Annotated in this window: 55 protein-coding genes and 1 tRNA gene; 25 read left to right on the forward strand and 31 right to left on the reverse strand. The window is 60.7% G+C overall.

What is annotated here, in order from left to right; translation table 11 throughout:
- The 7 genes from JF539_RS12170 to JF539_RS12200 form a co-directional block, all read right to left on the reverse strand.
- A partial coding sequence (locus JF539_RS12170) for a hypothetical protein (RefSeq protein ID WP_207140952.1) occupies positions 1-1791 on the reverse strand: 1791 nt, incomplete at its 3' end.
- Between the two features lie 535 nt (positions 1792-2326).
- On the reverse strand, positions 2327-2920 hold the full coding sequence (locus tag JF539_RS12175; RefSeq protein WP_207140953.1) for an NAD(P)H-dependent oxidoreductase: 594 nt from the start codon (positions 2918-2920) through the stop codon (positions 2327-2329).
- 65 nt (positions 2921-2985) lie between these two features.
- Entirely contained in the window at positions 2986-4392 is a 1407-nt protein-coding gene (locus tag JF539_RS12180; protein WP_207140954.1) for an FAD-binding oxidoreductase, read from the reverse strand.
- A gap of 2 nt (positions 4393-4394) precedes the next feature.
- Positions 4395-5714, reverse strand: coding sequence for a cytosine deaminase (locus JF539_RS12185; protein WP_207140955.1), 1320 nt, complete (start codon positions 5712-5714; stop codon positions 4395-4397).
- Positions 5715-6593, reverse strand: a complete 879-nt coding sequence (locus JF539_RS12190) for an ABC transporter permease (protein ID WP_236042477.1) — start codon at positions 6591-6593, stop codon at positions 5715-5717.
- Between the two features lie 46 nt (positions 6594-6639).
- Complete coding sequence (locus tag JF539_RS12195) at positions 6640-7455, reverse strand: ABC transporter ATP-binding protein (RefSeq protein ID WP_236042478.1); 816 nt, start codon at positions 7453-7455, stop codon at positions 6640-6642.
- Positions 7456-7510: 55 nt separating this feature from the next.
- Positions 7511-8521, reverse strand: a complete 1011-nt coding sequence (locus JF539_RS12200; RefSeq protein WP_207140956.1) for an ABC transporter substrate-binding protein — start codon at positions 8519-8521, stop codon at positions 7511-7513.
- A 333-nt stretch (positions 8522-8854) separates the two neighbouring features.
- On the opposite strand from JF539_RS12200, the gene JF539_RS12205 reads away from it, so the two are divergent.
- Entirely contained in the window at positions 8855-9250 is a 396-nt protein-coding gene (locus tag JF539_RS12205; protein WP_236042479.1) for a RidA family protein, read from the forward strand.
- Positions 9251-9284: 34 nt separating this feature from the next.
- Positions 9285-10097, forward strand: a complete 813-nt coding sequence (locus JF539_RS12210) for a creatininase family protein (RefSeq protein WP_236042480.1) — start codon at positions 9285-9287, stop codon at positions 10095-10097.
- A gap of 274 nt (positions 10098-10371) precedes the next feature.
- On the opposite strand, the gene JF539_RS12215 is transcribed toward JF539_RS12210, so the two are convergent.
- Complete coding sequence (locus JF539_RS12215; RefSeq protein WP_207140958.1) at positions 10372-10833, reverse strand: winged helix-turn-helix transcriptional regulator; 462 nt, start codon at positions 10831-10833, stop codon at positions 10372-10374.
- Positions 10834-10920: 87 nt separating this feature from the next.
- Between JF539_RS12215 and JF539_RS12220 the strand changes: the two genes are divergently transcribed.
- Both JF539_RS12220 and JF539_RS12225 read left to right on the forward strand, forming a co-directional pair.
- Positions 10921-11355: a hypothetical protein gene (locus JF539_RS12220; RefSeq protein WP_207140959.1), complete on the forward strand. Its 435-nt coding sequence runs from the start codon at positions 10921-10923 to the stop codon at positions 11353-11355.
- Positions 11348-11668 (forward strand): hypothetical protein, encoded by a 321-nt coding sequence (locus JF539_RS12225; RefSeq protein WP_207140960.1) that lies wholly within the window; start codon positions 11348-11350, stop codon positions 11666-11668. Before JF539_RS12220 ends, JF539_RS12225 begins: the two co-directional genes overlap by 8 nt.
- A 114-nt stretch (positions 11669-11782) precedes the next feature.
- Here the strand turns inward: JF539_RS12225 and JF539_RS12230 are convergent.
- Positions 11783-11868 (reverse strand) — tRNA-Leu (locus JF539_RS12230).
- Between the two features lie 243 nt (positions 11869-12111).
- Here JF539_RS12230 and map point away from each other — a divergent pair.
- The 3 genes from map (at position 12112) to JF539_RS12245 (ending at position 16168) form a co-directional block, all read left to right on the forward strand.
- Positions 12112-12942 (forward strand): type I methionyl aminopeptidase, encoded by an 831-nt coding sequence (gene map, locus JF539_RS12235; protein ID WP_207140961.1) that lies wholly within the window; start codon positions 12112-12114, stop codon positions 12940-12942.
- A gap of 7 nt (positions 12943-12949) precedes the next feature.
- A complete protein-coding gene (gene radC / locus JF539_RS12240) occupies positions 12950-13660 on the forward strand; it encodes a RadC family protein (protein ID WP_207140962.1) in 711 nt (236 codons plus the stop codon).
- Between the two features lie 222 nt (positions 13661-13882).
- The gene (locus tag JF539_RS12245; RefSeq protein WP_207140963.1) at positions 13883-16168 is read left to right on the forward strand and encodes a bifunctional diguanylate cyclase/phosphodiesterase; all 2286 of its coding nucleotides are present in this window, start codon (positions 13883-13885) and stop codon (positions 16166-16168) included.
- A gap of 31 nt (positions 16169-16199) precedes the next feature.
- Here JF539_RS12245 and JF539_RS12250 read toward each other — a convergent pair whose 3' ends face one another.
- Positions 16200-17156: an ArgK/MeaB family GTPase gene (locus JF539_RS12250; RefSeq protein WP_207140964.1), complete on the reverse strand. Its 957-nt coding sequence runs from the start codon at positions 17154-17156 to the stop codon at positions 16200-16202.
- 45 nt (positions 17157-17201) lie between these two features.
- Entirely contained in the window at positions 17202-19871 is a 2670-nt protein-coding gene (gene ppdK / locus JF539_RS12255; protein WP_207140965.1) for a pyruvate, phosphate dikinase, read from the reverse strand.
- A gap of 270 nt (positions 19872-20141) precedes the next feature.
- On the opposite strand from ppdK, the gene JF539_RS12260 reads away from it, so the two are divergent.
- On the forward strand, positions 20142-21929 hold the full coding sequence (locus JF539_RS12260) for a tetratricopeptide repeat protein (protein ID WP_209017258.1): 1788 nt from the start codon (positions 20142-20144) through the stop codon (positions 21927-21929).
- Positions 21930-21940: 11 nt separating this feature from the next.
- Positions 21941-22822: a 4-(cytidine 5'-diphospho)-2-C-methyl-D-erythritol kinase gene (locus tag JF539_RS12265; protein ID WP_207140966.1), complete on the forward strand. Its 882-nt coding sequence runs from the start codon at positions 21941-21943 to the stop codon at positions 22820-22822.
- Positions 22823-22828: 6 nt separating this feature from the next.
- On the opposite strand, the gene JF539_RS12270 is transcribed toward JF539_RS12265, so the two are convergent.
- Complete coding sequence (locus tag JF539_RS12270) at positions 22829-23845, reverse strand: polyprenyl synthetase family protein (protein ID WP_419247681.1); 1017 nt, start codon at positions 23843-23845, stop codon at positions 22829-22831.
- A gap of 220 nt (positions 23846-24065) precedes the next feature.
- Here JF539_RS12270 and JF539_RS12275 point away from each other — a divergent pair, with 220 nt between their 5' ends.
- Entirely contained in the window at positions 24066-24296 is a 231-nt protein-coding gene (locus JF539_RS12275; RefSeq protein ID WP_207141518.1) for a DUF2007 domain-containing protein, read from the forward strand.
- A 3-nt stretch (positions 24297-24299) separates the two neighbouring features.
- A complete protein-coding gene (locus tag JF539_RS12280; RefSeq protein ID WP_207140967.1) occupies positions 24300-25103 on the forward strand; it encodes a tRNA1(Val) (adenine(37)-N6)-methyltransferase in 804 nt (267 codons plus the stop codon).
- Between the two features lie 8 nt (positions 25104-25111).
- Here JF539_RS12280 and JF539_RS12285 read toward each other — a convergent pair whose 3' ends face one another.
- On the reverse strand, positions 25112-25384 hold the full coding sequence (locus JF539_RS12285) for an usg protein (RefSeq protein WP_207140968.1): 273 nt from the start codon (positions 25382-25384) through the stop codon (positions 25112-25114).
- A 154-nt stretch (positions 25385-25538) separates the two neighbouring features.
- Positions 25539-25886: a c-type cytochrome gene (locus tag JF539_RS12290; protein ID WP_209017259.1), complete on the reverse strand. Its 348-nt coding sequence runs from the start codon at positions 25884-25886 to the stop codon at positions 25539-25541.
- Between the two features lie 144 nt (positions 25887-26030).
- Here JF539_RS12290 and JF539_RS12295 point away from each other — a divergent pair, with 144 nt between their 5' ends.
- Both JF539_RS12295 and JF539_RS12300 read left to right on the forward strand, forming a co-directional pair.
- Positions 26031-26969, forward strand: coding sequence for an AAA family ATPase (locus JF539_RS12295; protein ID WP_207140969.1), 939 nt, complete (start codon positions 26031-26033; stop codon positions 26967-26969).
- Positions 26970-26976: 7 nt separating this feature from the next.
- Positions 26977-28182 (forward strand): vWA domain-containing protein, encoded by a 1206-nt coding sequence (locus JF539_RS12300; RefSeq protein WP_207140970.1) that lies wholly within the window; start codon positions 26977-26979, stop codon positions 28180-28182.
- Positions 28183-28349: 167 nt separating this feature from the next.
- Here JF539_RS12300 and JF539_RS12305 read toward each other — a convergent pair whose 3' ends face one another.
- Entirely contained in the window at positions 28350-28871 is a 522-nt protein-coding gene (locus JF539_RS12305) for a L,D-transpeptidase (protein ID WP_207140971.1), read from the reverse strand.
- Between the two features lie 301 nt (positions 28872-29172).
- Here JF539_RS12305 and JF539_RS12310 point away from each other — a divergent pair, with 301 nt between their 5' ends.
- The gene (locus JF539_RS12310) at positions 29173-29787 is read left to right on the forward strand and encodes a YceI family protein (RefSeq protein WP_207140972.1); all 615 of its coding nucleotides are present in this window, start codon (positions 29173-29175) and stop codon (positions 29785-29787) included.
- 79 nt (positions 29788-29866) lie between these two features.
- On the opposite strand, the gene JF539_RS12315 is transcribed toward JF539_RS12310, so the two are convergent.
- Positions 29867-30970 (reverse strand): branched-chain amino acid ABC transporter substrate-binding protein, encoded by a 1104-nt coding sequence (locus tag JF539_RS12315; protein ID WP_207140973.1) that lies wholly within the window; start codon positions 30968-30970, stop codon positions 29867-29869.
- A gap of 257 nt (positions 30971-31227) precedes the next feature.
- Here JF539_RS12315 and JF539_RS12320 point away from each other — a divergent pair, with 257 nt between their 5' ends.
- The 3 genes from JF539_RS12320 (at position 31228) to JF539_RS12330 (ending at position 34527) form a co-directional block, all read left to right on the forward strand.
- On the forward strand, positions 31228-31755 hold the full coding sequence (locus JF539_RS12320) for a flavin reductase (RefSeq protein ID WP_209017260.1): 528 nt from the start codon (positions 31228-31230) through the stop codon (positions 31753-31755).
- 52 nt (positions 31756-31807) lie between these two features.
- Entirely contained in the window at positions 31808-32815 is a 1008-nt protein-coding gene (locus tag JF539_RS12325; protein WP_207140974.1) for a P1 family peptidase, read from the forward strand.
- A gap of 218 nt (positions 32816-33033) precedes the next feature.
- Positions 33034-34527: a transglycosylase SLT domain-containing protein gene (locus JF539_RS12330; RefSeq protein WP_207140975.1), complete on the forward strand. Its 1494-nt coding sequence runs from the start codon at positions 33034-33036 to the stop codon at positions 34525-34527.
- A gap of 105 nt (positions 34528-34632) precedes the next feature.
- Here JF539_RS12330 and JF539_RS12335 read toward each other — a convergent pair whose 3' ends face one another.
- Positions 34633-35214, reverse strand: a complete 582-nt coding sequence (locus JF539_RS12335) for an NAD(P)H-dependent oxidoreductase (RefSeq protein ID WP_207140976.1) — start codon at positions 35212-35214, stop codon at positions 34633-34635.
- Between the two features lie 119 nt (positions 35215-35333).
- Here JF539_RS12335 and JF539_RS12340 point away from each other — a divergent pair, with 119 nt between their 5' ends.
- Positions 35334-35951 carry a TetR/AcrR family transcriptional regulator gene (locus JF539_RS12340; protein WP_207140977.1) on the forward strand — a complete coding sequence of 206 codons (618 nt, stop codon included), beginning with the start codon at positions 35334-35336 and terminating at the stop codon, positions 35949-35951.
- 10 nt (positions 35952-35961) lie between these two features.
- Here JF539_RS12340 and JF539_RS12345 read toward each other — a convergent pair whose 3' ends face one another.
- Positions 35962-36462 carry a YcgN family cysteine cluster protein gene (locus tag JF539_RS12345; RefSeq protein ID WP_207140978.1) on the reverse strand — a complete coding sequence of 167 codons (501 nt, stop codon included), beginning with the start codon at positions 36460-36462 and terminating at the stop codon, positions 35962-35964.
- Here JF539_RS12345 and JF539_RS12350 point away from each other — a divergent pair.
- From JF539_RS12350 to JF539_RS12365, 4 genes are all read left to right on the forward strand, one after another.
- A complete protein-coding gene (locus tag JF539_RS12350; RefSeq protein WP_207141561.1) occupies positions 36374-36676 on the forward strand; it encodes a hypothetical protein in 303 nt (100 codons plus the stop codon). The two genes, JF539_RS12345 and JF539_RS12350, sit on opposite strands and share 89 nt — an antisense overlap.
- A 134-nt stretch (positions 36677-36810) precedes the next feature.
- Positions 36811-38871, forward strand: a complete 2061-nt coding sequence (locus JF539_RS12355; RefSeq protein ID WP_209017309.1) for a transglycosylase domain-containing protein — start codon at positions 36811-36813, stop codon at positions 38869-38871.
- The gene (locus tag JF539_RS12360) at positions 38868-39557 is read left to right on the forward strand and encodes a DUF1214 domain-containing protein (RefSeq protein WP_207140980.1); all 690 of its coding nucleotides are present in this window, start codon (positions 38868-38870) and stop codon (positions 39555-39557) included. Before JF539_RS12355 ends, JF539_RS12360 begins: the two co-directional genes overlap by 4 nt.
- Entirely contained in the window at positions 39554-40111 is a 558-nt protein-coding gene (locus JF539_RS12365) for a hypothetical protein (RefSeq protein ID WP_207140981.1), read from the forward strand. Before JF539_RS12360 ends, JF539_RS12365 begins: the two co-directional genes overlap by 4 nt.
- 174 nt (positions 40112-40285) lie before the next feature.
- On the opposite strand, the gene JF539_RS12370 is transcribed toward JF539_RS12365, so the two are convergent.
- The gene (locus JF539_RS12370; RefSeq protein ID WP_207140982.1) at positions 40286-41860 is read right to left on the reverse strand and encodes a tetratricopeptide repeat-containing sulfotransferase family protein; all 1575 of its coding nucleotides are present in this window, start codon (positions 41858-41860) and stop codon (positions 40286-40288) included.
- Positions 41861-41995: 135 nt separating this feature from the next.
- On the reverse strand, positions 41996-42787 hold the full coding sequence (locus JF539_RS12375; RefSeq protein ID WP_209017261.1) for a hypothetical protein: 792 nt from the start codon (positions 42785-42787) through the stop codon (positions 41996-41998).
- A gap of 725 nt (positions 42788-43512) precedes the next feature.
- Between JF539_RS12375 and JF539_RS12380 the strand changes: the two genes are divergently transcribed.
- Positions 43513-44505: a DUF2336 domain-containing protein gene (locus tag JF539_RS12380; RefSeq protein WP_207140984.1), complete on the forward strand. Its 993-nt coding sequence runs from the start codon at positions 43513-43515 to the stop codon at positions 44503-44505.
- On the opposite strand, the gene JF539_RS12385 is transcribed toward JF539_RS12380, so the two are convergent.
- The 3 genes from JF539_RS12385 to JF539_RS12395 form a co-directional block, all read right to left on the reverse strand.
- On the reverse strand, positions 44502-44879 hold the full coding sequence (locus JF539_RS12385; protein ID WP_207140985.1) for a DUF1491 family protein: 378 nt from the start codon (positions 44877-44879) through the stop codon (positions 44502-44504). The two genes, JF539_RS12380 and JF539_RS12385, sit on opposite strands and share 4 nt — an antisense overlap.
- A gap of 86 nt (positions 44880-44965) precedes the next feature.
- On the reverse strand, positions 44966-45715 hold the full coding sequence (locus JF539_RS12390; RefSeq protein WP_207140986.1) for a peptidoglycan-binding domain-containing protein: 750 nt from the start codon (positions 45713-45715) through the stop codon (positions 44966-44968).
- Between the two features lie 8 nt (positions 45716-45723).
- Positions 45724-47391, reverse strand: a complete 1668-nt coding sequence (locus JF539_RS12395; RefSeq protein ID WP_207140987.1) for a hypothetical protein — start codon at positions 47389-47391, stop codon at positions 45724-45726.
- A 420-nt stretch (positions 47392-47811) separates the two neighbouring features.
- On the opposite strand from JF539_RS12395, the gene JF539_RS12400 reads away from it, so the two are divergent.
- Both JF539_RS12400 and JF539_RS12405 read left to right on the forward strand, forming a co-directional pair.
- Positions 47812-48258 (forward strand): DUF5330 domain-containing protein, encoded by a 447-nt coding sequence (locus tag JF539_RS12400; protein ID WP_207140988.1) that lies wholly within the window; start codon positions 47812-47814, stop codon positions 48256-48258.
- A 310-nt stretch (positions 48259-48568) separates the two neighbouring features.
- Positions 48569-49000: a SufE family protein gene (locus JF539_RS12405; protein ID WP_207140989.1), complete on the forward strand. Its 432-nt coding sequence runs from the start codon at positions 48569-48571 to the stop codon at positions 48998-49000.
- Positions 49001-49108: 108 nt separating this feature from the next.
- On the opposite strand, the gene JF539_RS12410 is transcribed toward JF539_RS12405, so the two are convergent.
- From JF539_RS12410 to JF539_RS12445, 8 genes are all read right to left on the reverse strand, one after another.
- The gene (locus JF539_RS12410) at positions 49109-49525 is read right to left on the reverse strand and encodes a MucR family transcriptional regulator (protein ID WP_207140990.1); all 417 of its coding nucleotides are present in this window, start codon (positions 49523-49525) and stop codon (positions 49109-49111) included.
- 319 nt (positions 49526-49844) lie between these two features.
- Positions 49845-50192 carry a monovalent cation/H(+) antiporter subunit G gene (gene mnhG, locus JF539_RS12415; RefSeq protein ID WP_207140991.1) on the reverse strand — a complete coding sequence of 116 codons (348 nt, stop codon included), beginning with the start codon at positions 50190-50192 and terminating at the stop codon, positions 49845-49847.
- The gene (locus JF539_RS12420) at positions 50189-50545 is read right to left on the reverse strand and encodes a cation:proton antiporter (RefSeq protein ID WP_207140992.1); all 357 of its coding nucleotides are present in this window, start codon (positions 50543-50545) and stop codon (positions 50189-50191) included. Before JF539_RS12420 ends, mnhG begins: the two co-directional genes overlap by 4 nt.
- Complete coding sequence (locus tag JF539_RS12425) at positions 50542-51018, reverse strand: Na+/H+ antiporter subunit E (RefSeq protein WP_207140993.1); 477 nt, start codon at positions 51016-51018, stop codon at positions 50542-50544. The genes JF539_RS12420 and JF539_RS12425 overlap by 4 nt, the downstream gene beginning before the upstream one ends.
- The gene (locus tag JF539_RS12430) at positions 51015-52616 is read right to left on the reverse strand and encodes a Na+/H+ antiporter subunit D (protein ID WP_207140994.1); all 1602 of its coding nucleotides are present in this window, start codon (positions 52614-52616) and stop codon (positions 51015-51017) included. The genes JF539_RS12425 and JF539_RS12430 overlap by 4 nt, the downstream gene beginning before the upstream one ends.
- 5 nt (positions 52617-52621) lie before the next feature.
- Entirely contained in the window at positions 52622-52999 is a 378-nt protein-coding gene (locus tag JF539_RS12435; RefSeq protein ID WP_207140995.1) for a Na+/H+ antiporter subunit C, read from the reverse strand.
- A complete protein-coding gene (locus JF539_RS12440) occupies positions 52999-53418 on the reverse strand; it encodes a Na(+)/H(+) antiporter subunit B (RefSeq protein WP_207140996.1) in 420 nt (139 codons plus the stop codon). The genes JF539_RS12435 and JF539_RS12440 overlap by 1 nt, the downstream gene beginning before the upstream one ends.
- Positions 53418-55802, reverse strand: a complete 2385-nt coding sequence (locus tag JF539_RS12445; RefSeq protein ID WP_207140997.1) for a putative monovalent cation/H+ antiporter subunit A — start codon at positions 55800-55802, stop codon at positions 53418-53420. Before JF539_RS12445 ends, JF539_RS12440 begins: the two co-directional genes overlap by 1 nt.
- Between the last annotated feature and the right edge of the window lie 468 nt (positions 55803-56270).

The following is a 56270-nucleotide window of genomic DNA, read 5'->3' on the forward strand; positions in this document are numbered from 1 at the left end:
ATCCCCCGTCTCGCCAAACGCCTCACCGGCAACCGGCTGCGTCGCCGGACCGTCCGGCGACGTCCCGAGAGCATCAACGGACGCAATGTCGTCCTCGTCGGACGTCAGGGACAAGCCCTCGTCGGCGACCGTCGGTCCGGAATCTCTCACCGTAACCGTGAAGCTGCTGGAAACTGTGTCGCCGTCGCTGTCGGAGGCGATAAACTCGAAGGTCAGCAGCAGGTCATCCGGGCCGTCGACGGGATGGTCCAGGACACCCTGCAGGTCAAACAGGTAACCGCCGTCTTCCTCATCGGAGAGTGAGACAACAAAAACCGTGCTTTCTCCCGCGCTGGCGGTCAAGACCGTGCCGTCCGCCGACAACTCGTACGTCAGCAACACCCCGCCAGACGACAATTCGGAAAGACTGAGCGTTTCGGACCCATCGCCAAGCGTCACGAAGTCGGGGATGTAGCGCTCTTCGGCCTCTCCGGAAAGCGCATCCTCGGCACCTTCCGTCGAGCCGAAAACAACAGAACGGTCGCCGATCCCGCCCGGCGTATCCTGGACGTACTGTCCACCCTGACGTTCTCCGGCCAGCGAAGCCGCATCGTCGCCGTCACCGTTGTCGGCGCCCCAGGCTATATTCAGACTGCCCGCGGCAACCGGTCCGTTCTCGAGGGGTTCCTCCTCTGAAAACAGCCGGAAGAAAGCCCCTTCTTCAACTTTGCCGCTGTCCGGATTTGCAGCCAATTCCGGGGTGTCGTCCCCGATAGTCACAGAGAAGGTCTGATTGACGAAATCGTCGTCGGAGTCCGCTGCCCGCACGCTGAATGACAGGGCCAGGACGTCTTCGGCGTCTCCGGCATTGTCCAGATTGCCATAGAGGGTGACAACATATTTTGCGCTGGAGGCGCCGCCGTCAAACCCGTTCGGCACGATATCCAGTAGGACGGTAAAGACCACTTCCTGAGTAGATGCCTTATAGGCAACCAGTGTCTGACCGCCGTCTCCGTTGGTCAGTTTCTGATAGCTCAGGGGCTCACCGTCGGAAGACAATGCCAAAGGCATTCCCTCAGCATCCAGCGGTACGCCTGCTGCCATGTTGAAAGTCAGGGTCGGGTTATCGCCGGCATTCTCCCCGAAATTGATCCCGAGTCCGCCGGTCGAAACCAACAGTGTCGCATTCGGTTCGTTTCCGTCCGGCAGGTTGCCCTCATCCAACGCCGCGGTCTGAGCCTCCGCGACGATGATCGGCACGGTATCTTCTTCCGGCGACACGAAGTCGACGTCGTCGTCTTCCTCTTCGTCCTCTGTCTCGACCGATCCGATCAGGACAGACCTAAGTGTCGTCCCGCCCAAGGCTTCGATGTCCGGATCGTGAAAATTCTGACCGGATCCCTGCGCGCCGCCCAGCTCGGTCGCCAGATTGCTGACCTCGCCGGCAGCGGTCTGAATTTCCTCGACCTCCTGTGGAGTGGCCGCTGCGGTGAATTCGTCGAGAGAGAGAAACCGGTCGTCACCGACAATAACCGCAGGCTCTCCGGCTTCCCCCACAAAGAAGTTCTTCACGACGATGGAGCTGTCGTCCGCGAACAGCATCTGCAGGTCGCCGCCGATGCGAAAGAAGGAGATATCTTCGCTGAAAATCTCGCGGAAATCGACAAATTGACCCGGAAGCCTGAGCAAGACGAGGCTTGACTGAGCTGCGGGTCTTGAGAGTTCAAGAGCCTTGCCGGCATCGGCTGGCGCCGGATCGCTTACCACGCCTGGTTGAGTGGAAACCTGGGCGATTTGGACAAACTCGTTCATGGCAGGAGACCGGCAGTGTCTTGTGACTTATCTTAAATTCGTCACTCGACATTTACATATTTTTTACCCTGGTTGGAACCGAAAGTTTCATTAACTATTCATAAGGTAAACGCCGCCGGCCCGGACAAGGTCCGGACGTCGACAGCTTTCGCTCCCGGAACGCAGAGTGATTAGGAGATTTTCGCTTACAGAACTCGACGACAAACAAAATATGATTAGAGAAAAATCAAAATCAGCGAATATAATACGATTGAATTTCGGAGAATCTACCACACCAATTAAAAAATATATTTTAAGACTGACTTTTAATCGACAACTCAACAAATAAGTTCGATAAATATACTTCAAAAAACTCGCCCACATGCGCCACGACGCATCCCCGTTCCGCCGGTATCCTCAGCCAGACGAGAGATATCTCCACAGCTGCAGGTTACCGGAACAGACCGACCGATGGCAGGATCAGCGTCTCACGCCGCAAGGGATCTTCCCTCGCCGAACACGGCAAGGGAAGCAGATTGATCGCGATTTCAGGGTTTTACCGGAAAAAGGACCCAAGCCTGCGCTTTACGGTTGCCAGGTAGTTTTCACGGCTTTCCGGAGTGGAACTGTCCATCTTGAAATGCGCCATGTACATGGTCTTGCAGCGCGGGTGCGCCAGCAACCGGATGCCTCTCAGAATGATTTTCCGCCCCGGTTCGCCCACCAGCTTCGAGACGAGCCAGCTTGCGCCGCATGTGGTCACCACCCCGATTCGGGTAATATGCTGCATCTTGGGCTGCATGCCCCGGCCGGCGGTCGGCATTTCAAACGTCTCATGCGGCAGCCAGACCCGCTCGAGCCAGCCCTTCAGCATCGCCGGCGGACCGAACCACCAGGTCGGATAGACGAAGACGATCCCCTCGCACCACATGATATCCGCCAGATGGTCGGCAACGGGGATGGTGTTGTCCTCGACCGCATGATACCCGCGCCGCTCCTCCGCGCTCATGACCGGATCGAAACCGCTGGCGTAAAGATCGCTCAGCCGGACTTCATGACCGTTCTCTTCCAGCGTAGCGGTCACCGTCTTGCAGATGGCCGCGTTGAAGCTTTCCTTGCACGGGTGACAGAAGACGACGAGAACGCGCATATGCGGGGCCTTTGAAACAACAGGTCAACAGGAAAGGTGTCGAACGCTTTTTGCGGGTGGGAATGTCAGGAAGACTGCAAACCGGGAAAAAGATAGACGTGGTCGCTCGAAAAATCGAAATCCGGATTATCCCAGGCGATCATCTTGCCGGGGTTGAGCAGGCCCTTTGGATCGGCCTGCTTCTTGAAGGCCAGTTGGACCGCATCCGTCTGCTTCATGCCGCCCTCCTCCAGCGTGTAGCGGTGCGGGTTGAAGATCGGACAGCCATTGTCCTCGTGCAGGCGCATGATTTCGTTCAGCCGCTCTTCGCTCGTGTAGCGCACGACCGGAAGGCCGAAACAGGTGATATCGCCGTCGAAACGCACGAATTCCAGATGTCCGGGCACCTCGTTGCCGAACATTTCGTGCATCTTGCCGACAAGCTCCACCTGATTCGGGAACGGATAGAGCACCTGGAGATAAGTGATCGTGGGATCGACCCTGAGCCCGCGCAGCGTCGTGTGGTTCCAGGAAATCTCGTATGCCGGAGGCAGGCGCCTCAAGTCCTCTTCGGACGCCTTGTCCGATCGATAAAGGATTTCCCCCTTGGACCGGCGCTTCACGAAGGCCTCGAACGCCGGCAGGGCGAACGGCGCCACCATCAGGACGGCGACGGACTGGTCCTGACGGATAAACTTCCTGTGCCTCAGGAAATAGTCGTGCGGCAGGGGTGCCGCGATCGGCGCGATGTTCTTGGTCAGGATCCCGTCCTGCCGGGCGAGGTCGTTGGAAAAGGCGACCGCATCCATGAAATCGTCGAAGCCCACAAGCACATCGGCCCAGGCATAGCTCGCCGTCAGCGGCATTTCGACTTCGGTGATGACCCCGTTGGTTCCATAGGCATGCATGACCTTCTGCAGGTCTTCGCCGGTCATTTCCAGGATTTGAGGCTCCGCCTCCATGGTGATGACGCGCAACCGGATGACGTTGCCGAGGTCCCTCAGTCCGCCCCAGTTGATGGATCCCACGCCCCCCGAACCGCCGGCGATGAAACCGCCGATGGTCGCCGTCTTGCAGGTTGAGGGATGCATGCGCAATTCCTGGTTCGAATGCGCGCGCGTGGCTGCGTCGATATCCGAAACGATCGCGCCGGCTTCCACAACGACCGAGCCGGGGCGGATTTCCTTGATGGCGGTCATCGCGGCAAGATTGAGGACCACACCACCGGACAGCGGCATCGCCTGACCGTAGTTGCCGGTTCCCGCCCCTCGGGTGGTCACCGGAATGTCGGCCGCGTAACAGGCCTTCAGGACCCGGGTGACCTCCTCTTCCGACTTCGGGGTCACCACAAGATCGCCGGTAACGCTATCGAGCTGTTCCTTCAGCACCGGGGAATACCAGAAAAAGTCCCGGCTCTTCTGCTTGACGATCTGAGGATTGTCCTCGATCTCAAGCCCTTCGAGATCGGTTTTCAAAGCCGCTATGGCGCTCATGGTCAGGCCTGCCTTTCCATCATCAGGTGATCGAGTTCCCGGTAATCCGGCAAATTGCCGTCGATGCTGACGCCCTTGCGAAGCACCTCGCGCGGCCCCGCGGGGCGCGACAGCAATTCGTTCCAGTCTCTCGCGTTGAACAAAATCAGATCCGCCGTGCCCCCGGCTTTAAGCTGTCCGTGAGACAACCCCATAATGCCGGCCGGCGTCTTAGTGACGCAGTCGATCCAATCCGCGATCGGATGATCGAGGTGCAGAATGCGCGTTGCCTGGGTGTAGACCTCGACGAGATCGAGGTCGCCATAGGCATAGAAGGGATCGCGGGTATTGTCCGAGGAGACGACCACCGGAATGCCCCGCGCCCGCATTTCGTGAAGCAGGGTGACGCCTCGGCGCCGGGGCGTCCGGCCCGCCCTTCTGTCCTGGAGATAAATGTTGCACATGGGCAGGGAAACGACGGCAATGCCGGATTCCGCCAGAAGGTCCAGCGTGTGATCGGCTTCCGCTTCGGCCTGGACGGAAAGAGAACAGCAATGGCCGCAGACAATTCGGCCATCGAAACCGAGACGCAACGCGGTTTCCGCGATATGGCGCAGCGTGTCGGCTTTCGGATCGAGCGTCTCGTCCACATGGAAATCGAGATCGAGCCCGCGCGCCATGGCCGCCCGAAACACCGCCTCCAGATGTCTGTCCAGGTCCGGGATCATATAGGTGACCGCCCCCATGATCCCGCCGGAGGTCACCATCCTGTCCGCGATTGCCTCCAGATAAGCGGCGTCACTCTGAAGACGGTCGATGCCGAACAGGCATACCCCCTGAAGCTCGATCCGCCCGGACCATTCCTGCCGGAGTTCCTCGAAAATCGGCCAGGAGATCTCCTCCTGGGGAGGCAGACTGTCGATGTGCGTGCGGATGGCGGAAGTACCGTGGGCATAGGCGCATTTCAGCGCGAATTCCATCCGGGTCCGGACATCGTCGGCGGTCCAGTTCGCGATCCGGTCTTCCCCGACCGCGTTGAGCGCGCCCACAAAACTTCCGTCCGGATTGGCCTTGCGCGGCCAGATATGACCCTTGTCCAGATGTGTGTGCAGATCGACAAGGGTCGGCAGAACCAGGCCGCCGTCGAGGTCATGGACCGGCAGGCCGCCCGCGTCGGATCCGGTGGGCAGAAAGCGCGCCAACCTGCCATCCGCGATTTCGACATCCGCTCTCAAAAGCGCGGCCGGATCGCTGCACGGAACGTCTTCAACCAGACAGGCCGGAACCGTCGCGTTTTTCAAAAGAGCGGTGCCATGGACCCCGCCGGGAACGATCCGTCCCATTCAAACCTCCCGCTTCAGGGCACTTTCGTGCCACTTGCGCAACAGCAGGTGAGAGATCAGGGTCATGGTCAGAAAGATCAGGATGCCGGTGAAGGAAATCAGGATCAGGGCCGCATACATGCGCGGCATGTTCAGCCGGTAACTGGCTTCCAGGATCTGGTTGGCCAGACCCGAGCCGGAGCCCGCCGAACCGGCGACGAACTCCGCCACGATCGCTCCGATCAGCGACAGGCCACCGGCGATCTTGAGGCCCGCGAGGAAATAAGGCATCGCGGACGGCAGGCGCAGGTAGCGGAGCGTCTGCCAGCGGCTGGCGCCGTAAAGCCGGAACAGGTTCTGCAGATTGTGATCGGCCGAGTTCAACCCGAGCGTCGTGTTGGACAGGATCGGAAAAAAGGCGACGATCCAGGCGCAGATCAACAGGCCGGCCGTCAGGGAATCCACATAAATCAGGATCAGCGGTGCAATCGCGATGATCGGCGTCACCTGCAGAATGACCGCATAGGGAAAGAACGAAATCTCGATCCACTTCGATTGCGTAAAAAGGATCGCGAGCCCGAGGCCGCCGGCTGTTGCGATGAACAAGGCGCCGAAGGTGATCTTAAGCGTGTTGAGAAGCGCGATGCTGAGGATCGACCAGTCGGCCAAAAGCGTCTGAAAGACCAGCCCGGGGCGCGGCAGAATGTAGTGCGGAACCTCTTTCCAGACACAGACCCGGTCCCAGAGAACGACCGTGGCCGCAAGCACGAATATCGGAATCACCCACCGGCCGACCGCCTCGATCTTCGCCGCGCGCGCCCGCTTCAATTCCTCGGCATCAAGGGGAATGGCCTCCGGCTGCGCGGAAACGCCCCGATCTCCGGTCATCGCAACGCTCATGACATCCCCTCTTTGCGGCTGACTGAAAGTTGTTCTGCGCGGCGCATCAGTGCTCTTCCCCCGAGCCCATCGCCGCATGGAGCGCGCCGGACACGTCCCGGCAGAAGCCGGCGTACACGGACGACGTGCGGAAGCTTTCGTCGCGCGGATAGGGCGCGTCGATCGGCATGTCGTTGACGACCCGCCCCGGACGGGCGGCCATCACGACGATGCGGTTGGACAGATATACGGATTCAAAAACGGAGTGGGTGACGAAGATGACCGTCCAGCCAAAGGTCTCCCAAAGGTTCAAGATGTCGTTGTTCAGCTTGAACCTTGTGATCTCGTCGAGCGCCGCGAAGGGTTCGTCCATCAACAGAACCTTGGGCTTGGTCACCAGGGCCCTGGCGATGGAAACCCGCATTTTCATGCCGCCGGACAGTTCACGCGGATAACTTTTCGCGAACTGGTCCAGCCCGACCATTTGGAGCGCTTCCATGACCCGGTCCTCGGCGTCTTTTCTGGAAAGCCCCTTCAGACGCAAGGGAAGCCAGACATTGGCGAAGACCGTCGCCCAGGGCATCAGGGTCGGCTCCTGGAAGACGAAACTCAGTTCGTGCTCCTTCTGGTTCGCCCTTTCCTGCGGCCATTCCACCTTTCCCGATGTCGGACCGGTAAGGTTGGTGACGATCCTCAGCGCCGTCGACTTTCCGCAGCCCGATGGCCCGAGCAGCGAGACGAACTCCCCCTGACGGATGTCGAGCGACATATTGTTGAGCGCCACCGTGCCGTTGGAGAAGGTCTTGGAGACCCCTTTCAGCGAGATGATCGGCGCGCTTTGAGCCGGCGTTTCCTGCATTTTCTTTTCCACCATGGCCGTCATTGGTTTACTCCGGCCATGGTTGCATTTTTTCGGGTTGTCACGAAGAGCTCCGCAATCAGTTGCCGAGCAGCTTTTTCTTCAGGTCGAGACCGACGCCCTTGTTCACGAATTCAAGCGTGTAGGACTTCGTGTAGTCGACGTCCGGCTTGACGACACCGGCCTTGACCATCTTGTCGAAGAAGGACTTGTTGCGCTCGTCGGTCATTGCGCCGATGCCCTTTTCGAGGGAGTCGCCGCTGTCGACGATGCCGTATTCCTTCATCTTCTCGATGGAGAAAGCCAGCTGTTCGTCGGACATGCCCGGGTTGTCCTTCTTGATCAGCTCCAGAGCCTTGGAATTGTCGCCATAAAGGAAATTGACCCAGCCGATCGCCGAGCCGTCCACGAAACACTGCACCACCTCGGGCTTGGTCTCGACCAGTTCGGTGCGGGTCTCGACGGTGGTGGAATAGCTGTCGTAGCCGAAATCGGCAATCAGGAAGATGTTCGGCTTGAAGCCGCCTTCCGTTTCGATCGCGAAGGGCTCGGAGGTCACGTAACCCTGCTGGCCGATGCGCTTGTCCGCAAGGAACGGCGCGGAGTTGTAGGTGTAGGGCTTGACCTGCTCGTCCGTGAACCCGAACTCCGCCTTCATCCACTGATAGAAAGAGTTGAGACCGCCCTTGCCGAGCAGGAGATCGATTTCCTTGAGGCTTTCCCAGGTGTCGAGCCCCTCGCCCGGATGGGTCATCAGGATCTGCGGCTCTTTCTGGAAATGAGCCGCGACAACAGTCGTCGGGATGTCCTGCTCCACGGCCGAGAAGGCCTGCAGCATGTTACCGCCCATCAGGAAATCGATCTTGCCGACCGGCAGCAGGATCCGGTTGTTGGCCTGCGGCCCGCCCGGCTTGATCTCCACTTCCAGACCGCAGTCGGCGTAGGTGCCGTCGGCGACCGCCTGATAGTATCCGCCATGTTCCGCCTGCGCGACCCAGTTGGTGCCGAAGGACACCTTCTCAAGCGCCTGCGCGCTCGTGGAGGCCATCAAAGCAAGCGTTGCAATTCCAAGTGTTTTTGAAAGATTCATCAGTCCGCCTTCCCCGTTTTTTCGAACACCGCGCAGGTCAATCCGCCCACAACGGGCCGAATGCTCTGCCGCTGTGCCAAAAAGGCCCTGAGAGCGGAACAGCAAGAAAGAGAGTCGCAGGATTAAAATCCGACTCGCTCATTTGGTCTCGGCGATGTAAACTGCCGCCGGATCCGACTGAACACTCGCACATGCGAAAAAGCCTGTCAGCATAAAAATTAGTCGTGACTATTTTTTAATCACATAGCTGATTTATTGCGCAAGACTGGTGTTTGCACGGCACAAAACATGCGGTTAGGTTTTGCCTTCCCACCACGGACAGGATCTCCCATCTTGAAACGTTCTCATACCCCGGCCGGCATCCGCCCGCCTTTCGCCCGCTACAGCCACGCCATAGAGGTCCCGCCGGGGCACCGCCTGCTCTTTGCCTCCGGTCAGCTTGGCATCGCGCCGGATGAGACCGTCCCCCCCGATGTCGAAGGCCAGACCCGGCAGTGTTTCGCAAACATTCGCGCCATTCTGGAAGATGCCGGGATGACCCTTGACGACGTGGTGCGCATCAACGCCTATGTGACCGGCCGCGAGCATCTTCCCGGCTACATGAAGACCCGCGATCAGTTCATTTCGACGCCGCCTCCGGCCTCGACCCTTATGATCGTCTCCGGCTTCGCGAGGGAGGAATTCGTTGTCGAGATCGAGGTCATCGCGGCTGCCGAAACCGCCGACTAGCGGCATAAAAACAATTAATTGAAAGAAAATTCTAATGCAGGACTTGAAAATCCCGGCGCGCTACTGGCAGAACATGACCACGACGGATTTCACAAGCCCGTCTGTCGGCAACTGGATCGCCGTTCTGCCGGTCGCGGCAATAGAACAGCACGGGCCGCATCTGCCCGTCTTCACCGACACCGCCATCGCCCAGGGTCAGGTCCGGCGCGTCATCGATTTGCTGCCGGACGATCTTCCAGCCACATTCCTGCCCGTTCAGGCGGTCGGCAAGTCGAACGAACACATTTCCTCGCCCGGCACCCTCACCCTGACCTGGGAAACGGCGATCAAGGCCTGGCTCGAAATCGGCGAGAGCGTCGCCCGCGCAGGTGTTCGCAAACTCGTGCTGATCAATTCCCACGGCGGCAATTTTCCCCTGGTCGACATCATCACCCGCGAACTGCGCGTCAATCTCGGCATGCTGGCCGTCGGCACCGCCTGGGCCCGCTTCGGCCAGCCCGATGGCATCTTCTCGGACCACGAACTCGCTTTCGGCATTCACGGCGGTGACGTCGAGACCTCTATCATGCTGCATCTCCACCCGGAGCTGGTGCGCATGGACAAGGCCGAGAACTTCCGCTCCTCCCAGGAAGGCCTTGTCGAGGATTTCAAATACCTGCGCGCCCACGGGCCCCAGCAATTCGGCTGGAAGGCCCAGGACCTCAACCCGGCCGGAGCCGTCGGTGACGCCTCGATCGCAACCCCGGAAAAGGGCAGGCTCTCGCTGGACCACGCGGCCCGGGGCTTTGTCGAATTGCTCAAGGACGTGCACGCGTTCGATATGAACCGGCTCTGGCGGGAGGAGTAACCGGCGAGCCGGCCCAAGTTGCTGACACCCCATCTGACAGTCATTCCGGACAAGTGCAGCGGAGCTGCGCGCAGATCCGGAACCCAGAAATAGTCTGCGCCAAAGGCGCGCCTTGTCTGTTGTTTACCGAGTTCAAGATGTTTCGGTACTCGCTATCGCTCGCGCTTATGTCTGGTTTCCGGCTCACGCAATGACGCTTCACGTCACGCTGTCCGGAATGACTTCGAGAGGTTTGTCAGCAGTCTGAGCCGGCTATATCCGGTACGGAAACCGGTCAATCGGCGAAGGATCTCTCATTGTTCAGAAACTGCCGTTCCCAGGCGTCCAGCTCGGCCAGGACATGCGCCTTGAACCCGGCCGGATCCCGCTCGAGAAACGCCTTCTTCTCCTTTGGAATATCCAGAAACACGCTCAGGTGCCGGTTCGACCATAAAACCAGTTCCAGCATCACGTGGATCAGGTCCTTGCCCATCGGAGTGAGGAAATAGAACTTGCGGCGCTTGCTGGCCGGATGGGGGACGGACGCGACAAGCCCTTCGCCTTCCAGTTTTTTCAGGCGCTCGCTTAAAATGCTGCTGGAAATCTGCTCTTCCGCGGCCAGCATGTCCTTGTACTCGTGCACCCCCAAAAACATCAGGTTGCGGACGATCAGCAACGTCCAGTGATCGCCCACGATATCCAGGGCACAGGCGACAGGACAGCCCGAGCGGCTTCTATGTTCGGTTTTCGCGACCATCAAAAAACACTTGCATATTAGAATTACACCTCTTATCACTTCTATTATAGAATTATTTGATCAAGTTTCAACGGAAAGGCCGGTTCCATGGAACTTAGAAGGATCGCTCTGTTCGTCGCCGCCTATTTCGTCATCACCATGGCCTGGGCCTACCCATGGCACATGATGTTTTTTCACGACCGATATGTTGAGTGGGGTGCTTTCCAGCGGACCGAGCCCGTCATGTCACTGGGCATTGCCGCCATCCTGATCCAGGGGTCCGTGATCGGGTATCTTTATCCCTTCTACGACAAGGGCGAAGGCAATCCGGTCCTCCAGGGCGTTAAATTCAATCTGATCGTTGGACTGATGACCTACACGGCGATGGGATTCGCGACGGCGGCGAAGTTCGACATCGATCCGATCCTGCCCTTTCTTGCCTACCATACAGTCTTTCAGGTCATCCAGTTCACCCTGACTGGCACAGCTTTGGGCCTTATTTTCAGAAACCGGCCCGCAACCGAAGGAGTACGTCATGCCTAGCTTTCTCTTCACCTATCACGGCGGCAAAAAACCCGACACGCCCGAAGCCGGCAAAGAGGGAATGGAAAAGTGGAAGGCCTGGGCCGCTGGTCTGGGAAAAGCACTCGTAAACCCAGGCACCCCCGTAGGCATGACCAGGGTCTTGACGAAAGACGGCGTCTCAGATGAGCCTTCACCGCACCCGATCATGGGCTTTTCCATTATCGAGGCGGAAAGCATGGACGCAGCCATCGATCTCCTGAAAGACTGCCCGCACCTCCATATGTTCGAAGGAACGCTGGAAGTCTCGGAAATGATGGAGATGCCGGCGTAGGAGCAGTTTAGCTGCACCACCGCTGAGGGCTTTAGCCATGCTCGCCAGAAGCGGGCGTTGAGAGGGTGAAAGAGGCTGCCCTGCACGGAATACGAGGTTGCAACGGCAATTGATTGGTGCGGGCGACGGGACTCGAACCCGTACAGCCTAGGGCCGAGGGATTTTAAGTCCCTTGTGTCTACCAGTTCCACCACGCCCGCTTGTTCCAATTCTCCCCTAACCGGCCCACCGGAAAAGCGCAAGCCGGGACCGGCTGATTTCACAGGCGGAAACAGCCGATGTTCCGGGTCCGGCGGTTTTTACGGCAACGGAAGCTGGAAATTGGCGCCCGGCGGGAGTATGTGAACAAGGAAGATCAAAAAACCATGTGCTCCGTGCCGATGCGATGCTTGATTGAAAGCGTTCCGGTCAGGCGCACCCATCGAGCTTGAGACACGTATCCCATGGTCAGCTATATCGACGCCGCCGAAGCCCCCTTGAAGAATACCGGCCAGGTCCGCCTCTACGGCCCTGAGGATTTTGAAGGCATGCGGCGTGCCGGTCGTTTGACCGCCGCCTGCCTCGATGAGCTGACGGATCTGGTCAAGCCGGGTGTCACGACCCAGGAAATCAATGATTTCGTCTACAAGTTCGGCATGGACAACAACGCCCTGCCGGCGACATTGAACTACCGCGGCTACACCAAATCCACCTGCACGTCCGTCAACCACGTCGTCTGCCACGGCATTCCGAACAACAAGGCCCTGCGCGAGGGCGACATCGTCAACATCGACGTCACCTATATCGTCGACGGCTGGCACGGCGATTCCAGCCGCATGTATCCGGTTGGCCCGTTGAAGCGGGCGGCAGAGCGCCTGATCGATGTCACTTACGAATCGCTGATGCGCGGCATCGAGGCCGCCAGGCCGGGCAACACCACCGGCGATATCGGCGCGGCGATCCAGACCTTTGTCGAGGCCCAGCGCTGCTCGGTCGTGCGCGACTTCTGCGGCCATGGCGTGGGTCTTTTGTTCCACGACACGCCAAATATCCTTCATTACGGCCGTCCCGGCGAAGGGGTCGAGCTGAAACCCGGCATGATCTTCACCATCGAGCCGATGGTCAATCTCGGTCGGCCGCACGTCAAGGTGCTCAGCGACGGCTGGACCGCCGTCACCCGCGACCGCTCGCTCTCCGCCCAGTTCGAGCATTCCGTCGGCATCACGGCGGAGGGCTGCGAGATCTTCACGCTCTCTCCGAAGGGCCTTCACAAGCCCGGTCTGCCGAACGACTAGGAGTTCCATGTCCGACCCAAAGCCCGAGGCCGGGACGAAGGCGTCCCAGCCGGACCACAAGGGCCACCGGCAAAGACTGCGGGAGAGATTCCGTAAAAACGGCGAGCAAAGCCTCGCCGACTATGAACTGCTTGAATTCCTGTTATTTTCCGCCCTGCCCCGGCAGGACACGAAGCCGATCGCCAAGGCCCTCTTGAAGCGCTTCGGCTCCTTTTCGGCGGCCCTTGCCGCGCCGCGCGCGCGCCTGAAGGAGATTACCGGCCTGTCGGATGTCAGCATCGACACCCTGAAGGCGGTTCATGCGGCGATCGCCCGCTATCACCGGGCGGAGTTGGACGAGCGCCGGCTTCTGGACTCCTGGTCCAAGGTGATTGCCTACCTGCAGGCCTCGATGGAACACGCCGATATCGAGCAGTTCCGGATCCTCTTCCTGGACAAGAAGAACGGCCTGCTCGCCGACGAGATCCAGCAGACGGGGACCGTCGATCATACCCCGGTCTATCCGCGCGAGGTGATCCGCCGCGCGCTCGAACTGGGCGCCACCGCGCTCATTCTCGTGCACAACCACCCTTCAGGCGACCCGGCCCCGTCGCGCGCCGACATCGAGATGACCCGGAAGATCGTCGACATCGCCAAACCGCTCGGCATCGAGGTGCACGACCATGTCATCGTCGGCCTCAGGAACACGGTCAGCTTCCGCAGCCTGCGCCTGATCTGACCCCGCCCCTCGAAACTGCCCGGCCGGATCTTATCCGGCTCAACGGTCATTCATTGATAATTTACTACGAATTGAGGGGCATTCCTTAACCTCACCCGGCGATAGTCGTCTCAGGGACTGCTGAGACAAGGGTATTTTTCGATCCACAACAAAAGCGGGGGATCGGAAGGCTAAGCTGCGGGAAGCTCATTCTCAACAGCCCCTGATGTGACTGGGCTGTAGATGCAACATATAAAAAACAACTCAGCTGGAAAGATAGCCAATGCGATCATCATTCCGATGGTCGTCGTGGTTCTTGCCGCCGTCGCCGGAATTTTCGGCCTGATGCACTGGTCAGCGCGCCTGTCCGACCAAAGCGCCAAGCAGTCCCAGCAAACGCTGATAGCCGGCGCCCTGCAGCTCACCCTGAACTACATGGCGAAGCAGCAAACCGGTGTCGTTATCTGGGACAAGGCCTATCGCGTCGTCAATCAGCCGCAGCCGGACCGGAGCTGGATCTTTAACAACATGATGCACTGGATGTACCAGGCGCACGGCTTTACCAAGTCGGCGCTGGTCGACCGGAACTTCGAGATTGCCTACGCTTATTCCAGCAATCACAAGAAAGACTGGATGCCGCCGGAGCTGTTCGATGAGCTTCAGCCGGCCGTCGCGAAGGTCCGTGCCCGCTACATCTCCTCCTTTCGCCGCACCCCGTCCGGTCTTCACAGCTACGTTCCCAGGGACAGCAGCGCCCGGCATTCGATCGCGCAGACGGGCACCGTCTCCATCGACGGCGAACCTTATCTGTTCACCGCCGCCGCCGTCATGCCGCAGGTCCAGACGATATCCCACGAACGCAACCCGCCCGCGGTTCTGATCGGTCTCATTCCCCTGCGCGGTGAAAAACTGAAAGATATTCTGGAAATGACCGGCCTGGACACGTTCGCGCTTACGAACGATCAGGCCAACCGCGACGCCCTCGGCATGTTCGAAATGCGCTCGCCCCGTGGCCGAAAGGTCGGTGTCATTGCCTGGCAGGCCACACAGCCGGGCAGCCAGATGCTTGAGCGCATCATCCGCTACATGGCGGTCGCCGCCTTCATGATCGCCGCGGTCGTGATCGCCGTGATCGTATTCACCCGTCAAATGACCCGGCGCCTGGCCAGCAGCGAAGCAAAAGCGGTCCACGCGTCCCGTCACGATCAGCTCTCGGGCTTACCGAACAGGGCCAGATTCCACACGCTCTTGACCGACATTCTGGAAGAAGCCGCCGTCAAGGGCAGGAAAACCGCCGTCGTCTACATCGATCTGGATCACTTCAAGGACATCAACGACACGCTGGGGCACTCCGCCGGCGACAAGGTGATCACGGCAATCGCCCAGCGCCTGCGGCGCGTCATTCCAGAAACAGGAACGAACGCCGGTATCGTGGCACGCATCAGCGGCGACGAGTTCGCGATGGCCCTGAAGGACTGCGTCGACGACGAATGGCTGGAGCATATTCTGGACCAGGTGCAGGACGAGATCGGCCGCCCGATCATGATCGGCAGCCGGGAACTTCATGCCAGCCTGTCCATGGGCGCCGCGATCTCTCCCAGGGACGGCGACGACCCGGACGAGTTGCTTCGCAAGGCCGACATCGCGCTTTATGACGCCAAGGCCAACGGGCGCAACAGACGCTCCTTCTTCGAACCCTCCATGGAACAGCACGTTCAATCCAAGGACAAACTGTCCCGGGAGCTCCGCTGGGCGTTGAAGAACGACCAGCTCGACCTGGCCTTTCAGCCCCAGTCCGACACCGACGTCAAGCGGATCGTCTCCGTCGAGGCCCTGGCGCGCTGGACCAAGAAGGACGGAACGGTCGTTTCTCCGGCCCAGTTCATCCCGGTCGCGGAAGAAACCGGCCTGATCAACGATCTGGGCATCTGGGTGTTGAACAAGGCCTGCGCCAAGGCGCATGAATGGCCGGGGATCGTCGTCGCGGTCAACGTATCGCCGAACCAGTTCAAGCATCCCCGGTTCGTGGAAAAGGTCATGGCGATCCTGGCTGCGAACAATCTGCCGCCCCAGCGCCTGGAACTCGAGGTCACCGAGAGCGTCTTTGCCGGCCGCAACGATGCCGTGCTGAAGGCTCTGCGCCGGTTGAAGAACCTCGGTGTGAAGGTCGCACTCGACGATTTCGGCTCGGGGTACTCCAGCCTCAGCTACCTGCGCCGCTTTCCGTTCGACACGCTCAAGATCGACCGGGACTTCGTGTCCGACATGAACGGCAATCCCGAAGCCGAGGCCATTCTCGTATCCATCATTCAACTCGGGAAGGCCCTCGGGATGACCATCGTGGCCGAAGGCATCGAGACAGCCGAGCAGATCGAATTCCTGCAACAGCACGACTGCCATCGTCTGCAGGGATATTTCATATCGAAGCCTTTGTCGGAGACCGCGCTGTCTGCGTTCCTGAGAGAATTCCAAGACGGCAGAGCCACCGGTTTCGGCGCCGACCTCAGCTACCATTCGCGCGCGGTTTAGTTGCGGAGTTCAATGCGGCTGCGCGCAGGCGTCAACCGGAGAGGCGCTGCCTGAGATCCGATGCGAAGGCGGCAAAGCTGGTGAACGGAGCTTCCAGCGCCCGGTCCGGCCATCCACCAGCGCTGTCCGCCCTGGCAAGCCCTAGTCCCGTCTGGCCAAATTCCGTGCGCACCATGTCCTCAAACCACGCCCTGTGCTGAAGCCGCCGAAGCGTCTTCAACCGGCCGGTTTCCATCAGAAGGAGGTAATGACGCCGGCAATGCGCCACCAGATCCTCGACGCCCGTCCTGTCCCGGGCGGAGACCTCGCAGACGGGAACGGACCAAGACGCCTGGCCCGGCGCGCTCAGGGAGAGCGCACCCGTGACATCCGATGCCGCGCGGCGCGCCAGCGCGCCCATATCGGCCTTGGTAACCGCGACGATGTCCGGCAGCTCCATGATGCCCGCCTTCATGAACTGAAGACTGTCGCCGGAGCCGGGCTGAATGCACAGGACGACCGTGTCGACGGCCTGTTTGAGGTCTCCTTCCGACTGGCCGATGCCGACGGTTTCCACGATCACCAGATCGCAGACCGCCCGAAGCACCGCAATGGCCGCGACCGCGTGATCGGACAGGCCGCCGAGGCGGTCGCGCGCCGCCATGGAGCGCACGAAGAGATGCTCGTCGGAAGGATCGGTCTTCAGCCGTGTCCGGTCGCCCAATAGCGCGCCGCCGGTCACGGCGGAGGACGGATCGACCGCCAGAACGCCGACCCGCTTCCCCTCGCGGCGGAAGGCCTTGACCAGTTCATCCGTCAGACTCGACTTGCCGACACCCGGAGGACCGGTCAACCCGAGCACCTGTCCGAACGGGTCCTTCAGCACCCGGTCGAGAAACGCCGCTGTCTCCGCCTCTCCGGCATGGGTCTCCAGACGCGTCAATACCCGGCCCAGCCGGCGCTTGCCGCCCGCGCGCAGGTCTTCGAGAGACGGGTACCCGGCGCTCACGCCGCCCCTGCCCTCGCGCCATTCGGTAAAAGCGGCCGCATTCGATCAGCCCGACTTCGACTTCAAGGCGGCCTGAGCCGCAGCCAGACGCGCGATCGGGACGCGGAACGGCGAGCAGGATACGTAATCCAGTCCGACCGTCTCACAGAAGGAGATCGACGACGGGTCGCCGCCATGCTCGCCGCAAATGCCGAGCTTGATGGCCGCGCGGGTCGACTTGCCACGTTCGACCGCGATCTTGATCAACTCTCCGACCCCTTCCTGATCGAGGGACACAAAGGGATCCTGCTCCAGGATGCCCTTGCTCTGGTAGGTTCCCAGGAAGGAGGCCGCATCGTCGCGCGATATGCCGAAGGTCGTTTGCGTGAGGTCGTTGGTTCCGAAGGAGAAGAACTCCGCCGACTCGGCGATTTCCGCCGCCTTCAGCGCGGCGCGCGGCAATTCGACCATGGTTCCGATCTGGTAGCTGATGTCCGTTCCGGTCTCTTCGGTCACCGCCTTGGCCATAGCGTCGATCCGCTCGCGAACCAGGTCCAGTTCGGCCTTGATACCGACCAGCGGGACCATGATCTCCGGCACGACCGGCGCGCCGGTCGCCCGGGCAGCCTCCACGGCTGCCTCGAAGATCGCCCGGGCCTGCATTTCCGCGATCTCCGGATAGGAGACCAGGAGACGGCACCCCCTGTGTCCCAGCATCGGGTTGAACTCTTCCAGAGCCAGCGCCCGGTCGCGCAGCAATTCCGGTTCGGCGCCCATCGCCTTGGCGACTTCGGCCAGTTCCTCATCCGTCTTGGGCAGGAATTCATGCAACGGCGGGTCGAGCAGCCGGATCGTGACCGGCAGGCCGTGCATGATTTCAAACAGGTCGGTGAAATCCTTGCGCTGCATGGGCAGGAGCTTTGCCAGCGCGGCCCGGCGTCCGTCCTCCGTCTCGGCAAGGATCATCTCGCGCACCGAAACGATCCGCTCGCCTTCGAAGAACATGTGCTCGGTCCGGCAAAGGCCGATGCCTTCCGCGCCGAATTCACGCGCGACTTTGGAATCCTGCGGCGTTTCTGCATTGGTGCGCACGCGCATGCGCCGGACATTGTCCGCCCAGCCCATCAGCGTTCCGAAATCCCCCGACAGGGTCGGCTGCAGCATTTCCACCTCGCCGGCGAGCACCTGGCCCGTACCGCCGTCGATGGTGATGATGTCCCCTTCCTTGAGCAGGCGCCCGCCGACATTGATGACACCATTGCGGTAATCGATACGCAGCATGCCCGCGCCGGCAACGCAGGGCTTGCCCATGCCGCGTGCGACCACGGCCGCATGGCTGGTCATGCCCCCGCGGCTGGTCAGGATGCCTTCGGCGGCGTGCATGCCGTGAATATCCTCCGGGCTTGTCTCGACGCGCACCAGAATGACCTTCCGGCCCGCGCCCTTGGCTTCCTCGGCCGCATCGGAGCTGAACACAATGGCGCCGGACGCGGCTCCGGGAGAGGCCGGCAGGCCGGTGGTCAGGATGTCCCGCTCCGCCTTTGGGTCGATGGTCGGGTGCAGGAGCTGATCCAGCGCTCCGGGCTCCACCCGGCCGATGGCTTCCTTCTCGCTCAGCAGGCCTTCTGCCACCATGTCGACGGCGATCTTGAGAGCGGCCTTCGCGGTGCGCTTGCCGTTGCGCGTCTGCAGCATCCAGAGTTTGCCCTGCTCGATGGTGAACTCCAGGTCCTGCATGTCCTTGTAATGCTCTTCGAGCTTCGTGCAGTAGGTCTTGAACTCCGCGAAAGCCTCCGGCATCAGCGCCTCAAGCGAGGGGCTCGTCGAACCGGCTTCCTTCCGGGCCTTTTCGGTGATGTCCTGGGGAGTGCGGATACCGGCGACGACATCCTCGCCCTGGGCATTGACCAGGAATTCTCCGTAAAGCGCGTTTTCGCCCGTGGACGGGTTCCGCGTGAAGGCAACGCCGGTTGCGGACTTTTCCCCCATGTTGCCGAAGACCATCGCCTGAACGTTGACGGCAGTTCCCCAGGACGAAGGCAGATCGTGAAGCCGCCGGTAGGTCACGGCGCGCGGAACCATCCAGGAACTGAAGACAGCGCCGATAGCCCCCCAGATCTGTTCCTGCGGGTCTTGCGGGAACGGCTTGCCGAGATCCTCCTGAACGAGCGCCTTGAACTTCTCGATGATCCCGAGCCAGGCGTCCGCATCGATCTCCGTATCGAGCGTCAGGTCGTTGCGTTCCTTGTATTCCTCGAGGATTTCCTCGAACTCATGATGGTCGAGGCCCAGGACCACGTCGGAGTACATCTGGATGAAACGCCGGTAGCTGTCATAGGCGAAGCGGCGGTCGCCGGCTTCCCTGGCAAGCGCTTCCACGGTTTCGTCGTTCAGGCCCAGGTTGAGGACGGTATCCATCATGCCCGGCATGGAAACGCGCGCGCCGGACCTCACGGATACGAGAAGCGGACGCTCGGGATCGCCGAATTTCCGGTCGGTCTGGGTCCCGATGTTCTCAAGGGCCTCGGCCACTTGCGCGGCCAGCGTGTCCGGATAGGTATTGCCGTTTTCATAGTACCAGGTGCACACCTCGGTGGTGATGGTGAAGCCCGGTGGAACCGGCAGGCCCAGGCTGCTCATTTCGGCAAGGTTGGCGCCTTTTCCGCCAAGCAGGTTGCGCATCTCCGCAGCCCCTTCCGCAGAGCCGTTGCCGAAACTGTAGACCCATTTGGCCATATTTACTCTCCTAGCCTCAGATTGGAGACGCCTGTGCCTCCGCCTTTGTTGCAGGGCATTCCTGCTACGGCGGCTATGCGTCTTCAAGTCCTTTTTGACACAATAGCGTTGGCTTATATCCTATATCCGGGAGTTTCCAACGCCCGGCAAAATCAAATGGATTTAATCACGCAGAAAGTTTTCCCCTTCGCCTTGCCGATGAGCCTTAAAGACGCCATTGTCAAAGGCAATATGCAATTATCCGATCTGCCAAAAAAAGAAGTGCGACGAATGATGACTAAAGTAACCGGTGCCGTTGTTCCTGCGGACCGGAGGCCTTTCAAAGCGAAACTTCTCGCGCTTGTGAGCGCACTCGCTCTTCTGCCGGCGGCCGCTGCGGCCGATACACAGCCCCAGCCGGAAACATTCGGCACCCCGTCAGGTCTGCCCTTCACCCTGTCCGGCAGTTACCTTTCCGGCCGATTGGCCGGTTTCGAGAAGGACTACGGTCAGGCCGCGGCCTTTTACGAGGAAACGCTTGCCGCGGACCCCGACAATTCCATGCTCCTGGAGCGAACCTTCCTTTTGAAGCTGGCCAACGGCGACGTGGACCAGGCCGTCCACTATGCAGGCGAGCTGGAAGTTGCCGGAAAGCAGAATTTCCTGGCCCAGATCACATTGGGGGCCAGGGAACTGAAACAGGGCAACTATGCCGAGGCGGACAAGTTGTTTTCACAGGGACGCAACGGACCTCTGGCCCAGCTTTCGGTCGGGATATCCCGCGCCTGGGCGCTTTATGGCGCCGGCAAGGTCGATGACGCCGTCGAAACAATCGACAGCCTCAAAGGCCCCGACTGGTTCGAAGTGTTCAAGGCGACACACAAGGCCCATCTCCTGTTTGCCGCCGGACGGACCGCCGAGGCGCTGGAGGCGATCGAGGAAGCATACGCGATCGATCAGGGAGCGATCCGGGTCGTCGATGCCTATGCCCGCATTCTTGCCGCCAACGGACGGCAGAAGGATGCCGTCGAAGCGCTCGACCAGTACGACAAGCAGTTCCGGGGCCACCCCAAACTCGAGCAGACCAGAGAGATGCTTGAATCCGGCGCCGTATTCCCGCCGATGGTGACCGACCCGTCGGCCGGAATGTCGGAGATCCTTTACGGTCTCGGTGCCGTCATCGGCAGGGACGGCGGCGAAGAGCTGTCCACCTCCTACCTGCAGCTTGCACTCTATCTCGACCCCAAGGCCGAGTTTGCGGCGATCGCTCTCGGCAACGTCTTCGAACGCATGGACAGGCCCGACAGGGCAATCGAAGCGCTGATGCTTGTGCCCGACGACAGCGTTCTCAAGCGGGAAGCGGAGATTCAAGTCGGTCTGAACTACAACGCGCTGGACAAGCTTGACGAGTCGCGTCAGCATCTGGAGGCCCTGATCGGTCAGGACCCCTCGGACCTGGAAGCGGTCATCGCGCTGGGCAATATTCTGCGGTCCCATGAAATCTACGAAGATGCCGAAGAAACCTATACCCAAGGCATCGATACGATTTCCGAATTCGAACAGCAGCACTGGCTGCTGCTCTATTTCCGGGGCATTTCCCGCGAACGGCTCGGCAAGTGGGATCTGGCCGAAGCCGATTTCCGCAAGGCGCTTGAGCTGAACGAAAACCAGCCGCTGGTTTTGAACTATCTCGGCTACTCTCTCGTCGACCAGGGCCTGAAACTCGATGAAGCGCTTGAGATGATCAAGACCGCTGTTCAGCTGCGTCCGACGGACGGCTACATCGTCGACAGTCTGGGATGGGTCTACTATCGACTCGGCCGGTACGAGGAAGCGGTGAAGGAGCTGGAACGTGCGATCGAACTGCGTCCGGCCGATCCCGTGATCAACGACCACCTTGGAGACGCCTACTGGATGGTCGGCCGCCGCGACGAGGCGAGGTTCCAGTGGAACCACGCCCGCGACCTTGGTCCGGATGCAAAGGAATTGCCGAAAATTCTGGACAAGATCGCCAACGGCATGAAGGACCCGACGCCGACCGACGCGGCCAAGGCCGAATCCGACAAGAACGGCGGCTGACCGGCCTCTCGATGTCTCCCAGCATCCCTTCGGCACCCCGGGCGGAACTTGCCCGGGCCAGGGTCAACCTGACCCTGCACGTGACCGGCCGACGACCGGACGGATCCCACCTTCTGGAGTCCCTGGTCGCATTCCCGCAGATCGGCGATCGCATCGCGATAGAACCCTCGGACAGGCTGGAGCTGGTTCGGGAAGGCCCCTTCGCGCGCGATCTCGACGGACCGCCGGAAAGCAACCTGATCCTGAAGGCCATCGACGGTTTTGCCGAGGCCACCGGGATCCCCGTCCCTGACGTGCGGATAACGCTGACCAAGCGGCTGCCGGTCGCCTCCGGCATCGGCGGAGGATCGAGCGACGCCGCGTCCACCCTGCGGCTTCTTGAAGATGTCACGGGAACGCTATTGGAGGATGCCGACCTGCAGCGCGTCGCGCGTTCCCTGGGCGCCGGCGTACCCGTCTGCCTCGTTCCCGAACCTCAGCTCATACGCGGAAGCGGCGGGACGCTGTCACCGGGCCCGGAATTGCCGGATTGCGGTGTCGTTCTGGTCAATCCTCGCAGGGCCGTGTCCAAACCGGACGTTCTCGAGACGATGACACACTGGGACAATCCCCCGATGCCGGCTGTGCCGGAGCGTTTCGAGAGCCTTGGCGACCTGACGGGTTTTCTGGAAACATGCCGGAACGATCTGCAGGACCCGGCGATCCGGATCTGCGACGCCATCCAGAACGTTCTGACCGTTCTGGACGCGGAAGAACGCATTCGCTTCGCCAGAATGTCGGGATCAGGCGCGACCTGCTTCGGACTGTGTCAGACAAAAGATGCCCTGGACGTGGAACGCACCCTCAGGGCGGCCCATCCGCATTGGTGGGTCGCTTCTGGCCCGCTTTCCTGACTGTCGTCAGCTCACACGCGAGATGCAGAAGGCCACGGCATCCGCCAGGGCGTCGTTGTGCGGCCCTGTCGGCAGCGTTTCGAGTGCCTTCATGGCCTTTGCGCCATAGTCGCGGGCCCGTTCCACAGTCTCGGAGAGGGCCTCGTATTTCTTCAGAAGCTCGATGGCCTGCTCCAGATCGCCATCGGCGATATCGTCCCCCTCAAGGCAGCGCTTCCAGAACGCCCGGTCTTCGTCCGTTCCCCGCGCCACGGCGAGAACGACCGGCAGAGTGATCTTGCCTTCACGGAAATCGTCGCCGATGTCCTTGCCCAGATCCGCCGACGATCCGCCATAGTCCAGAGCGTCATCGACAAGCTGGAACGCGTAGCCAAGTTCCATGCCATAGGTCCGGGCCGCCGCTTTCATTGCGTCACTTTGTCCCGCGATCACGGGCCCGACCTCGGCGGCTGCGGCAAAAAGGGCCGCCGTCTTGGCCTCGATCACCCGCAAATAATCGGTTTCGGTCGTTCCGATGTTCTTTGCGGCTCCCAGCTGGAGCACCTCTCCCTCGGCGATGATCGCCGAGGCACTGGATAGAATGCGCAGCGCTTCCAGAGAGCCCACGTCCACCATCATCTTGAAGGCCTGACCGAGCAGATAATCGCCGACAAGCACGGCCGCCTGGTTGCCCCACAGTTTGCGGGCCGCGAGCTTGCCACGGCGCATATCGCTTTCGTCCACCACGTCGTCGTGAAGGAGCGTCGCCGTATGCATGAACTCCACGCTGGCCGCCAGGGTCACATGGCCTTTGCCCTCGTAACCGAACATATCCGCACAGGCCAGCGTCAGCATCGGACGAAGCCGCTTGCCACCCGACGAAATCAGGTGTTTGGCAATTTCCGGAATCAGCTCAACATTCGAGCCGGCCTTGGAGAGGATCAGATCGTTGACATCTCCCATCCCCGAAGACACAAGGTCCACGAGCGCCTGAATGCTCGGATTACGCGATTGATTGTCAGAATAAGTCGCAGCAACGGCCACTTATGGCACTCCCGTGAATGTTTGAGCGGACAATATGGCGCGAAGGCTTTCGGGGCAAGTCGACAATCCACTGACAATCCGTTGAAATGCGGTTATCTGAAGAATATGCCGCATGCGGATTTGCTGAAACGCGTTCCGCGCGGACCCGACAATGACCCTTGCACCAGGCGTCCTTGACCAGGTTTTATCCGATGGACCAAAGGCGGCCTCCGGGAAACATATGGAAGAAATCGTCAGAACAAACGATCCGGTCCTCATCTCCTTTCTGGAATCGATTCTGGAGGAGGCCGGCATCAGTCATTTCGTAGCCGATGGCAACATGAGCATTCTGGAAGGATCTCTCGCCATGATCCCCCGGCGCGTGATGGTGGACTCCGACCAGTTGGAAAAGGCCCGCAAACTGGTGCGCGATGCCGGCCTCGCCCACGAACTCCGCCCCGAAAAGGACTAGGGTGTGAGCGAGACCGCCAAGTCCAGCGAAACGGATATCACCCGCGATGCCTTTCTGGGAGGGCAGGTCTATGTCTGCCAGCCCAGGCGTGGCCGGCACAGAGCCGGTCTCGACGCGGTCTATCTGGCAGCGGCTTTGCCGAAGGACACGAAGGGTCATGTCGTCGATCTGGGAGCCGGTGTCGGAACCGCGGGTTTTTGCGCCGCCGCCCGCCTCCCCGGCATTTCGGTCACGCTTGTCGAAATCGACCGCGCCGTTCTCGCTCTCGCCGAACAGGGACTGAGCGATCCGGCCAATGCGGCCTTTTCCGAACGGGTGTCGCTAATTGAGGCCGACATAACCGCCAAGGGAAGCCTGCGCCACGGGGCCGGATTGACGCCCTCGATGGCCGACCACGCCATCATGAACCCGCCCTATTACGAGGCCGACCGGTTCCGGGCCTCACCCAATGCGGCCCGGGCAGACGCGCACATGCTGGACGAGCGCGGCCTGGAGCCCTGGGCGAGAACCGCGACCGACGTCGTGAAAGAAGGCGGCAGCCTGACCGTCATTTTCCGCGCGGACGGGTTGCTGGAACTCCTGAGCGTCCTGAAGGGGCGCTTCGGATCGATCGATGTCATCCCGTTGCGGCCGCGCCCGGACGCGGCCGCCACCCGCGTCCTGATCCGGGCCGTCCGGGCCAGCAAGGCTCCCATGCAGCTCCTGCCGGGCTTCGTCCTCCACGAGGGCGACGGTTCCGACTTCACGTCGCAATCGAGACGCGTCATGCGCGACGGCGAAGGCCTGGGACTAACGCCCCGCCGCTGATACCAAGCTCAGTGAACGACCAATCCGCCATCCGCGTAGCGGAAATCGACCGGCTCGATCAGGTTTTGATGGGCGACACGCACGGAATGGATCCGGCCTTCTATTTCCTTCTCCCAGAAGTGCAGAAACCTGTTCAGTTCGGGAAACCTGGGAGCCATGTCCTCCGTCTGCCACAAGAAACTCTGCAGCAGTTTCGGGTGATCCGGTAACCGGTAGAGGATCTCCGCCGTCAGGAGACCGTAACCGAGAAGGCGTTTTTCAAAGTCCGAGCTGGTGTTCATGCCGATCCTTTCTTTGTTGCCTGACAAAGAAAGAGTGTCACGGAACCCGGCCCGACCAAAGACATTCTACAATGAAAAACTGTTCACAAACAGCACTTTAGCAGCAGCAGCCTCGCACTGCTAACACCGCTCCAACCAGTGCGGCGGCTAATCGTCATTTGGTTTGAATGGAGCTCAGGTAGCCCAGGAAGGCATCGATGTCGGCAGGCTCGAAGGCAAACTCCGGCATGGTGTCATGGGCCGTGACGATACCTTCGGCGAGCGGTTCCTCAAGGCTTTCCAGGGGATACCATTTTGAAAGGTCCCGGAAAGCGGGCGCCCCCGCCTCAGCGCTTTGGTCGTCGGTTGTAACCGCATGACACACCGCGCAGTGTATTTCCGCCAGTTCCCGGCCGGTCGCCAGGCTGACGGGGTCGCTCGGGTAAACGCCATTGGCCGCCATGACCGCCTGAGACGCTGAAATCAGCAGAAATGACAAGATGAACAGCTTTACGGTCCGCACAATTCTCTCCCTCCCTTGAATCGTTTCCCGTTTTTATAGATGGTTCGGAACAACAAACATATCAGGGCGATCACTGCCCCGGGAAATTTCCGTTTCGACTGGAAACTCCCGCAAGCAAAAGCCGCACCGGCCTTCGGAGGTTTCATGAGTCAGCCCCCTCTTCCCGCGTCCATCGAGGACACCCTTCACCTCCTGGACCAGGCTGGCTATGTCGCGGACCGGTCGCTTGCCACGGTCTTGCACCTGGCGCTGAAAATGCGGCGTCCCCTTTTTCTGGAAGGCGAGGCCGGCGTCGGCAAGACCGAAATCGCAAAGGTGCTGTCCGCCACGCTCGGCCGTGACCTGATCCGGCTTCAATGCTACGAGGGCCTCGATCTTTCCTCCGCGGTCTACGAATGGAACTACCCGGCGCAAATGGTGGAAATCCGCGTGGCGGAAGCCTCCGGGGACACCGATCACACCGAACTCTCCAAATCGATCTTCGACGAGCGGTTCCTGATCAAACGCCCCGTGCTTCAGGCTCTGGAACCGTCCCTGTCGGGGGCGCCCGTCTTTCTGATCGACGAACTCGACCGGGCCGACGAAGCCTTCGAGGCGTTTCTTCTGGAAGTGCTTGCGGACAATCAGGTCTCCATTCCCGAAATCGGAACCGTCAAGGCGAAGGAACCGCCGATCGTCATCATCACCACGAACCGGACCCGTGAAATTCACGACGCGCTGAAACGGCGCTGCCTTTATCACTGGGTCGACTATCCGGACGCGGAAAGAGAGCTTGAAATCGTGCGCCGCAAGGTGCCCGGCGCATCCGAGCGGCTCGCGGCGGAAGTCGTTGCCTTCGTCCAGAAATTGCGAGCGGAAGAAGACCTGTTCAAGCAGCCCGGCGTCGCCGAAACCCTGGACTGGGCAACCGCCCTGTCGGAACTGAACGAAATCGCCCTGGACCCGGACATGGCCTCCGATACGCTCGGCGTTCTGCTCAAATACCAGGACGACATCGAACGGGTGCGCGGCTCCAAGGTCCGTCAGATGGTCGACGACATCCGGAAGGACGCGCCGCCTCCCAAGACCATGCCGGCGGTTTGAAACCGTGATGTCCGCCTCCCCTGACATGCGCTCGCGGATCACCGACAACATCGTCTATTTCGCCCGGACCTTGCGCAAGGCGGGCGTACCTGTCGGGCCGGCTTCCGTCGTCGACGCCGTCACGGCCGTGGAAGTCTCCGGCATCGAGAACCGGGAGGATCTTTACTGGACCCTCCATGCGGTCTTCGTGCGCAAGCATGAGCACCGGCTTCTTTTTGACGAGGCCTTCCGGATCTACTGGCAAAGCCGCGGGCTGATCGAAAAGATGCTGGCGGTGCTGTCACCGGTCGCGCCGCCGCGCGGGGAACCGGAAAAACCCAAGGCCGGGCAGACGCGCGTGTCGCAAGCCTTCGAGGCGGCGAAGGAAAGGGTCGCGGAAGAAACCGTTCCGGAAATCGAGGTGGATGCCAAATTCACCGTGTCCGGCAAGGAGCTTCTGCAGAAGAAGGACTTTGCCCAGATGACCGCCGACGAAATCGCGGTCGCCATCAAGGCGCTAAGGTCGATGAGCCTTGCCATGGATAATATCCGGTTGCGCCGGTTAACGCCCTCTGCCAGGGGCCGTATCGATCCGCGCCGCACCTTGCGCGCGTCCATGCGGGCGGGTGGCGACATCATCGACCTGAAATTCCGCAAGCCCGCCGAAAAACGCCCGCCCGTTGTCGCACTCTGCGACATCTCCGGCTCCATGAGCCAGTATTCCCGTCTGCTTTTGCATTTTCTCCACGGCCTCACCGCCGAGCGGCGCAATGTGCATACCTTCCTGTTTGGAACGCGGCTGACCAACGTCACCCGCCAGCTCCGGATGAAGGATCCGGACGAAGCGCTCGAGGCCTGTTCGGAAGACGTGGAGGACTGGTCCGGCGGCACCCGGATCGCCTCGGCGCTGCACGATTTCAATCTGCACTGGTCGCGCCGGGTCCTGTCCGGGCAGCCGACGGTTCTCCTGATCACCGACGGTCTTGAACGCGATACCGACGAGGATCTCGATCGGGAGATGGACCGCCTGCACCGCTCCTGCCGTCGCCTGGTCTGGCTCAATCCCCTGCTCCGCTTCGACGGCTTCGAGGCCAAGGCCAAGGGCATCCGCGCGATGCTGCCGCATGTAGACGAATTCCGCGCCGCCCATTCGCTCAATGCGGTCGCCGATCTGGTGGAGGCCCTGTCGGGCACCGGCCGCTCCCCCGCCGCCAATCCCAGAAACTGGCTCTGAGCTCCAAAATGGAAACCCCACCGGCGTCGCGTTGGGGCACTTGACGCCGGTGGGGTCTATAACGAGCGAAACATCGCTCTCGCACGAATATATGTTCAACAACCCGAAACTAAATGCGGCATGCTGTCCCTGCGGCTGTTTTACAGGCAGACCCCGTCAGGTCGCGATCACGGTACCGCGACAACCGGCGTTCTGACCTTCACGCGCTGAAAGAGGTCCTGGATGTCCCGGTTCGCCATGCGGATGCAGCCATAGGACACCGCCCGGCCGATCGATCCGGGGCGGTTTGTCCCGTGAATGGCGTAGTTCCCGTTGGACAAGGTCATGGCGGCAACCCCCATGGGATTGTTCGACGCGCCACCCTCGATAACCGACGGCAAGTGAGGAAAATCCCGGCGCACTTCCGCCGATGGCGACCAGGCCGGCTTGACATATTTCGCGGTGATTTCCGCCTGTCCGGTCCACGCCTTCCGGCGTTTTCCAACCGCCACCTTGTAACGGATCGCGCGTTTGCCGCGCAGCACCAGATAAAGCCGCTTCTCGGAATTCTTGATCACGATCGTCCCGGGCCGATACCCCCTGTCGGTAAACCCGACCAGTTCCGCGGCCTGAGCGGTCGCCACCGGCTCCCAAAAGGCAAAGATCGCGACCAGGGGAAGCAAAAGGCGCAAACTGACTGACGCACGCATGACGGACTCCAGAATTTTCCGGAAAGATACCGTGACGCCGGTTTCCGAAAAACCGCCTGTCCCGCCCTATCTGATCTGTTGGTTAACGGACAGATGCACCGGAAGGCGAGCCTTGGATGCGGACCGGTAAAATTCAGATTTCAGGCCGTCCCGGGCGCTGTGACGGCGAACACTATGACGCAAGGTCAGAACAAAGATAATGGCTGCATGGTTCGGGAGGACACGAGACCCGGCCACCGGGAATTCAAGCGGCCAGCCGCCGCCCAGGAAGTGCCTATCAACTCCTTGAGGGACAATTCAGATGACTCGCATCCGCAGTAATTTCTTCAAACTGGCCGGCCGCCTGACCAAGTCGATGACGGTACTGGCATGCCTTGCAACTCTGTACACCTTTCCGGTCACCGCCAACGCGGGCTCGCTGACGGGAACCTACATTCTGTCGCCCGCCCGCCTCGACACCGGGTTTTCGGTCCGTGTCATTGGCCGCGGTCCCGTTACCGGGAAATTCAGGAACGTTTCAGGCAAAATGACCCTGAACGAGAAACAACCTCACCGGAGCCGGGTCGTCGTTACCGTCGACCTCAGCAGCGTGCAGACGAACAACGACAAGGTCACCGGGTTTCTGAAAAGCTCGGCCATGTTCAACGTCGCCAAGTATCCCAAGGCCGTGTTCCAAAGCACCCGGGTGAGAATTACCGGCAAGGACACCGCCGAGGTCGAAGGCGTCCTGACCATGCGCGGTCAGCAGAAACGCACAAAGCTCTCCGTGAAAATGCTCGGCGCCAAGTCCAACGGACATGTCGATTTCGAAGTGAACGGCGGCTTTTTCAGGAGCCTCTACGGCATGGACGCCGGCCTGCCGATTTACGCCGACAAGGTGAACCTGCAGATCCGCGGCACCGGGAAACGCGGCTGACCCTGGCGTTCGGACTGCAAAAAGAGCACAGGGATCGTCGTCATCCGTGTGCTCCTTTTCCTTTTTCGCCGGCCAGGCTTCACTTTCTCTTCGGTGTACCGTCCCGCCATTCGTACCAGACATAGGCCGGACGGTCCGCGTCACCCCTGGCATCGAAGGAAACGGCTCCGAGAACGGTTTCGAAGGTGCCTTCGTCGAGAACCTCCGCAACGGCTCCAAGCTCAAAGCTGCCTGCCGTTTCGGCCGCCTGAGCCCATGTCTGGATCGCCGCATAGGTGGTCAGCGCATAGCGGTCCGCGCTCGCACCCGCCTCCTCCAGCGCCTTGACCAGGTCCGCCGCTTCGGGTCTGTTTCTTGGAACCTCCGGATAGGTCAACAGCGTGCCGTTCCCGGCAGCCCCCGCGGCTAGCCAGAAATCCTCGCTCATCAGGGCATCGCCCGAAACCAGAACCGCATCCAGACCCTGGCGCGCAATCTCCAGGGCGATCAGGGCCGCTTCCGGATGGTAACCGCCAAGATAGACGACTTCGATACCCTCCAGAGCGAGCCGCGAAACCAGGCGATTGTAACTGTCCTGGCCCGCATCGAACCCCAACGCCAGAACTTCGTTCTCCCCGAGACCGTTCATCGTTGCCTTGACCGCATCCGTGAGACCCTTGCCGTAGGCGGTCTTGTCGTGGAGGATCGCGATCCGCTTGCCGGACATCTCTTCCGCCAGAAACCGGCCGGCAATCTTGGCCTGACCGTCGTCACGCGGAGCAAGACGGTATATGCCTTTCCCGGGCCGGTCGTCGGTAAACCTCGGCAATGTGGTCGCCGGCGAGATCTGCACGATACCCGCGCCGGCATAGACCTCGCTTGCCGGAACGGAGGCGCCAAAGCAGAAATGCCCGGCAACGAAACGGACACTTCGCCCGATCAACTGGTTGGCGACCGCAACAGCCCGGTCCTCGTTGCAGGCGTCATCCGCGATTTCGAGAACCAGGGCCTCGCCATTCACGCCGCCGGCAGCGTTGATGTCGGCAATTGCCTGTTCCGCGCCCGCTTTCATCTGCGCGCCGAACGGAGCGAACTGACCTTTCATCGGACCTGCGATCGCAATCCGGATATCCGCCAGAGCGGATCCCGGCAGCAGTCCGGAAACGAGTAACGGCACGACCGCCGCAAGCTGTCGATATGTCATTCACTCTCCCGAAACGTCGATGGCCGTCCCACGCGCGACTTGCCTACCCCTAACCTGTAGAGCTAAACAGCTCAATCGCATCCTCATCAAAGTCCGAGGGTATGGCCCTAGGCAGGTTCTTCGTTCCAACCCTGAGCCGGAAACGAAATTCATAAAACCTGAACGGTTCTGGCCACAAGTGGGGCGGACACATAAACTCGTCCGGCGCGGGGCGGCCCGTACCGATTCCATTGCCGTGGAGAAACCCGGAGCAAACCATGTCCTCATTCCCTTGCGATCCAAATGACGAAGGCAGGCTCGCGCTCGATTCCGCGAGCTTCAGGGAAGCCATGAGCCGGATCGCGGCCGCCGTCCATGTGGTCACGACCGATGGACCGGGAGGCCGTATGGGGGCCACCGTCTCCGCGGCCTGCTCGGTCAGCGACGATCCGCCGAGCCTTCTCGTCTGCCTCAACCGTGAAACCCGTATTCACGACGCCGTCCTCAAAAATCGCTGTTTTTGCCTCAACACCTTGAGTGACGACCACGAGACGATTTCGGACGTTTTCGCCGGCCGCGAAAAACTGGACATGCCCGGCCGCTTCGCCAAGGGCGAATGGACACCGATGGCGACCGGCTGTCCGGCCCTCGACACCGCACGGCTCAACGTCGATTGCGAGGTCTATTCGGTGACCGAAATCGGAACCCACTCCATTATTGTCGGCACCGTCGCGGACCTCAGAATGACCTCCCCGGGAAAATCCCTCCTTTACGTCCGCCGTGGCTACAAAAGCCTCGACACGTAACCCTCTTCTCATCAAACTGTCCGTCCTGCTTCACTGAACCTGGGACGCCCTCATGACGGCCGGTCCACGCAACCTGATCACCGATGTTCCCGGGCTGAAGGTCGGCAACGCGACCGATCCGGACCTGAAATCCGGGGCCACTGTTCTCGTTCCCGACGAGGCTGCCGTCGCATCCGTCGCCATTCAGGGCGGAGCGCCCGGCACCCGCGAAATCGCCTTGCTGGAACCGGAACAGACCGTCGAGAAAATCGATGCCGTGGTGCTGGCTGGCGGATCCGCCTTCGGTCTCGATGCCGGCGCCGGCGTTCAGGGGCGTCTGGCCGAACTCGGTTACGGTTTTCAGGTCGGCCCCGTGCGCGTGCCGATCGTGCCGACGGCGATCCTGTTCGACCTCCTGAACGGGGGCGACAAGAGCTGGGGTCAGGACACCCCCTACCGGGACCTCGGCCGCTCCGCGCTCGATTCCATCGGCCGCGAATTCTCTCTCGGCTCCGTCGGTGCCGGCACCGGAGCCACGACCGCCAATCTGAAGGGCGGCCTCGGTTCCGCATCCCATGTGCTTGAAAACGGCGTGACCGTCGGCGCCATCGTGGCGGTCAATGCACTTGGCCGGGCAACGGTCGGCGACAGTGCCCATTTCTGGGCGGCTCCCTTCGAGTTCGCCAATGAATTCGGCGGCCTTGGCCCGGCCCATCCCTTGCCTGGAGACGCGATCGCTGTGCGCACCAAACTGGATGCCCTCAAGTCGGGAGCCAACACGACGATCGCAGCGGTCGCAACCGACGCCATCCTGACCAAGGGAGAAGCCAAACGCCTGGCGGTCATGGCCCATGACGGTCTTGCCCGGGCGCTCTGGCCAGCCCACACGCCGTTGGACGGAGACCTGGTTTTCGCCATGTCAACGGGGCAGCGAAAGCTGGAAAACGGCCTTGAGGACATGGTTCGGCTCGGCGCGGCCGCCGCGTCCTGCCTGGCGCGCGCCATCGCGCGCGGTGTCTATCACGCAGCGCCAGCCGATGGGGATCCGGTCCCGACCTGGCGGGAGCGATACGCCTCATAGGCCGAGCAAGGTCCGGACAAGGCCAGCGACCGCAAGCCCAGGCCCTCAGCCAGGCGGCAAAGCGGAAACCATAAGGAATTACACTATTTTTACCGGCCGGGTTGAGACCGCCTTTACCCCTGCGGAACAGCGTTGCGCTTAGCCGGCTGTTCTTCCTTGATCGGGAGCGCCTCAATCGGCTTAATTCCTATCGGTTTTTTTGCTTACTTGAGGTTCAAATGCCGTCCGCTTTCCGTTCAGACGCTTCCCTTGCCCGCTTTTTCACGCTTTTCTGCCTGCTCCTCGCGTTTGCCCCGTCTTCAGGACTTGGTGCTTCAACCACAGAGGCCGGTCTTGCCGACAGTTTCGAGCAGCGGCTGCGAGACCCCTTTGACGGCGATCTCGAAGCCTTGCTCGAACGCGGCTATGTGCGCGTGCTGGTCCCATTCTCAAAGAGCTTCTATTTCATCGACAAGGGCGTTCAGCGCGGCATCTCCGTGGATGTCGCCAATGAATTCCGGAAATATCTGCTCAAGACACACGGCAAGGCCGCGAAAAATGTCGCGGTCACGCTTCTGCCGACGTCGAGGGACAAGCTGTTTCAGGACCTTGCGGAAAACCGTGGCGATATCGCGCTTGGAAATCTGACGGTCACCGCCGACCGCGAAAAACTCGCAGCCTTTTCCGCGCCGCTGATCAAGGACGTTCACGAAGTGCCCGTGACCTCCGGCAAGGTCCCCGATCTGACGTCGCCGCAAGACCTGTCCGGCAAGGAAATCCATATCCGCAAATCGTCGTCCTACTTCGAAAGCCTTGAGAAACTGAACGAGAGTTTGTCGGACGACGGCAAGGAACCGGTTAAACTCGTAGTCGCGGACGAAAGACTGCAAGACGAGGACCTCCTCGAAATGGTCGCCGCCGGAGCAATTCCGATGGTTGTTGTCGACCAGCACAAGGCCACACTCTGGATGGAGGTTCTGGAAGGCCTGAAGAGCCACCCGAAGGCTGCGGTGCGTACGGACGGGGAAATCGCCATCGCGGTCCGCAAGAGCGCCCCGGAGCTCCTGAAACTGGTCAACGGCTATGCCGCAACCGTCAAGAAGGGCACGCTTCTCGGAAACATTCTCATCAAGCGCTACCTCAAGGAAGCCGAATATCTGAAGGACCTGACGGCGGAAGACTACGAATCGGCGCTACAGGACGTTCGGAACCTGTTCCAGAAATACGGCTCGGAGTACAAGTTCGACTGGTTGCTGATCGCCGCGCAAAGCTACCAGGAATCCAAATTCGACCAGAAAGCCCGCAACCCGACCGGCGCGGTCGGCCTCATGCAGATCAAACCGTCCACGGCGCAGGGAAATCCCATCAATATCGACGGCGTTGCGCAGGATCCGGAAAAAAACGTTCATGCGGGGGTCAAATACCTCCGGCACCTGGCCGACCAGTATTTCGCCGGGCTGTCCAAGGAGAAAGCCGACCAGATGTTCTTTTCGCTTGCCGCCTATAACGCCGGTCCGAGCCGGTTCGCGCGCATGCGAAAGGAAGCCGAGGACAAAGGCTACGATCCGGACAAGTGGTTCGGCAACGTGGAATGGATCGTCGCCTCGAGAATCGGCCGGCAGCCCGTCGATTATGTCGGCAACATCTTTCAGTATTACGTCGTTTTTGAAAACGAGAGAAAACGGCGGAAAGACAGTGCGGTCGCGAAGGACCGGAAAACCGCGACGGAGTAGAGCTGAAGCGGATTGCGGCGGCGTGCGAACGGTCTGAGCGAAGCCGGAGGTCCAGGAAAGGACCTCCGCACTTGGTGAAGACTGCCGTTTGAACAGTTCGAAGTCTCAGGCCGCCTTTCGGCCAAGCTCCCCTGCCCGGCGCAGCATTTTCCCACGGGCCGTGTCGTCGGAGCCGAGAATGGGCGAAAAGAGATGATAGCCCTTCGGCTTGAACCCGCAAAAGGCCAGGATTTGCTTTTCTGTCTGTTTGCGCGTCCCCGCTCCATAGATCCAGCGGAAAATCCAGCCGGGCGTATCGGCCGTCACAAGAACCTCTGCCGTACGGCCTTGCAGCAGCTTTTCCGGGAGCGCCTTGCCCTTGATGTATTTGAACGCCTTGCCCGGCAGGAGTATGCGGTCGAACAGCCCCTTCAGTTTTGCCGGATGGCCGCCCCACCAGAGCGGATAGGCGATCACGATATGCTCGCACCAGACGATGTCCTGCCAGAGAGCCTCCAGGTCCGGTTCCAGTGCCGGCGCCTTACTGAAGTCCGATGTCCCGAAATCGGGATCGAAGCGCATGTCCCCGAGATGGCGGCTGCGCACCTCGTGGCCGTTGCTTTCGGCGTTCCGCGCATATTCGTTCCCCAGCGCTCCGCAGAAAGAGCCGATGGCGGGATGTCCGTCAAGGATCAGTATCCGTGTCATTTTCTTCCCTTCTCAAAGTTGAAGATGTTCGATCTAAAAATTGACCGCGGTCATTATTTGACATCGCAGCCGCATAAGATCAAGATATTTTTTGACCATGGTCAATTTTTAGAGGAATCATGACCCGAAAGCCGCAGCAACGCAGCATCGCCACGAAGGCGCGGGTGCTTCAGGCCGCCAGGGATCTGGCAGCAAAACACGGACTGGAAACCGTCACGGCCGAGGCCATCGCCCAGCAAGCAGGCGTCGCAAAAGGCACCGTTTTTTCTCATTACGGCGATATGGACGGCTTGCTGTCCTACATTCTGATCGACCAACTGGTGGCCTTACGCGCCAGTGATCCGGCCAGGAAAACGCGAACGGACGATGTCGCCGATCCGGTTGCCGAGGTCATCGACAGAATGATGGGGCTGATCACCGTCATTACGGACAGTCCTGAGGTTCTGCGGCTCTTTCTGGACAATATCGGCGTGACCAAACCGAACTGCGCACCGGAATTTATTGAAGCGCTGGATGCGTTGGACGCGGACCTCGCCGCCTTTCTCCAGCGCTGGCAGAAAACCCCGGATCTCCTACCGGCGTTGCGAAAAGACCGAACGCCCGCGGAAATGGTCGACGGATTGATCGCCTTCATGGTTCACGGTGCGATCCTGTTCAAAAGTCACCAGGTCACGGATCGCGATCTGCTCAAACAGCGTCTTCAACGACATGTCGAGGCCTACCTGCTGGCGGCGTGACAGGGATCCGCTACGGACCGTCTTCGCCCGGCCAGCTCACCACGTGGTGCTCGTAGTCTTCAAGAGCCATCCCGTCCTCCGGCACGGTTCGACCGCGGACCGAGATGCCGGCTTGGTGAACCGTCTCCCGGTCCCCCGACACCAGGGGATGCCACCAGTAGAGATCCCTCTTTTCTTCCACCAGCCGGTAGGCGCATGTGGGTGGAAGCCAACTCAGCGTGCGGACTTCCTCCGGCCGCAGCTGGATACAATCGGGCACCGTGTCTGTCCGGTTTTCATAGTCCCTGCACCGGCAACTGTCACCGTCGAGCAAGGTACAGGCGACATTCGTCCAGACGATCTCCCCCGTGTCCCAGTCTTCCAGCTTGTTCAGGCAGCAGCGGGCACAGCCGTCGCACAGCGATTCCCATTCCGCAGGGCTCATGTCGTCCAGCGACTTTGTTTTCCAGAAAGGAAGACCGTTCCTGTCAGCTTCGAAGATCAAGAAGTTCGCGCGTCCGGTTGATTGCATCGGTCCGCTGCGCCTATCACGCGGTGCCGCGGACGGCAAGCGGGAGGCTGCCGAAGGATCGCTTTTGCTGGAATATGCAATGAAAGATCAATATTCTGGGAGCAAAGGGACCCGCGTTCCCAAGTCGGTTTTCACCCGTGCAAAAAACCGTTACTTTGCGCTTCGGCATTTTCGCGTAAAGCCGCCGCCCCGATCCGGAGAAACTGTTCCTTGACGGACGAACCGCAACCAGAAGCCAACGAAGACAGCGCCAAGCCGCGCAAGCGTTACCGCATCCGCCGGTTCTTTCTGGCCATCGATGCGGCCGTCGACACGGCCCTCTGGAAGAGCGGCTCCACCCTTCGGCGCATGCTCGAAGGCTACGATGCCTTCCTGCGCCGCTTCAAGGCCAAGGGAATCTGGCGGGCGCTGACAGAACTGAGTTCCGATGCGCTCACCTACGGTCTCGCCGGTTTCATTGTCGTTCTGGCCTTTGCCCAGCCTGCCTTCGAGGCGACGCGCTATTCCGACTGGAAGACCACCGACGATTTCGCCGTGACTTTTCTGGACCGGTTCGGCAACGAGATCGGCCGCCGGGGCATCGTCCTGAACGACAGCGTGCCCCTGGAGGAAATCCCCGATTCACTGGTCAAGGCGACGCTCGCGACCGAAGACCGCCGTTTCTTCAGCCATTTCGGCATCGATGCCGTCGGCACGTTCCGCGCGATGGTGGAAAACGCCCGTGCGGGTGGCGTGGTGCAGGGCGGCTCGAGCCTGACCCAGCAGCTTGCCAAGAACCTGTTCTTGTCGAACGAACGCAGTCTCAGCCGCAAGATCAAGGAAGCCTATCTGGCCCTCTGGCTGGAAGCGAATCTCTCCAAGCAGGAAATCCTGAAACTCTATCTGGACCGCGCCTACATGGGTGGCGGCGTGTTCGGGGTCACCGCGGCGGCGGAGTTCTATTTCAACAAGAACGTGCGCGAACTGACGCTGGCGGAGAGCGCCATGCTGGCCGGCCTCTACAAGGCGCCGACCAAATATGCCCCGCACATCAACCTGCCGGCCGCCCGCGCGCGCGCCAACGAGGTTCTGACCAACATGGTTCAGGCCGGTTTCCTGACGGAAGGCCAGGTTATCGGAGCGAGACGCAATCCGGCCCTTGCTGTTGACCGGTCGCAAGAGCAACTGCCGGAGTATTTCCTCGACTGGGCGCTCGACGAAGTCAAGAAACTGGCCCGGCGCAATCCGGCTCTTGCCAAGGACCGCATCGTGACCGTGCGCACCACCCTCGACCCGGCTCTGCAGCGCCAGGCCGATCTCGCCGTGGAAACGGTGCTGCGGGAAAACGGCAAGCTCCGCGACGCCAGCGAGGCAGCGCTCGTCTCGATGATCCCGGACGGGGCCGTCGTCGCCATGGTCGGCGGCAGGTCCTATGGAGAAAGCCAGTTCAACCGCGCGGTCAACGCATTGCGCCAGCCGGGGTCTTCCTTCAAGCCCTTCGTCTACATGACGGCATTTCTGAACGGCTACACGCCCGAGAGCATCGTCCCGGACCGGCCCGTCTGGATCGGCAACTGGTCGCCGAAAAACTATTCCAGAAGCTATCGCGGCCCGGTCACGCTCAGGACCGCCCTGACCAAATCCATCAACACCATCCCCGTCCGGCTGTCTCTCGATTTCGGCCGCGAAAAAATCATCGAGACCGCCTACGCCATGGGCCTGACCCATGAGCTTGAGAATTCCGTCTCCCTGCCGATCGGCTCGTCGGAAGTCAGCGCGATCGACATGGCCTCGTCCTATTCGGTCTTCGCCAACGGCGGCTACAAGGCCACCGCCTACGCCATCCTGGAAGTCAAGAACAGCGACGGCAAGGTGCTCTACCGGCGCGAACAGGACGAGCAGCCACCCAAACGGGTCCTGCCGGAGGACAAGGTTCACATGATCAACGGCATCCTGGTCAACGTTGTCGAGGCCGGCACCGCCCGCCGGGCCAGGATCGACGGCGTCGTTGCGGCCGGAAAGACCGGCACGACCAATGCCTACCGCGATGCCTGGTTCGTCGGCTATACCGGCAATTTCGCCACCGCCGTCTGGTTCGGAAACGACGATTTCTCCTCCACGCGCCGGGTAACCGGCGGCAGTCTGCCCGCCATGACCTGGCAGCTTTACATGGACTACGCCCACAAGGGGATCGAACTCGCCAGAATGCCGGGCGTCGAAGCCGAAACCCTGCCCCGCCTGGCGAAGGCTGTCTCCTCCAAACCGGCGAAAAAGCTGACCGTGTTTTCCCAGCCGCGCGTCCTGAAGCGGCGCACCCAGGATCTCCTGACCACAATCGGCCAGGACCTGCACCGCCTCGTGGAAGAAAACAAGACCAGGGCAGCGCTTGACGCCCCCTCCTCTCCAACCGATTTCGCGGCCGCCCAATGAGTGAGCTCATCACGAGACCGACATTTCTCTCCCGCGGCGAGGCCGACTGGTACGAGGAGAAGCTCCCGAGAGCCATTCGCCCCTACAACAGCAATCCGCTGCGCACGCTCGCGGCCGTTTTCCTCGTGGTCTTTTTCGCAGCCCTTCTCGGCATCAGTTCCGCCTATCTGGTGATTGAGCGTGAGCAGCCTCTCAACGCGGTCACAATCGGCCCGTGGCACGCCTATCCCAAAGCCGGCACGGCGGACGCCGATCCCTACTCCGTCGCGATTTACACGCGTGGCGCGCTCGTCCCGCTGGCGTCCGGCGAAGGGTTGGCGCTGATTGCGCGCCAGGACAGTTCCGGCCACCTTCTCGACCCGACATGCGTTTACCGGATCGCCGGCCAGACCCCCACCGCCCGGCTCTGGACGCTGACGGCTCAGGACGGCCGCGGTCATCTTGTCGAGACCCTGCCGGGCCGCGTTCATCTTGCCAGCCAGAGCCTCCTGCGCGATCCGGAGGGCAACTTTCAGATCACGGCGGCCCGCAATCCCCATTCGGGCAACTGGCTGCCGCTTGCCGAAAAGGCCAAGGCCAGCGACGGGCTGCAGTTCGTCCTGCGCCTGTACGACGCTCCGGTGACGACGGGCGCGGCCCTCGACGGGGTCAGCATGCCGCAAATCAGAAGGCTGGCCTGCCCATGACCCTGTCGCCCCGTTTCAGCCTGACCGTCGGCGGCCTGGCAACCTTGTGTCTTGCCGCCATCATTCATATCCTTGTGGTGCTCGGCATCCCGCACAATGTGCAGCACAGCGCCTACGACAACGCGGCTGCCTACGGTCCAGACCGCCGCTTCAACCTTCTGCCGGATGTCGAACCCGGACAAGAGGCGCTGCCTGATCTCGACCCGGCCATGAAACACGCAGTCTGCCGGTTCCAGCTCGGCAACGGCCCGGTCCTGTTCGATGCGTCGATCCCGGCTCCTTTCTGGTCCATCGGCCTCTTCAACGCGGCCGGCGAAACGGTTTACAGCCTCAACAACCGCACGGCGGGCGCCGAACGCCTGTCCATGCTGGTGCTGACCACCGAACAACTTTCCATCCTGCGGGAAAACCCTCCGGAAAATCTGGAAGATCTGATCGTCATCGAAACGGACGAAATCAGCGGCTTCGCGCTCCTGCGCGCCTTCGTGCCGCATCCGACCAGGGCGGCCGAGGTCGACGCGGCCCTGACGGCGGCGAGCTGCGGAGGAATTTGAGCCTCCTCCCCTGGGCCCGCCGAAGGCTCCTCAACCGGAGACAATCGAGCAACCACGGCGCCATCTTACATGACGCAAAGGAGCCCTGAGCCTCGGAATGACAATGGGTAAATACCGCCTGTAAACTTGCCCGTTCAGATCGAGCCGAGGTTCCCGACTGCGGGAGGCCGACGTTCAGTCTGTCTTCGGTGCCAGAGGGCCGAGCGCCTCGAACAGCGGTCCGAGCTGATCCGCGTGTTTTTTCCAGCGGCCGATGGAGGAATGGAACATCGGCCGGCGGACCTGCAGGTTGGAGAAGGTCGTCACCGGGCTTTCGCCCTTGTGAAACTCCAGACAGGCGTCTTCCCAGTCCAGTCCGGTCCGCTCCAGGAGCGCGCGGCTCTCCGTTTCCTGGCTTTCAACGAGCTTTTCGTAGGACAGCTCGTAGAGGGAGACGGGCAACACCTTCGCCCAATGCTCCATCAGCTCGACATAGGTCTGGAAATACCGGCCGAGCGTTTCCTGGGTGATGGCGTAATTATGAGCCGGTGACATGGCGTGGGACAGCAGCGACACGCAGGTATCGGCCGGTTCGCGAACGCAGTGAATATAGGCGGCTTTCGGAAAGGCGAGGCTCATCAGCCACAGCATTTCGAAATTGTGAGGCATCTTGTCCGTGACCCGGGCCGCCTTGCGGTCGACCGCATCCAGGACGCTCAGGTAACCGCGCGCGAATTTTCTGAAGTCCTTGGGCTCCAGCTCCCGGAGCCTGCGCTCCAGCGCGGCGCTTGGGGCCGCCTTCAGGCCCAGGTCTTCCTGCAGGTGCCTGAAGTAGGCAAGCTCTCCACCGCTCGCCACGCGGGAGTGCCGGCTGACGATCTGCTCGACCAGGGTGGTTCCGGAGCGCGGCATGCCGAAGATGAAGACCGGGCGTACGCTGTCGCTGCCCATCTCCGTACGGCTTTCGAAGAACGCCTTGTCGAACACCTCCTTCATGAAGGTGACCCGCTCCTCATGGGCCTTCAGGTCGAAAGGCGGATAGCGAAGCTTTCTGGCGGCCTGATAGTGGTCGTCCGCCTTGCCCGCGTCTCCGAGATCGAAATGGATCTTGCCGGCCGCCCAGTGAAGGTTGGACTGGTCGAGTGGAGCGCGAGGTGTTCCGTCGCCAAGCAGGCTTTCGATCGTGGCGAGTTCCGCCGGTACTTCGTCGTATTTCCGCGCCATGGACAGCGCGTGCAGAACGGCAGGCAGTTCCTTGCCCGCATCGAGCGCCTTTTGGAACCAGCCGACGGCCGCATCGATATTCCCGACAGTCACTTCGAGCTGGCCCATCCCGAGAAGAGCATATCCGTTGACCGCGTCGAGCTGCAATGCACGCTGAAAACTCTGCCTCGCCAGCACCGGGCGCCGGTCCAGCCGGTAAAGATCGCCGAGTTGGGCATGGATGTCGGCTTGCTTGGGAGCCAGACCGGCCGCCTTCTTGAGCGCCTCGCGCGCGGCCGGATAATCGCCGGCATTCAACAGGGCAAGGCCGAGCAGCTGATGCACCTGATGGTTCTTGCCCGCCTTCTTCGCCGCTTTTTGCAGATGGCCGATCGCCGGTCCAATGTCGCCGTGCTGATAGGCGGCGATGCCGAGAGAAAAATGCGCCTGCGGATTGTTCGGGTCCAGTCTCAGCACTTCCTCGAACATGGGCAACGCGATGCCGATGCGGCCCGCATGCTGATGGGAAAGCGCTTCCTGAACGAGCCGCGCGACACTGGAACTCATGGGATGTCCTAAAATGGGCTGACGCAGATCCGTCACGGACCTGCTGCGTAGCCCTCTAGATAGCCGAGGAACGCCGGGGCGATCAATCTCCCGTGGCGGGAAAAAAAGCCGGTCCGCAGGTTGGCGCGCCTGTGGCTACTTGACCACCGGTGGCCGCTCCAGTCCCCAGTTGGTGAAGATCCTGGAGCGCTTCACCGGCCGGTCCTGGGCGTAGCGGTCGCCGGTGATACAGCCTTCTTCCGCAAGCCGGACCTGGCCTTCGAGCTCGCGGATGGCATTATTGACCTTCCACTGACGGTCGCGGCTCGGCGTTTCGATCTCCAGTCCGTCGAGCGCCTTCTTGTAGGCGATGATCCGGTAGCGCAGCGCCTGCCCCACCCACTTGATCATCACCCGGTTTTCCCAGACACGGGCCTTCGCGCCGTCATAGGTTTCTTCCTGGGTGACCGGTTTGTTCTGCAGAACCCGCAACCGTTCGTTATCCGCCTTGGTGACGCGCACGGCCACCTCGCAGAACGGCATCACCAGTTCGGCGTCGCCGGAGGCATCGCTGGCGATCTTGTCGAAACGGGCATCTGAGGACTGGAACTTGTCGGAGCGCAGATAGATGAGATAAAGGTCCGGCGGCACCCTGCCCTCGGTTTCCGGCAACACCCGCGTGCGCGACAGTTCCACCATGGTCCCGCCGATCCAGTCCTTGGTCCAGGGTGGACGGATCAGCGTCCAGCCCCGGTTGCGCAAGAGTTTCTCGTCGTTGGTATAGTTGAATTTGGAGACGGGATCTCCACGCAGGCGTGCCGCTTCGTCGCCCGCCTTCGGGATGATCTTGTCGTGAATGACCGATGGTTTGGCGCGATCGAAATCGCCGGTCGGCCGGGTGCACGCGGCAGCGGCGGACACGGCAAGGACAACGCTTACAAGCGCCACTCCCCGTCTGCACACCCCTCCCGCGCATCTGCCGGAGGCGGAGGCTCGATTGTCCGCTTTGCCATTGCCCATCGGCCGCGACTCCAGTCCCCTTGGCCTGTCTCCAGGCACTTCCGCATCCATTGAACGCAAGTGCTTTCACGGCTGGAGGCGGGGACCGTCAGTCCTTGTCGGAGCCAGCAGGTCCAGCAGCTTTACCGATGGTCCCGATTCGTGCGGCGAGATCAAGGTCATGGTGCTCGTAACGGACACCTGGGAAGAGGATAACTTCGCCAAAGGTCTCGCGGCTTGCCGAGCACGCGGTACGGGAGCGCTGGCCCAATCGTGCAGCGGGCCTTTGCGCGGATGCAAAATCCAACAATGTGCCCATCGTCTCCTCCTTCGGTTCCGGTCTCCCCGATCAGCGGATTGCCGAAGGGAAACGGTCAAACGGGCGACGCATTACTTCCTGCTAGGTCATTAAGAAGCTGTCAGGGTTAACAGCATGCTAACGCTTTTAGTCCAAATTGAAGCCTTCTCGTTCCGTCGGTCGTTCGGTCTTTTGTGTTTTGTAGACGGGTGTCATGCGCCAGAACCAACGCTTCAACCAATCCCCACTTGCCCCTTCCTCCGCGCAAGCAAGCTCCGGCGGCACCCCGCCAAAGCGCAGCATTCTTCTCGCCGCAGCCAAACTCTTTACCGAGCGTCACCGGCATGACCTTGAAGAAAAAAAGATTTTTTTTGAATTGGCGCGTAACCTCCTGCCACTGACGGAGGTCGAGGACCGTCGCCGGATCGCCGGCCTGCTTGCATCGCATCCGGAAATTCCGGACGATCTTCTGGAACAGATTGCGTCGGACGAAGACCCGCTGACGGCCTATCCCGTATTGCGTTACAGTCCAGGCCTTTCTGTGGATCTCCTTCTGCGCAGGGTGGAAACCGGTCCGGACAGCTTGAGAAAGGCCATCGCCAACAGGTCTGCCTTACCCGAATCGGTCATCGATGCCTTGTGCGCCGATGCCGACGAGGGTGTCATCCGAATCCTCCTTGGGCGGGACGACATCGGGCTGACGAGCGACCACAAGGCGAAACTCGGCCGCCGGAGCGGACTTCTCGCCAAGATCGGGCCGGAACTGGCCAGCCGGGATGCAATTGGCACAGGATCTTTGGTGGGCCGATTCCTACATCTTCCGGCAGCGCTCAAGGCAGAAGCCGTCGCCGAGGCGGAAATGGCAAGTCTCGTCAGGCAGGTCCGCAGACCCGGCTCCTCCTCAGGCCGGCATCGCGGCGGCTCGCAACATCGCTTGACTGACGGACTTGTCCGCCAGGCGCTCGCGCAGAACAAACCCCGTTTTACCGAATTGCTCAGCCAGGCTCTGAGCCTGCCGCGGACGTTATGCGACCGTCTTCTAAACGACGATCAGGCCGACGGCCTGGTTGTCGCTCTCAAGGCGATTGGCCTGCCGGCAACCGAAACGACCAGTATCCTGATCCGACTATTCGGCGACCAGCTGCCGCTTGGAGATATCCGTGCCCTGCGGCGATTTCACCGGACGTTGAGCCTGGGGGCCGCCGAAACGCTGGTCGGTCAGTGGATGCTTGCAGAGACCGATGCGCTCCCCCTCTCCGACGCGCGACATGCCCCGCAGTTTCAGCAAGGAAATCCGGCGCGCGAACGCTTGGCCCCCTCTCGTTCGGAAGAACAAGCGGTCGCCGCTTTCAAGAAGACCGCGTCCTAAAACTTGAAAAAATCCGCACCGGGAGGCGAAGGCCGCTCTTCCTCCGCGAGCGGCAGTTCGATCCGTCCGTCGCGGGCCTCGACCTCGACCAGCCAATAGTCGGGGTCGATGCGGGCCTCGCTCTCAATCCGGTCATCCACCGTTTCCCGGTCGGCCTTCTCGAAAATCCTTTCAAACAATCGCCCTTGAGGCAGATCGCTGAACATGGCCTGGGGGGCCGGCCCGTAAAAATCGAAGCTCCCGTTCAGCCGGTCGACACAGATGAAGATGGCTCCGGCCTCCGCCGCTCCCCGTCTGGAGACGGCCGCAAAGCCGCCTTCTCCGAAGAGGCGCCGGACAAAGGCACTGACAAAAAATTCCGAGGTGACCCGCATGATACCTTCCGGAGTGCCGGCACTGGTTCTTAGCGGCCGGAATCGTAGGATCGCTGTGACTTACGCGAAGACGGCGCCCTTCGCAATCAACCCGACAGCGACCGGCCGCTCAGCATTTCCAGCCTTTCGATGACCTTCGGTCCGAGTTCTCCTGTCAGCGGCAGGGCATGGTCGAGTTCGAAGCGTTTGATGGCCGCCGTCGTGTTCGCCCCCATCAGGCCGTCCGCCTGAAGCGGGCCGTAACCGAACTCGGAAAGCGCCTTCTGCACCTTCAGGAGCATTGGATCCGCATCGATATCAGCAGCCTCCGCGCTCTCCTGAAAGGCGCTTGCCGTGCCCGAGAAGCCGGGTTTTGCCCGGGGCATCGGCACCTGCGCTGTGGCGGGTGTCGCGCCCTGCATCAGAACCAGAGCCAGCAAGGCTTCACTCGCCTCCCCCTTTTCCGGCTGTCCGGCGCGGCGCTCGAAAGCCCGGATCGCCCGTTCCGTGGCCGGACCGTTCAGCCCGTCAAGCGGCCCTTCGTACAGTTCCAGTTTTCGCAGGGCTATTTGGAGGTCCAGCACCAGCGTCGAGATTTCCTGAACCTGGACGCCACCGCGGCGGTCGTCCGGTTCCGGTTGCTGGATCTCGCCGCCCCTGTCACGCGTCGCGAACAAAGGTGCCGGATGGCGCCCGGGTTGCAAGCCGATCGCGTTGGCGACGATCAGGCAAGCCGTAAGCCCCATCACGACAGTCCCGCCGGCGGCCACCGGATTATCCAGAGCCACATGACCGGCCCGCGCAATAAGGGTTTCCTGGACCTTCGGCGGCGGTGCCTTCCTGCTTGTCTTTGCCATACCGCCTCCTATGCCGTTTGCGCCCGCGGGCGTCTGTCGGGAGCCGCCTCGGCGACCGGTGGAACCGCAGACCGTCCGGACTGAGGCGGCAGACGCAGCACCACGCTGACCCCGTGGCCGAGCATGGTTTGCAGAGACAGACTACCGCCGATCCGTTCAAACAGACCGTTGGCAAATCTCAAGACGGGCTTGGAGTTTTCAGCGCTCCAGCTCAGACAGGAATTCCTGTTTCGAACGGAAAGAAGGATCTGCAACCCCGACGGCGCAGTGACACCGGCGACATTGACCGCCGCCCCACGCCCGGAAGTCTCGATCATATCGGACAGCACAAGACAAAGGCTCTGGCGCAGGAGTTTTCCGTCCGCGTGAATTTTAGGTGCATTCGGGAACGGTTCGACTTCGATTTCTACACCGAGCCTTTCCGCGATCGGTTTCAGGAGGCTGGCGCAACGGTGAAGGCTGGAATTCAGATCAACGGTACCGCAGTCCAGCTCCTCACCGGGCTCCCTTCCCGCTCCGATCTCCGAGGCCGCATTCAAGGCCGCAAGCCCGCTTTCACCGGCTTTCCTGATGTTCACGACAGCGTCGCCCAGACCTTGCTGGGACGGCTCCCATTTGCCGTCGCCGAAGCGTGCCGACAAGGCAACAATTTCAGCAAACGCGGCCCTGGCTTCACCGGCTGCATGGTCCAGCAAGACGCGGGAAAATTTTTCGGCGCCCGGTTCGGGAGCCTCGGCCGGCTGATGCGGCGCAACGGAATGGGCCCCCTCAGGGTCACGAATAGACAACAGGGTTCTTTTGCCGCCAGAGACAGATGACGGAACGTCGGCTTCCACGGTCCGCAGATCGAACTCCAGTCGTCTGTAGTCCGCCAGCCCCGCGTCACCCGGATTGGATGCCCCGATCCGGACACGAGCCTCGAAACAGGCACTCCCGCCCTTGAGCCGGACGTCGGACACCTTCGTCAGATAAAGAGGCCTGTCGGCCACGTGAAGCCGGGCGAACAGCCAGTCGCCGCCCGAGAACGCCCCCGCAGGAAGCGGAGCCACGCCGAGCAGCTGCCTGACCGGGCCGCCGATGACCCTCACCGCGCCATCCACATCCAGCTCGCACAGAACTTCCGACACGCTCTCGCTGACAAGCTGCCGCTCCTGCGACGACCGGTTCACGGCCTCCCGCGCCTGTTTGCGATCGAGCAGAATGCGATTGGCCAGAACGCCGACATAAACCAGGGCAAGCAGCGTCGATACAATCCGGACCGGGCCGGGCAACGGCTCGAAGTGAGGCAGGGAAACCGGCAGAGCGGCAAGCGCCGCAAGAAGCAGACTGCAAAGCGCCGCGATGCCACCCAGCATTTTTCTACTGGTGGCGAGCGACGCTTCGACCGGGGGCACGATCAACCAGACCAGCGCGAAGGAAGCGATGCCACCTGTCAGGAAACACACGGTCGCCACGATAACGGCGAACAGGCCCGACGACAGCCCGACTGCGCGGTTCAGCGAACCGGATCGCGACAGGTAGAGCGCCAGCGGCCATTGACTGAGCATCCAGGACAACACGAGGATCGTTGCGGCATGGGGCGGCCCGGCAAGGGCGAGATGCAACGGCAGCACAAGAAGCGCCAGCGCACCGCAAAGAAAGCTGCCGGCCAGGAAGGAACGGTGCAGCGGTGCCAAAAAAGGATCTCCGGCAGCCTCGGGATGAATCATTCCCTCGACCCGGGGACCCCAGATCCCGCTGATAACAGTCAATGAACTCAGAAACTTACGCACTCGAAACTACCACACCAAAGACGCGGATTTTACCGCTCGCAACCTTGACGAGGCTATTTTCCAACGCAGCACTTAAGGAACGATAAAGGATGAATTCAATTCGGCTGTTTTTCAGGAAATCGCCTGATTTCAACGGGTTGCCCCGATTTATCTAAAGTTTGAAGAAAATTTTCCGAAAACTTGGCTTAAATACCTGTTTTATTTTACGAAAATTGACTCTGCACGATCAACGCGACATTCTCAGGTGGCTGCTACAGTGTATGCATAACAAGTGTGCCGGCACAAAAATGGCACGCGCAAGCGAACAGACTGTGGGTAGCAAACATGTTCTTTCTCTTGAGGACGGCCTTCTGGCTGACCCTCGTTCTGGTCCTTCTTCCACTGGGATCGGACGGGGAACAAACAGTGGAAGAGAAACTGGATCCGGTCTCGGCCTATCTGGCCGCCCAGGCGACAATGTCGGACCTTGGCGGGTTTTGCCAGCGCAATCCCGAGGCCTGCGAGACAGGAAGCGACGCCTTGACGGCAATCGGCAGCCGGGCCCGGGAAGGCGCCCGGATCGTGTACGAATTTCTGGACACCCAGCTCGCGGAGTCGTCAACCGGCGACGGCCTGGTGACCGGGTCAACGGCCTCTGCCGTCGAAGACCGCTTCCAGCACAATTACGCCGGCGCCCAATCGTGGCAGCCTGATTTGAACAAAGTCTCCACCGGGGAGACAACCTTTGGGCCAGTGCCGCGGCCCAAACCGCGCTCAGGCCGAAACACCTGAGCGTCCAAGCCGTTGAGGATCCTATGACCTCCGCGATCTGAAAACGGCAATTGCGCCCCGCTTGAGTGATGCCGGTCCCCGGCATTGCGAAGACGGCTTCACTTCAGCAGACAGTTCTGCTGCGCCGCAGATGGCAAGCTGCCCAATCCATCTGCGGCGTTTCTTCTTTTTTGCCGCTCACCGGCTGTCCCGCCCCTCAATTCCCCATATTTCTGTCGGCGCGCGAACCGCGTCATTTTCGGACCTGGCATTGGCACACGTTCAGACGAGGTCTATATGAGGGCGTTACTGACGTTCAAAGACCGGTGCCATGACAACTTCTATCGACGACATCGTTGAAACATTCGAATTTCTCGACGATTGGGAAGACCGCTACAAATATCTGATCGATCTCGGCCGGGAGTTGCCTGAGCTTGCAGAAGACGAGCGGACGGATGAAAACAAGGTGCGCGGCTGTGTTTCCCAGGTCTGGCTGATCACCTCCATCACCACCGGATCTGACGGGACACCTGTGCTGACCTTCAGAGGCGACAGCGATGCCCTGATCGTTCAGGGGCTGGTCGCGGTCGTTACGGCGCTGTTCAGCGGCAAACCGGCGGCCGCTATTCTGGAAATCGATGTCGAAGCCATCTTCTCCAAACTGGGACTGCAGGAGCATCTCACACCGCAGCGCTCCAACGGACTGAGATCCATGGTCGGACGTATCCGCTCCGCCGCGCAGGCGGCCCTGACCGAGGCTTGATCATCCGGACGGTTTCAGCCGTCCGAAACGAACTCCAACACCCAGCTAAAAAAAGAGCTGCCACGAGGGCAGCTCTTGAGATCCGGTTTGAAGAGTTCGCTTCAGATCTTACTTGGAGCGCTTGCGCTGCTGGCCGAGGCCCATTTTCTTGGCAAGCTCGGAACGGGCTGCCGCGTAGTTCGGCGCAACCATCGGGTAGTCGGCACCCAGATCCCACTTTTCCCGGTATTCTTCCGGGGTCATGTTGTAGTGGGTCCGCAGGTGGCGCTTGAGCGACTTGAACTTCTTGCCGTCTTCCAGGCAGATGATGTAGTCCGGCATTACGGATTTCTTGACCGGCACCGCAGGCTTCAGCGGCTCGGGCTCCGGCTCACTGGAAGAAGTTACAGTTTTCTGCAATGCGTTGTGAACCTCACTGATGAGGTTCGGCAGATCTGTCGATGCAACGGTGTTGTTGCTTACATATGCTGAGACGATGTCAGCGGTAAGATCAATCAAATTTGCATCCACCGGACTGTCAGTCATTTTTCACCCGTTCTCTACTGAATTCAAAATTAGTTGCGGTGTTAACCTGCAAAAAGTTTGGGCAGAGAACGAAAAGAATTTTTCGTTACTTTCTGCCCGATAAATCGAAAATGATTCTACTTTGCAGGCGACCTTCACCGCCTTATATCGCCGGATTTCAAATCAGACAACCCCACGAACCAAATAAAAATCAATCCGAAACAATAAAAATGGATTTCTATAAATATTGACTATTTCCGATGCATTGAAGACAGCAAGGAACCGATAGTATTGTGGCAAGCCCGATCTTCGACAATTCGAAGCTCGAAAACGTCAGAGCTCACCCGTTCGGCCGAACCGTCTCGGCCAACGCATCCTGTTTAGTATCCGCACAGGGACGATAACCTGCCGCATAGGCAGCTTTCGCCAATAAATGAGCCGAAATTGGGGCTGTAAGCAGGAAAAACACCACACCGGCAAGTGCCCGGGTTACAACGGCAAGATCGCTCGCATGTACCGCAAGGGCAAGTAGCATGACACCCGACCCCAGCGTTCCGGCCTTGGACGCGGCGTGCATTCGCATGTAGACGTCCTTCAAGCGGATCAGACCGAGTGAAGCGACCAGCGCGAACATGGCTCCGACGATGAGCATGACGCCGGTCACGATTTCCACGATCACTGTCGTCATTGGCCCGCCTCTCTTCGTTTGATGCTCTCTTCGACCTCGGCCATGATGGTCTCGTCTCCCGCAATGCCACGATTGAGCACGAAACGGGCGAAAGCGGCCGTTGCCAGGAAACCGACAAGGCCAAGAGTGATCGCGATATCGATATAGAGATAGAACCCGGTCGAAACCCCCATCGCCGCGATGAACCCGATGCCGACGGCCACCAGCATGTCGAGCGCGACGACCCTGTCGGGCAGGCTCGGCCCCTTGACCGTGCGATAAACGATAATCACGAAGGAAATCGTCAGAAGTCCGAGCGCGATATGGACGGACAGATGCAGAAACTGGGCCGAAAAGGCGCTTAGAGAGCTCATCTGAACACCTCCAGTATCTTTCGCTCGAAGCCATTCTTGATGTCGTCGATCGTGGCCTGAGGGTCGGGAACGTCAATGCAGTGAATATAGAGCGTCTTGCGATCTTCGGAGACGTCGACCGACAGGGTCCCCGGCGTCAGCGTGATCAGATTGGCCAGCATCGTGATTTCGAAATCCCGGTCCACCGTCAGAGGCAGGGCGATGATACCCGGCTGCAGTTCGATTTTCGGCTGCAGCACGATCATGGCAACTCGCCACGCGGACAGGACCAGTTCGTAGACGAACAGAACCGCCAGCCCGCAAGCCTTGCTGAAACGCTGATAATAGGCCGCGGTTCCAACCTGTTCGCGGATCAGGTAGAGCGCACCGAACCCGAGGACGAAGCCGAAGGCCAGATTCACTTCCGAGAAACTGCCCGAGACCGCGCCCCAGGCCAGCATCATCAGAACGTTGATGAGTAAAAGACCTGTCATCCCTGCTCTCCAAAGACCGAACGCTGGTAACCAAACGGCTGATCCACACCGCTTGCGCCCTGGGTTGCGAGTTCAATCATCCATTCCGGCTGAAGACCGAAATAGACAACAAGCGCCGTGAGAATGCCGAGCGGCAGCCAGACAGCCCCGCCGGACAATTGCGGAGCCTCCACCTCCACGGCGTCGGCCGTCTGCCCGTCCGGCGTCCCTTCCGGACCGCCACGCCAGAAGGCGAAGATCCATACCCGCCCCATGGCAAGCGTCGTCAGAAAGCCGCTGACGAGAATAGCCGCGCCAAGCGCTGTGCCGAACCGGAGTTCGTCATCGCGGAAAGCCGCATCGACCAGCATGATCTTCGGCCAGAAACCTGAGAAGGGCGGCAGGCCGGAAACGGCGAAGCCGAGCACGAGGAAAACACCGGCAAAGGCGACGTTTTTTCGATAAAGACCGCCAAGCTTGCGCAGATCGTAGGATCCGCCGAGCATGTGCATGACCCCCGCGGCCATGTAAAGGGCCGTCATCACGACGATGGAATGCACCGCGTAGAAAATCGCTCCGGAGATCGCCAGGGTGGACCCGACGGCGACGCCGGCCAGCATCGAACCGATGCCGGCAATGACCACATAGCCGAGCAGCCGGCGCACCTCGCTTTGCGCCAGGGCGCCGATCGCACCGGTAATCAGGGTCACGATCGCCACGAGCGCGATAAGATCCGCCAGATGGTCGCGCGATGCGGGAAGGATCAGAACGAAGACGCGGATAAGGGCATAGACGCCGACCTTGGTCAAAAGACCGGCAAAGACGGCCGAAACCACCACATTCGGGGTATGATAGGAAGCAGGCAGCCAGAAATTGACGGGAAACGCCGCGGCTTTCATCGCGAAGGCGAGAAAATAAAGTGCGGCCACCGTCGCAAGCGTTCCGGAGGCCGGATTATCCAGAGCCGCGACCTTCAGGGATATGTCGGCCATGTTGAGCGTACCAAAAATCCCGTACAGCAAGCCGGTCGCGATCAGAAACAGGTTGGTGCCGACAAGGTTCAAAACGCCGTATTTGACGGCCCCGTCCAGTTGGATCCGGTCGTTGCCGAGCACCAGAAGCCCGTAGGACGAAATCAGCAGAACCTCGAACCAGACGTAGAGATTGAACACGTCACCCGTCAGGAATGCTCCGCAGACGCCGGTCATCAAGAGCAGCAGGAAGGGATAAAATCCGTAGCGCCGCCCCGTGCTGTCGACGCTCGCCGCGCCGAAGAGACCGCCGCAAAACGCCACGATGGAGCCGATGAAAGAGAGTGTCGCCCCGAGCGCGTCAACCGTGAAGGCGATGCCGAACGGCGGCAGCCAGCTGCCCATGACCATGGTGATCACACCGTGATCGAGCACCCGCACAAGCAGCGTCAGACTGGCCAGAACCAGTGCACCCAGAAAGGCAATCCCGAGCTTTGGCTGCAGGTCGGTGTTCTTGCGCAGCATCAGGCACAAGGCCCCACCCAGCATGGTGATCAGCGAAGGCGCGACCACCAGCCAGTCGCCCGCGGCGACCGGGGCGGTCGCCATCGCCTGGGACAGATCGACGGAAACGGAAGAACCGGCCATGTAGCTTAATATCCTTGCGGCGGGTTTTGATCGTGCTCTGGTTCGGCGATGCGCATACTGTTCACCTCATCCGTGCCGAGTTCCTGGTAGGCGCGGAACGCCAGCACTAGCAGAAACGCGAAAAACGAGAAGGAAATCACGATCGCGGTCAGCACCAGCGCCTGTGGCAACGGATTGGCGGTCGCGGTTGCCGGTGTATAGAGGTTTTCCGGAATGAGCGGCGGCACCTCGCGCGTCAGCCTGCCATTGGTGAAAATGAGCATGTTGACCGCGTTCCCCAGGATGGCGATGCCGAGGAGAATGCGCACAAGCTGCTTTGAGAGCATCAGATAGACGGCAACCGTAAAGAACAGGCCGATGAGAATGACGACGCCGCTTTCCATCAGTCGGCTTCCCTTTCTTCCAGCGCAAGCGCGATCGAGCCGATGGCTCCGACAACAACGAGATAGACGCCGATGTCGAAAACAAGCGGCGTGGACAAGGCCACCTCCACATCCGATACGTGGAAAATCAGCCACTGGCTGGTCATGAAAGCCTGGTCCTTGAAAAAGGACAGCATGCCGGCCAGCGCCGCCATGAAAAGACCAAACCCCGATACGCCCATCGGATGGAAAACGATGGCGCGGCGAACGGACGCCACACCACAGGCGATCCCGTAGATCGCGAGCGCCGATGCGGCGATCAGACCGCCGATAAACCCGCCTCCCGGCTCATTGTGTCCGCGCAGAAGCACGAACACGGAAAACAGGACCATGAGCGCGGAAAGATAAGGCGCGATGGTGCGGAAAATGATCGTACGCATCAGCTTGCCTCCACTTTCTGCGGCTGAGAAGGACCTGGATCGGACATACCGCCATCCTTGTCAGGCTTCGTGCGCACGCGGATCAGGGCAAGGACGCAAAGCCCTGTGAGCACGACCACCGCGATCTCACCCAATGTATCGAAGCCTCTGAAGTCGACGATGATGACGTTGACGATGTTCCGGCCGTGGGCGATCGCCCGGCTATACTGGGCGAAGAAGTCCGACAGACGGCTGTCGAACGGCTGTTGCGTGATGGCCAGAAGGGTGAGTGTCAACCCAAGCCCCACCGCGACGGCAACGACGCCTGTCAGAAACGCGGCCGGCGCCGGGCGATGATCGCTCGGCGACAGGTTGAGCCGGGTCATTACAAGCGCAAGGATGACGACGGAGAGCGTTTCGACCATGAACTGCGTGAAGGAAAGATCGGGCGCGCCGAACATCATGAAGATCAGCGCGACCGCGAACCCCTGGATACCGAGCGAGACGATTGCCGTCAGCCGGGTTTTGGCGATCAGAACCGCAATCAGCCCCAGAACCGCTATGAACAGGATCCCCCATTCGTAGAAGCGGTAGTCGGGAAGTTTCGGCCAGGCCGGAAGGCTCCCCGTCATGAAGCCCGGCAGCAGCACGGCGACCGCGGTGAAGATGAAGATCAACATCATGTAGGTCTGCATCTTGCCGTTCTGAAGCTTGCGGGTCAGCCAGCCGGAAAATCCGACGATGCCGCAGACGAACTGGTCGAACCCCTTGTCCGGGCCCCAGCCGATCGCCGCCAGAACCGCCCCCACGAGCGACCTGAGCCGGTCAAGCTGCGTGAAAAGCGCGACGCCCAGACCGATGGTGATCAGGGACAGGATCAAGGGCGCGTTGATCTTCGTCGGCCAGAGATGCAGGTCGATCTGCTTGAACTCGCCGACGAGCGACGACAGCGTCGGGCCGACAAAGAGTTCGCCGGTCGTGTGGGCGATCAGGGCCAGCCCAAGTCCAGTGACGGACAGGAAGACGGGACCGGCGAACAGAAGAACCGGTCCTTCATGGGCATGTTTCGGCGTCTCGACCTTCGGTCCGAAAAACGGCTTGATGGCGACAGCGGCCGCGATCACCAGCATGAGCGCATTGCCGATAACGGCCGTAACCGTGACGGCCAGCCCGAGTTCCAGCCAGCCCCATGTGCCGTAGTAGAGGACTTCCTTGGCGACGAAACCGATAAACGGCGGCAGACCGGCCATGGAGAGGGACGCCAGACAGGCGGCCGCGAAGGTGATCGGCATGGCGGACCGCAGCCCGCCGAGCCTGGTGATGTCGCGCGTTCCGGCTTCGTGATCGATGGTGCCGGCCACCATGAAGAGGCAGCCCTTGAACAGGGAATGTGCCAGCAGATAGAGCACCGCCCCTTCCAGCGCCTTCTCATGACTGGTCCCCACAAGCATGACGAGCAGGCCCAGCGAGGCAACGGTGGTATAGGCCAGCATCAGCTTCAGATCGGTCTGGCGGACGGCGAGCAAGGTCCCGACGATCAGGGTGACGCCGCCGAAAAGCGGCAGGACGGTCGTCCAGAGCGCGGTCTCGCCCAGAAGCGGATGCATCCGCATGAGCAGATAGACACCGGCCTTCACCATGGTTGCCGAGTGCAGATAGGCCGACACGGGCGTCGGAGCCTCCATTGCGTTGGGCAGCCAGAAATGGAACGGAAACTGCGCCGACTTGGTGAAGGCCCCGCCGAGCACCAGCAGGAAGATCGGCAGGTAGAGGCCCGTGTCCTTGATGATGTCCGGTGAGCCCAGCAGGACCGACATTTCAATCTCGCCGGTGGCCGAAATGATCAGGATAAAGCCCGCCAGAAGCGCCAGCCCTCCCCCGCCGGTCACCACGAGGGCCTGAAGCGCCGCGCGGCGCGAGGCGGCACGCAGGTTGTCGAACCCGATCAGAAGGAACGACGTGATCGAGGTCAGCTCCCAGAAAATGAACAGCGAAATCAGATTGTTGCCCAGCACGAGACCGAGCATCGAGCCCATGAACAGGAACAGAAACGAAAAGAACCGACCTTGCTGCGGATGGCCTTTCAGATAGCCCCCGGCGTACAGGATGATGAAGGTGCCAATGCCGGATATGAGCAAGGCGAACAGGGTCGACAGGCCGTCGACATAGACCGAGAAATTGACACCGTAACTCGGTGCCCAGGCCTTGGCGGCGACAAAGGTCTCGCCGTGGGACACCGGGCCGATGAACCCGGTAAAATGGAGAAAGATCAACCCCGGCACGATGGCCAGCGGCCATGCGGCGTTATGCTTGAACCAGCGCGTCAGCACGGGGGCGACGACGGCCGCCGCGAAAGGAGCCAATACCGCGTACAGGGTGGTGTCGTCGATCAAGGCTGGCGTCATGCTGATCTTTCGTCACAAGGTGTTTGCATCCGAGGCGCCGATCCAGTCGAATCAGCGGCCCGATGCGAATGATAGCGGACCAAGATTTTCTAGACATGTCTTAGGCAAGTGATTTTGCGCCTTCAAGCGATTGTTGTACGATTTTCCGCCTTTTCTAACAGGTTGCGTTTAAACTTTTAAATAAAACCAACAAATTGTGAAAGAAACGCCCGGGCTGCACGTGGAAGTTCCGATTCCCGGCCCGACCCGCATCGGCAAATTTAACCAGCGGCGGCCCGCGGAAGTGTTCGAATTCTGCCGGTCCCCAAACGCAGTCTGCTTGTCGCAGCACAGCAACCGGCGACCTTCGACTTTCCCCAGCGAGAGCCGAAAGCACCTAAAATCAATCGAAATTCGGACAAATTACAGGAATTCACAGACGGCCGTCATTTGATGGCCCGAGACGCCAATCGACTTGATTTCGCGACG

The organism is Roseibium aggregatum, from assembly GCF_017309185.1.
Taxonomy (GTDB): domain Bacteria; phylum Pseudomonadota; class Alphaproteobacteria; order Rhizobiales; family Stappiaceae; genus Roseibium; species Roseibium aggregatum_B.

Coding starts and splice junctions, on each gene's coding strand:
- JF539_RS12175 (WP_207140953.1), bottom strand. CDS start 2,920: ATGCGCGTTCTCGTCGTCTTCTGTCACCCGTGCAAGGAAAGCTTCAAC.
- JF539_RS12180 (WP_207140954.1), bottom strand. CDS start 4,392: ATGAGCGCCATAGCGGCTTTGAAAACCGATCTCGAAGGGCTTGAGATC.
- JF539_RS12185 (WP_207140955.1), bottom strand. CDS start 5,714: ATGGGACGGATCGTTCCCGGCGGGGTCCATGGCACCGCTCTTTTGAAA.
- JF539_RS12190 (WP_236042477.1), bottom strand. CDS start 6,593: ATGAGCGTTGCGATGACCGGAGATCGGGGCGTTTCCGCGCAGCCGGAG.
- JF539_RS12195 (WP_236042478.1), bottom strand. CDS start 7,455: ATGACGGCCATGGTGGAAAAGAAAATGCAGGAAACGCCGGCTCAAAGC.
- JF539_RS12200 (WP_207140956.1), bottom strand. CDS start 8,521: ATGAATCTTTCAAAAACACTTGGAATTGCAACGCTTGCTTTGATGGCC.
- JF539_RS12210 (WP_236042480.1), top strand. CDS start 9,285: ATGCAGGACTTGAAAATCCCGGCGCGCTACTGGCAGAACATGACCACG.
- JF539_RS12215 (WP_207140958.1), bottom strand. CDS start 10,833: ATGGTCGCGAAAACCGAACATAGAAGCCGCTCGGGCTGTCCTGTCGCC.
- JF539_RS12220 (WP_207140959.1), top strand. CDS start 10,921: ATGGAACTTAGAAGGATCGCTCTGTTCGTCGCCGCCTATTTCGTCATC.
- JF539_RS12225 (WP_207140960.1), top strand. CDS start 11,348: ATGCCTAGCTTTCTCTTCACCTATCACGGCGGCAAAAAACCCGACACG.
- map (WP_207140961.1), top strand. CDS start 12,112: ATGGTCAGCTATATCGACGCCGCCGAAGCCCCCTTGAAGAATACCGGC.
- radC (WP_207140962.1), top strand. CDS start 12,950: ATGTCCGACCCAAAGCCCGAGGCCGGGACGAAGGCGTCCCAGCCGGAC.
- JF539_RS12245 (WP_207140963.1), top strand. CDS start 13,883: ATGCAACATATAAAAAACAACTCAGCTGGAAAGATAGCCAATGCGATC.
- ppdK (WP_207140965.1), bottom strand. CDS start 19,871: ATGGCCAAATGGGTCTACAGTTTCGGCAACGGCTCTGCGGAAGGGGCT.
- JF539_RS12260 (WP_209017258.1), top strand. CDS start 20,142: ATGATGACTAAAGTAACCGGTGCCGTTGTTCCTGCGGACCGGAGGCCT.
- JF539_RS12265 (WP_207140966.1), top strand. CDS start 21,941: ATGTCTCCCAGCATCCCTTCGGCACCCCGGGCGGAACTTGCCCGGGCC.
- JF539_RS12275 (WP_207141518.1), top strand. CDS start 24,066: ATGGAAGAAATCGTCAGAACAAACGATCCGGTCCTCATCTCCTTTCTG.
- JF539_RS12285 (WP_207140968.1), bottom strand. CDS start 25,384: ATGAACACCAGCTCGGACTTTGAAAAACGCCTTCTCGGTTACGGTCTC.
- JF539_RS12295 (WP_207140969.1), top strand. CDS start 26,031: ATGAGTCAGCCCCCTCTTCCCGCGTCCATCGAGGACACCCTTCACCTC.
- JF539_RS12300 (WP_207140970.1), top strand. CDS start 26,977: ATGTCCGCCTCCCCTGACATGCGCTCGCGGATCACCGACAACATCGTC.
- JF539_RS12305 (WP_207140971.1), bottom strand. CDS start 28,871: ATGCGTGCGTCAGTCAGTTTGCGCCTTTTGCTTCCCCTGGTCGCGATC.
- JF539_RS12310 (WP_207140972.1), top strand. CDS start 29,173: ATGACTCGCATCCGCAGTAATTTCTTCAAACTGGCCGGCCGCCTGACC.
- JF539_RS12315 (WP_207140973.1), bottom strand. CDS start 30,970: ATGACATATCGACAGCTTGCGGCGGTCGTGCCGTTACTCGTTTCCGGA.
- JF539_RS12320 (WP_209017260.1), top strand. CDS start 31,228: ATGTCCTCATTCCCTTGCGATCCAAATGACGAAGGCAGGCTCGCGCTC.
- JF539_RS12325 (WP_207140974.1), top strand. CDS start 31,808: ATGACGGCCGGTCCACGCAACCTGATCACCGATGTTCCCGGGCTGAAG.
- JF539_RS12330 (WP_207140975.1), top strand. CDS start 33,034: ATGCCGTCCGCTTTCCGTTCAGACGCTTCCCTTGCCCGCTTTTTCACG.
- JF539_RS12335 (WP_207140976.1), bottom strand. CDS start 35,214: ATGACACGGATACTGATCCTTGACGGACATCCCGCCATCGGCTCTTTC.
- JF539_RS12340 (WP_207140977.1), top strand. CDS start 35,334: ATGACCCGAAAGCCGCAGCAACGCAGCATCGCCACGAAGGCGCGGGTG.
- JF539_RS12350 (WP_207141561.1), top strand. CDS start 36,374: ATGTCGTCCAGCGACTTTGTTTTCCAGAAAGGAAGACCGTTCCTGTCA.
- JF539_RS12345 (WP_207140978.1), bottom strand. CDS start 36,462: ATGCAATCAACCGGACGCGCGAACTTCTTGATCTTCGAAGCTGACAGG.
- JF539_RS12355 (WP_209017309.1), top strand. CDS start 36,811: ATGCTCGAAGGCTACGATGCCTTCCTGCGCCGCTTCAAGGCCAAGGGA.
- JF539_RS12360 (WP_207140980.1), top strand. CDS start 38,868: ATGAGTGAGCTCATCACGAGACCGACATTTCTCTCCCGCGGCGAGGCC.
- JF539_RS12365 (WP_207140981.1), top strand. CDS start 39,554: ATGACCCTGTCGCCCCGTTTCAGCCTGACCGTCGGCGGCCTGGCAACC.
- JF539_RS12370 (WP_207140982.1), bottom strand. CDS start 41,860: ATGAGTTCCAGTGTCGCGCGGCTCGTTCAGGAAGCGCTTTCCCATCAG.
- JF539_RS12385 (WP_207140985.1), bottom strand. CDS start 44,879: ATGCGGGTCACCTCGGAATTTTTTGTCAGTGCCTTTGTCCGGCGCCTC.
- JF539_RS12390 (WP_207140986.1), bottom strand. CDS start 45,715: ATGGCAAAGACAAGCAGGAAGGCACCGCCGCCGAAGGTCCAGGAAACC.
- JF539_RS12400 (WP_207140988.1), top strand. CDS start 47,812: ATGTTCTTTCTCTTGAGGACGGCCTTCTGGCTGACCCTCGTTCTGGTC.
- JF539_RS12405 (WP_207140989.1), top strand. CDS start 48,569: ATGACAACTTCTATCGACGACATCGTTGAAACATTCGAATTTCTCGAC.
- JF539_RS12410 (WP_207140990.1), bottom strand. CDS start 49,525: ATGACTGACAGTCCGGTGGATGCAAATTTGATTGATCTTACCGCTGAC.
- mnhG (WP_207140991.1), bottom strand. CDS start 50,192: ATGACGACAGTGATCGTGGAAATCGTGACCGGCGTCATGCTCATCGTC.
- JF539_RS12420 (WP_207140992.1), bottom strand. CDS start 50,545: ATGAGCTCTCTAAGCGCCTTTTCGGCCCAGTTTCTGCATCTGTCCGTC.
- JF539_RS12425 (WP_207140993.1), bottom strand. CDS start 51,018: ATGACAGGTCTTTTACTCATCAACGTTCTGATGATGCTGGCCTGGGGC.
- JF539_RS12430 (WP_207140994.1), bottom strand. CDS start 52,616: ATGGCCGGTTCTTCCGTTTCCGTCGATCTGTCCCAGGCGATGGCGACC.
- JF539_RS12435 (WP_207140995.1), bottom strand. CDS start 52,999: ATGGAAAGCGGCGTCGTCATTCTCATCGGCCTGTTCTTTACGGTTGCC.
- JF539_RS12440 (WP_207140996.1), bottom strand. CDS start 53,418: ATGCGTACGATCATTTTCCGCACCATCGCGCCTTATCTTTCCGCGCTC.
- JF539_RS12445 (WP_207140997.1), bottom strand. CDS start 55,802: ATGACGCCAGCCTTGATCGACGACACCACCCTGTACGCGGTATTGGCT.